Source organism: Pseudomonas sp. PICF6, assembly GCF_009831705.1.
Taxonomy (GTDB): Bacteria; Pseudomonadota; Gammaproteobacteria; order Pseudomonadales; family Pseudomonadaceae; genus Aquipseudomonas; species Aquipseudomonas rhizophila.
This window is the reverse complement of record NZ_WUUD01000018.1, coordinates 13,014-69,230: the sequence shown is the minus strand read 5'-3', so window position 1 is coordinate 69,230 and position 56,217 is coordinate 13,014. Positions and strand designations below refer to the sequence as shown.

Here is a 56,217-nt window from a genome sequence, read left to right as displayed (position 1 = left end):
GCCAAGCGCCATTGCTGCTCCGCCACCACCGCCCCTTCATCGCCTTCTGGCTGGCCCGGATTTTCACCGCCAGTGGCTTCCAGATGCTCACCGTGGCCATCGGCTGGAACCTCTATCAACTGACCGGCAACGTATTGGACCTGGGTCTTGTAGGGTTGGTGGAGTTTGCTCCGCGTGTGCTGTTCATGCTGCACACCGGGCATGTGGCCGACCGCTATGATCGCCGCAAGGTCGCGGCGATCTGCCAGTCGTTGCAGGCGATGATTGCCCTGGCGCTGGTCATCGGCAGCGCCACTGATAACGTCACGCGGGAGATGATCTTCATCCTCGCCTTCCTGCTGGGCGCCGCCCGCTCCTTTGAGATGCCGACCACCCAAGCGCTGCTGCCGAGCATCGTGCCGGCCGCGCTGTTTCCCCGCGCCGTGGCCGCCGCGCAGTCGGCCCAGCAGTCCGCGACCATCGTCGCCCCGGCACTGGGCGGTCTGCTCTATGCCTTCGGCAGCGTCTGGGTCTATGGGCCGACCGTGTTGCTCTACGTCATCGCCTGCTGCCTGATGCTCAACCTGCCCGCCCGCCAGACGCCGCTGAACAAAGGCAAGGCAACCATGGATTCGTTGCTGGCCGGGATTCGCTTCATCCGCAGCCGCCCGGACATTCTCGGGGCGATTTCCCTGGACCTGTTCGCGGTACTGCTGGGTGGCGCGACCGCGCTGTTGCCGGTGTTCGCCAAGGATATTCTGCTTACCGGTCCCTGGGGCCTGGGCCTGCTGCGCTCGGCTCCGGCGGTGGGGGCCTTGCTGATGTCGCTATGGCTGGCGCGGTTTGCCGTGGAGCGCAAGGTCGGTCGGGTGATGTTCACCGCCGTGGGCGTGTTCGGCGTCGCCACCATTGCCTTCGGCCTCTCCACTTCGTTCTGGTTTTCCCTGGCGGTGCTGGTGGTGCTAGGCGCGGCGGACATGATCAGCATGGTGATCCGCGCCTCCTTCGTGCAGTTGGAAACGCCAGACGAAATGCGCGGCCGGGTCAGCGCCGTGAACGGACTGTTCATCGGTGCCTCGAACCAGTTGGGCGAGTTCGAGTCCGGCCTGACCGCCCACTGGTTCGGCACCGTGCCGGCGGTGGTCATGGGCGGTGTCGGCACACTGCTGGTGACCGGGGTCTGGATCAAACTGTTCCCGACCCTGGCCAACCGTGACCGGATGCACGAACCGGTGGACGCTGCGAAAACCTAAAGCAATTTATCCAGCGTGATGGGAAAGTCCCGGACCCGTTTGCCGGTGGCGTGATAAATCGCATTGGCCACGGCCGCCGCCACACCAACGATGCCAATCTCACCGACGCCCTTGGAGCCGAGGGCATTGACGATCTCGTCGTGCTCGTCGACAAAAACCACGTCAATGTCCCCGATGTCGGCGTTCACCGGCACATGGTATTCCGCCAGGCTGTGATTCATGTGCCGGCCCAACGCATGGTCAGTCAAGGTTTCTTCGTGCAAGGCCATGCCGACGCCCCAGACCACGCCGCCGAGGATCTGGCTGCGCGCGGTTTTCGGATTGATCACCCGTCCGGCGGCGATGGCGCTGACCACCCGATTGACCTTCACCGTGCCCAAGTCCTCATCCACCAGCACTTCGACAAACACCGCCGAATGCGTGGCCGTAGCGTAGGCTTGGCGTTTTTCCTCCGGCTCGGCAGTAACCTGAACCTGCAAGGGCGTCTCGCCGCTTTTTTGCGCCAACTCTGCCAACGAGACACAGGCCTCGCCCAACCGTAGCTGACCGTCGGCAAACGTCACTTGCTCAAGGGTCGCGCCAGCAAAGGCCGGACAGCTCTGCCGCGCCACAGCCAGGAGTTTTTCCTTCAGGGCTTCACAGGCCTGCTGCACAGCGGTGCCCACCGACGAGACGGTGAACGAGCCGCCCTGCAGCGGCGCAGTCGGCAGCGACGAATCACCGAGGATAAAGGTGACGTTTTCCAGGGAAACGCCTGACGCTTGGGCGGCGATCTGGGTCATGACTGTGTAGGTGCCAGTACCGATGTCAGTGGTGGCACTGCTGACGGTCAACTGACCGTTGGCATCCAGCGAGGCCCGAGCGCTGGCCTTCTGCTGCATGGCCTCCCACACACCGCCCGCCATGCCCCAACCGACCAACTGCCGACCTTCACGCATGCTGCGCGGTTCCGGGTTGCGCTTGTCCCAGCCGAAACGACGGGCACCTTGGGCATAGCATTCACGCAACTCTTTGCTGGAATATGGTTTGCCTTCATTCTCGTTACGCTCGGTATAGTTGAGCAGCCGCAGCTGGATCGGGTCGATCGCCAGGGCACAGGCCAGTTCATCCATGGCGCACTCCAGGCCGATCAGTCCCAGGGCAGCGCCGGGAGCGCGCATGTCCAGCGGCGTATAGACGTCCAACGGCACCAGTTTGTAGGTCAATTCGACGTTGTCGCAGTGATAGAGCATCCCGCTCCACTCCACCACATGCTCGGTGAAATCTTCAAAGCGCGAGGTCTGGCCGATGGCGGTATGCGCCACCGCCAACAGTCGCCCGTTGGCCGCGGCCCCCAGTTGCAGGCGCTGAAAGGTCCGTGGTCGATAGCCAAAGGTAAACATCTGCTGGCGCGTCAGACTGACCCGCACCGAGCGTTTGAGCGTCAGCGCTGCCATCACCGCCAGGGGCAGTTGGTACTGTGGCCGCAGCCCGGAACCGAAGGCGCCGCCCACATAGGCGGCAAACACTCGCACCTGCTCTTTCTCAAGCCCGAAGACCTTTTGCACATAGGCCTGGCAGTTTTGCGTGCCTTGGGTCTTGTCGTGGATGTGCAGGCTGCCGTCAGGCTGATACAGCACGGTGGAGGCATGAGGCTCCATCGGGTTGTGGTGTTCGATCGGTGTGCTGTAGGACACGTCCACACTGAGGGCCGAACTGGCGTACTCGCCCTGAAAATTCCCACGGGGCTTGGGCAATTCTGCCGGTGCCGGATGGGCTTCGTTTTGCAGGATTGCCAGATCGGTCTGATGGTCCCGGGCTTCATATTCGATTTCAATAAGCGAACCGGCGTAGCGGGCCAGCTCGAGGTTTTCAGCGACCACCAAGGCCAACGGCTGGCCGCTGTAGAGTACCTGATCGTTGTACAGCGGTCGGAACGGCGAACCCTCTGCCGCATCGGCGTCCTCGTAAGGCTCGTCGTAGCTGGCGATCCTGGGGCGGTTGGTGTGGTCGATCACCGTGACCACCCCGGGCAACGCCAACGCTCGGGTGGCATCGATGCGCAGCACGCGGCCACGGGCGATGCTGCTGGAGACGACGCTGCCGTGCAGCAAACCGTCCTCGGGGTATTCGCCGGCATATCGGGCCTGGCCGGTGACCTTGAGCAGGCCATCGACCCGGTCAAGTGGTTGCCCTATGGATTTGCTCGAAGCATTCATCAGGCTTGTCCTCCCACCAGTGCGGCATCGCTCAAGGCGCGGACCACCGCCCGGCGCGCCAGTCTGACCTTGAAGCCGTTATGTTCCAGCGGCTCGGCGTTTTGCAACAGCGCGTCAGCGGCAGCAGTGAAGGTTTCGCGGCTGACGGTCTGACCGGTCAGCCAGCTCTCCACGGCCCGGTCGCGCCAGGGTTTGTGGGCCACGCCGCCGAGGGCCAGGCGCGCCTGGCGGATCACCGGCCCGTCCAGCTCGAGCGCCGCCGCTACCGAAACCAGCGCAAAGGCGTAGGAGGCCCGGTCCCGAATTTTCAAGTAATGGCTGTGTTCAGCGAAACCGGCGGCAGGCAACTCAATGGCGGTGATCAGTTCATCATCGGCCAGTTGGTTGTCCCGTTCCGGGGCATCGCCGGGCAGACGGTGAAAGTCAGCGAACTCGATGGTCCGTGCCCCGCCCCGACCAATAACATGCACCACGGCCTCCAAGGCAGCCAGTGCCACGCACATGTCGGAAGGGTGCGTGGCGACACATTGATCACTGGCGCCGAATATCGCGTGCATACGGTTCAAGCCGTCCCGAGCCGGACAGCCGCTGCCTGGCCGTCGCTTGTTGCACGGCACGTTGGCGTCATAGAAGTAATAACAGCGGGTGCGTTGCAGGAGGTTACCGCCGGTGCTGGCCATGTTGCGCAACTGCGGCGAGGCGCCCGCCAGGATTGCCTGGGAAAGCAGCGGATAGCGGCGCTGGATCCAGGGATGCCAAGCCAGATCGGCATTGCTCACCAACGCGCCGATCATCACCCCGCCGGAAGGGGTTTCGCTGAGGTCCGCCAGGGGCAGCCCGGTAATGTCGATCAGGTGCTCGGGACGGGTGAGGTTTTCTTTCATCAGGTCCAGCAGGTTGGTGCCACCGGCAATGAAGCGTGAAACCGGGCTCGACAAGTCGACGGCGGCCTGCACAGTGTCGGGCTTGCTGTATTGGAAAGGGTTCATTGATCACCTCCCTGCTGACAGAGCGGCAATGCCTCTTCGATAGCGTCACGAATGTTGTTGTAGGCGCCGCACCGGCAGAGATTGCCGCTCATCAGTTCGCTGATCTGCGCCCCAGTCTGTGCCCGGCCTTCATTGGCCAATCCCACCGCGGAACAGATCTGCCCAGGCGTGCAGTAACCGCACTGGAAGGCGTCGTGCTTGATGAAAGCCTGCTGCATGGGATGCAACTGATCACCGTTGGCCAACCCCTCGATGGTGGTCAGCTCAGCGCCATCGCACATCACCGCCAGGGTCAGGCAGGCGTTGATCCGCTTGCCATCGCGCAGCACCGTACAGGCACCACATTGACCGTGGTCGCAGCCTTTCTTGCTGCCCACCAGATCCAGTTGCTCACGCAGCAGGTCCAGCAGCGTGGTCCAGGGCAGCACGTGCAGTTCGCGCGCCTGACCATTGAGCGTCAGGCGGATCGGATGGCGGACGAAGGACGCCGGTGTCGCTTCGGACAGGGTCGCGCTCATAAACACCTCACGGTTGGTCGTACACTCGCGGCGTTTTCGCAAACCGCCGTCATAAGGGGTACGACTTCGGGGTGGGGTGAGCGTTCAAGGCAATTTCGACGCGCCGAAAAAGCCTTGGCCATCGCAGGACACACTGATTTGCCTGGCATGTGCGGTATATATGTACCGCACCGAGTGTAATGTATCGCCTTACACTCGATTCCATGATTAAATCCTTCCGACACAAAGGCCTCAGGATCTTCTATGAAACGGGTTCGACCCGTGGAATCCGGGCTGACCATGGAAACCGCCTGGCTCGCATGCTCCAGTTCATGGACCGGGCGCAGTCGCCTGCCGACTTGGATATCCCCGGATGGCGACTGCATCCACTCAGAGGTGAGCTGGTTGAATACTGGTCGCTGAGTGTTTCGGGAAACTGGCGGATTATTTTTCGTTTTAGCGGATCGGATATCGAACTGGTCGATTATCTGGACTACCACTGACAGGAGGCTGGAACATGCCCATGCACAATCCGCCACACCCTGGCGAAACGCTACTGATGGATGTGTTGCCCGAACTGGGCATCACAGTCACCGAGCTGGCGCGGCATTTGGGCTTCGCCCGACCGCATCTCTCTCGGGTATTGCACGGCCATGCCCCCGTCAGCCCCGATCTGGCGGTGCGCCTGGAACGGGCCGGGATCGGCAAGGCCAGGGTCTGGCTGGGTGTTCAGACGGACTATGATCTGTGGCAAGCCGAGCAGCGTGAACAACCTTTGATCGAACGCTTACCTCACCACGCCTGATGCCTGTCAGGCCAGCAACTCCGCCGCCACCACGCCCCTCACGCCCTTGCCACAGAGCTGTTCCACCAGCGTCAAGGCAAACGCCAGCGCGGCAGCCGAGCCTTGGGCGGTGATGCAGTTGCCGTCCACCACCACCGGCTGATCGACAAAATTGCAACCGGACAGTTGCTGGCTCACGGCGGGCAGGCAGGTCATGCGGCGCTGGCGCAGTACGCCGAACGCCTGCAAGGCAAGGGCCGGGGCTTCGGCGATGGCGGCGAAGAAACGTCCAGTGGCGGCCTGGTCCTTGATCAGTTGTCGCAGTGGCTGATAGGCCGCCAGGTGTTGGGCGCCGATGATGCCGCCGGGCAGGACGATCAGATCAAAGTCCTGTGCCAACAAGTCCACCAGCATACCGTCGGCGGTCAGGCGCGTGCCGCGGGCACAGGTGAGCATCCGCCGCCCTTCGATACTTGCCACCACCACTTCGACCTGAGCTCGACGCAGCACGTCGATCAGCGTAACGGTCTGCAAGTCGTCGACACCCTCGGCGACGGCTATCAGGGCTCGGGGGATCTTGGTTCCAGGCATCATCGGTGTTCTCCGCTGGGTGGTTCATGAAGCCTAGTCAGGTTTGCCGGGCCGCGTGCGGCTTGTCAGGCTGGAAGGTCATTTGATGTACAGCTGGGTCGACATCCGGTTGCCTGGTGCGTTGATCGACTGGTTGCTGAAGCTGAAGGTGCCTTCCTGCTTGCCCTTCAGATCGAATACATACAAATAGCCAACCGTTTTGCTCCGCACGGAACAATCATTCAGGTTGCCATTGCTGAACGCACAGACCGGCGAGCGGGTGCCATCGACTTCAAAGCCGTCCAGCGTGACGTGAGGCTGACGGCCATACCCCACCTCCAGCACATAGACCTTGATACTCGGGCCGCTGTGATTGCAACGGGTCTGCTCTTGCCCTTGGGCGATGTCCTCGAAACCGCAGGCGGGCGACTCGACCTTGAGCACCTTGACCTCGCTCAGGGGCGGCGCCGAAGCGGCATTGACGGCCTGCCCGGGTAACCCCAGGCCCAGCGCACACCCCCATGCGACCAATAGGTGTTTTTTCATACGATGCATAAAGACCTCCCGGAACCGCGCGCAGTATGGCCGACTTGGCGCTTGGGCAAAACATCGACGACGATCGCAGCCACAGCGCCACGCTGCTGGTATGATGCGCGGCTTTTTCCGACCCACAGAAAATTCCCGAGCGCCCCTGGCGGTCTGTGCTTTGCTGTTGAGGTCGATACATTCACGGCGCCCGGCGCGCCACGGGGAGCAGACATGCTGGAAAGGCTGTTTCAACTCAAGGCACACAACACCAACGTGCGGACCGAGATTCTGGCGGGCGTCACCACCTTCCTGGCCATGGCCTACATTCTGTTCGTCAACCCGAGCATCCTCGGCGAAACCGGCATGGACAAAGGTGCGTTGTTCGTCGCCACCTGCCTGGCGGCGGCCATCGGCTCCACCACCATGGGCCTGATCGCCAACTACCCGATCGCCCTCGCGCCGGGCATGGGCCTGAATGCGTTTTTCACCTACACCGTGGTCCTGCACATGGGCCATACCTGGCAGGTGGCGCTGGGTGCGGTGTTCATTTCCGCCGTGTTGTTCTTCCTGCTGTCGATCTTTCGTATCCGCGAGTGGATCATCAACAGCATCCCGCTGCCCCTGCGCTCGGCCATCGCCGCCGGTATCGGCCTGTTCCTGGCGCTGATCGCCCTGAATAACGCCGGCATCGTGGTGAAAAACCCGGCAACCATGGTCGGCCTCGGTGATTTGAAACAACCCGCGCCGATCCTCGCTACCCTCGGCTTCGTCCTGATCGTCGCCCTCGAAGCGCTGAAAGTGCGCGGTGCAGTGCTCATCGGCATCCTGGCGGTCACCGTCGTTTCGATCCTGATGGGCTTCACCCCGTTCGGCGGCGTGATGTCGATGCCGCCATCCCTGGCCCCGACCTTCCTGCAACTGGACATCAAGGGCGCCCTGGACATCGGTCTGGTGAGCGTGATTTTCGCCTTCCTGTTCGTCGACCTGTTCGACAATTCCGGCACCCTGATCGGCGTCGCCAAGCGCGCCGGACTGATGGGCAAGGACGGCCACATGCCGAAGATGGGGCGGGCACTGATCGCCGACAGCACCGCCGCCATGGCCGGTTCGCTGCTGGGCACCTCCACCACCACCAGCTACATCGAGTCGGCGGCGGGCGTCAGCGCCGGCGGCCGCACCGGCCTGACCGCCATCGTCGTGGCGATCCTGTTTCTGCTGGCGCTGTTCTTCTCGCCACTGGCCTCCAGTGTCCCGGCCTTCGCCACCGCACCGGCGCTGTTGTTCGTCGCCGTGCTGATGACCTCAGGCCTGGCGGAAATCGACTGGGACGACATCACCGTGGCCGCTCCCGTGGTGATTACCGCGCTGGCGATGCCGTTCACCTATTCCATCGCCAACGGCATTGCCTTCGGCTTCATCGCCTGGACCGCCATCAAACTGGTGTCTGGCCGTGGCCGTGAGCTGAACCCGGCGCTGGTCATCCTGTCGATTCTGTTCGTGATCAAGTTGGGTTGGTTCAACGCATGACTTTTGATTCCCAGGCCTACGCCACTCAGCTCCAGGACAAGGTCAGCCGCTTGCGTGACCTGCTGGCCCCGTTCGATGCGCCGGAGCCAGCGGTGTTCGATTCACCGCTGGAGCACTTCCGCCTGCGGGCCGAATTCCGCCTGTGGCGCGAGGCCGGCGAACGGCATTACGCGATGTTCTCCCAGGACGACAAGCGCACGCCGATCCTCATCGAGCAGTTTCCCATCGCCAGCCTGCGCATCAACCAGTTGATGCCGCAACTCAAGGCGGCCTGGCAAGCCAGCGCGCCGCTGAGTCACAAGCTGTTCCAGGTGGAGTTCCTGACCACCCTGGCCGGCGATGCGATGATCACCCTGTGTTACCACCGCCCGCTGGATGAGCACTGGCACGCAGCGGCCACGAAACTGGCGAGCGACCTCGGTGTGAGCATCATCGGTCGCTCCAAAGGCAAACGGGAAGTGATCGGCCATGATTACGTGGTGGAGAAACTCGACGTCGGTGGCCGCACTTTCAGCTATCGCCAACCTGAAGGCGCCTTCACCCAGCCCAACGGCACCGTGAACCAGAAGATGCTCAACTGGGCCTACGAGGCCTTGGGCGATCGCAGCGACGATCTGCTGGAGTTGTACTGCGGCAACGGCAACTTCACCCTGCCTTTGGCCACCCGCGTGCGCAAAGTGCTGGCGACCGAAATCAGCAAGACGTCGGTGAACGCCGCGCTGAGCAACCTCAGCGAAAACGCTGTGGATAACGTGACTCTGGTGCGCCTGTCCGCTGAAGAACTGACCGAAGCCCTGAACGAAGTCCGCCCGTTCCGTCGCTTGCACGGCATCGACCTCAAGAGCTACGCATTCGGCAGCGTCTTCGTCGACCCGCCCCGCGCCGGCATGGACCCGGACACCTGCGAACTGACCCGGCGTTTCGAGAACATCCTCTACATCTCGTGCAACCCGGAAACCCTCGCCGCCAACATCGCGCAACTGCACGACACCCACCGCATCACGCGCTGCGCGATGTTCGATCAATTCCCTTGGACCCATCACATGGAATCCGGGGTGTTGTTGACGCGGCGCTAAACGCTGCGGGGCTGGACAGGGCAAAGCTATATGGGAGCAAGGCTTGCCCGCGATACAGGCAATGCGGTCGTTCAGAATTTGAGCCGCCTGTATCGCGGGCAAGCCTTGCTCCCACAGATAAATCCCCTCGCCACCATTGCCCTCCCTCACCTCCCGACCAAGATCATGTTCGATCATCGAACACTTATTGCCCGATGCCATCGGCTTTGTTTGACCAAATTAACCATCTAGTACAATTTATCTCCACCGGCTGAAATCCGCCGACATCAACAATAAAAATTGTGGAGAAATTGCGATGCCTCCGATCGTTCTGGTGCTCAACGGCCCGAACCTGAACCTGCTCGGCACCCGCGAGCCGGCGACTTATGGCCACGAAACCCTGGCGGACATCTCCGCACTGTGCGGCCGCGCCGCTGAAGAATTCGGCCTGGCGGTGGAGTTTCGCCAGACCAATCAGGAAGGCGAATTGCTCGACTGGGTGCATGGCGCCCGCGGTCGGTGTGCCGGCATCGTCATCAACCCGGCAGCCTGGACCCACACCTCGGTAGCGATCCGTGATGCGCTGGTCGCCAGCGAAGTCCCGGTGATCGAGGTGCACCTGTCCAACGTTCACGCCCGCGAAACGTTCCGTCATCACTCCTTTGTTTCATCGGTCGCCATCGGTGTGATGTGCGGGTTTGGCAGCCATGGTTATCGCCTGGCGCTGGAGCATTTCAGTCAGCGGTTGAAGGGTTGATGAGCATGTCGAATATCACCGTGCTTGCCGGCCTGATTGGTGCGGGCATCCAGGCGTCGCGCACCCCTGCGCTCCATGAGCGCGAGGGCGATGCCCAGGGCATGCGTTACCTCTATCGACTGATCGACCTGGACGCCCTGGGACTCGACAGCGGCGCCCTGCCCGATTTGCTCAAGGCCGCCGAGCGCATGAACTTCACCGGCCTGAACATCACCTTTCCCTGCAAACAGGCGATCATCCCGTTGCTCGACGAGCTGTCGCCCGAGGCCAGGGGCATTGGCGCGGTGAATACCGTGGTGTTCAAGGAGGGCAAACGCATCGGCCACAACACCGACTGCCTGGGGTTCGCCGAAGGGTTTCGCCGCGGCCTGGGTGAAGTGGCGCGCAAGCACGTGGTCCAGATGGGTGCTGGCGGCGCAGGCGCGGCGGTGGCCCACGCGCTGTTGGCAGAAGGCATACAGACGCTGAGCATTTTTGATGTTGAAGTCAGCCGTGCCGAAGCACTGGCAAACAACCTGAATCAACACTTCGGTCCTGGCCGCGCCCGGGCCGGGCATGATTTGCCTACAGCGATGGCCGAGGCGGACGGCCTGGTGAATACCACGCCCATGGGCATGGCGAAACTGCCGGGCATGCCGGTGCCGGTGGAGCTGCTGCGGGGCCAATTGTGGGTCGCGGAAATTGTCTACTTCCCCCTGGAAACCGAACTGCTGCGCAACGCCCGCGCCCTGGGTTGCCGCACGCTGGATGGCGGCAACATGGCCGTGTTCCAGGCGGTGAAGGCGTTCGAGTTGTTCAGCGGCGTGGCGCCGGATGCGCAGCGGATGCTGGAGCATTTCCAGAGCATGAATCACTGAAACCACCCTTGTGGGAGCGAGCCTGCTCGCGATAGCGGTGAATCAGTCAGTGTTGATGTGACTGACATACCGCCATCGCGAGCAGGCTCGCTCCCACAAAGGTTTCAAGGTCAGGCCTGCAGATACCGCAACACCGACTCACAAATCATCTGGCGATGACGCTGCTTGATCGCTTCGTCCGGCAAATCGATCTGAAAAATCTCACCGAATGTGTGGCGGTTGGACACGCGGTAAAAGCAGAACGAACTGATCAGCAGATGCACATCCAGCGGTTCCAGGCCGGCGCGGAACACCCCCTCTTCGGCACCTCGGCGCAGGATCACGCCCAGGGAATCAAGGATGGTATTGGTCATTGCCTTGATGGCGCCCGATTGCTTGACGTACTCGGCGTTGTGAATGTTTTCGATGCAGACGATGCGCACGAAATCCACATTGCGGTCATGGTGGTCGAAGGTGAATTCCACCAGGCGCCGGATCGCATCGACCGGGGCCAGTTCCGCCAAGTGCAGGCGGCTCTCAGTGTTGCGGATATCGCCGTAGAGTTTTTCCAGCACCTCGACGTACAACTGCTCCTTGCTGCCGAAGTAGTAGTAGATCATGCGCTTGGAGGTGTGGATGCGCTCAGCAATGGCGTCGACCCGAGCGCCGGACAGGCCCTGCTGGACGAACTCGACGATGGCTTCCTGAAGAATGTTTTCCCGGGTTTTCTCCGGGTTGTTCTTGCGACTCTTGCGCGGCTCGACGACAGGTTCGTCGAGGTCTGCGGAAAGCTCTGAATTCGTAGTCATTGCGGGGCTCACGGCCATCACTGCACAGGTTGGCGATTATGGGCCGCACCGCGCAGTCAAGCCAAGCCACGGGGTTGCCCTTTACCGCCGCGTTTACGATTTGCCTACAACTTGGCGTGCCGCAAGCCACCGCTGCGGGACTTGGCCATGGCTGCCAGCCTTACCGCGACATTGGCGGCGCCGTAGCCGGCATAGCCGTTCTTGCGCTGGATGATTTCAAAGAAGAAGCGCCCTTCGAACGGCTCGGTGTAGACGTGAAACAATTCACCGCCCTGGGCATCTCGGTCGTACAACACGTTGAAATAAGCCAGCTCGCTGAGAAACTCATCATCGAAATCGAAACGCGCCGCGAGGTCATCGTAATAGTTGAGCGGAATGTCCAGCAGCGGCACACCGGCCTCTTTGGCGCGGCTGACCTGGGCAAAGATGTCATCGCAGTCGAAGGCGATGTGGTGCACGCCGGAGCCGCGATAACTGGACAGCGCATGGGAGATCGCGGTGTTACGGTTCTCGGAAATATTGAGCGGTAAGCGGATCGAACTGCAACGGCTACGCAGGGCGCGACTCTTTACCAGGCCATACGGGTCGGGCAGCACCACTTCGTCGTCGGCTTCGAAATCCAGCAGGCTCTTGTAGAACAGCACCCAGCTGTCGAGGCTATCGGCCGGCAGCGCCATTGCCATGTGGTCGATGCGCTTGAGTCCGGCACCGATGACAGCGCCCGGTTGCAGGTTGAAATCGGTGCCGTAGACGTCGGCGTCCTGATCCACCAGGTAAATCAGGCTGCCGTCCGGTGCACGCACCGCCGCCAACTCCAACTCGTTGGGCCCCACCAGGCCGCGATAAGGCTGGCCCTTGTAGGCCACGGCCCGCTCCAGGGCGCTGGCGCTGTTTTTGACCCGCACGGCGGTGGCGCACAGCGATGGCCCGTGAGCTTCGAAAAAGCTGTGGGCAAACGAATAGGGTTCGCAATTGAGGATCAGGTTGATGTCGCCCTGGCGCAGCAGGCTCACGTTCTTGGAGCGATGCTGGCCGGCCTTGACGAACCCCAACCGTTCCAGCCAATGGGACAGCTTCGCGCCAAGACTGTCGTCCACGGCAAACTCAAGGAATTCGATACCGTTGTATTCGCTGGCCGGTGGTGTGGCGAACAGGATGTCAGCATGGCTTGCCGGTTCGGCCTCTTCGGCCAGCCGCTGGCGGGTCTTCTCCTCCAGGTACAGCAACGAACGCAGGCCGTCGGCGGCATTGGCCCGTGGTGGCGCGGCGCGGAAACCGTCGTTGAAAATCTCCAGCGACAATGGCCCGGTGTAGCCACTCTTGATGATCGGTGCCAGGAAGCCCGGCAGATCGAACTCGCCCTGGCCTGGGAAGCAACGGAAATGCCGGCTCCATTCCAGGACATCCATCGCCAGGATCGGCGCATCGGCCATTTGCACGAAGAAAATCTTGTCACCGGGGATCTGGGCAATCGCACTCGGATCACCCTTGAGGGACAAGGTATGGAAGCTGTCGAGCAACACCCCCAGACTGGGGTGGTCGGCCTGGCGCACGATGTTCCAGACCTGTTGATAAGTATTGACGTGCCGGCCCCAGGCCAGCGCCTCGTAACCGATGCGCAAGCCTCGCGCCCCGGCTCGTTCGGCCAGCAATCGCAGGTCATCCACCAAAATCTGCTCATCACCCAGGCTGTCGGCCGAGGCATTACTGCACACCAGCACCAGGTCGGTGCCCAGCTCCTGCATCAGGTCGAACTTGCGCTCGGCCCGCTCCAGATTGCGCGCAAGGCGTTCGCGACGGCAACCTTCAAAATCCCGAAACGGTTGGAAAAGCGTGATGGCGATGCCCAGGTCGGCGCACATCTGCCTGATTTCCCGAGGGCTGCCATCGTAATAGAGAAGGTCGTTCTCGAAGATCTCCACGCCGTCGAAACCGGCGGCGGCAATGGCTTCAAGTTTCTCCGGCAGGGTACCGCTCAAGGACACGGTGGCAATGGAACGCTGCATGACTTCGGCTCCCGGGACAGGCATCGGCTACACACAGGTGTGCCGCTTTTGAAAGAGTGAGCCGATTATTGAGCTGGAGGTTTGTTTCAGCAATTTAATATGTACCATCCGGTTAGTTTTTTGGGCGATTATCGAACACAATGCCCGATCAACGAATTGACGGTTTTTTGCTCACTGCGCACCATCGGCCCCTCATTGAGGCCGCCCTGATCGTCGGCACCTTTGAACAGACCCAGACCACACCATAAGAATTTCAAAAACGGGTACACGCTATGATTCCCTCCCAAAGCTCCCGCCTGCCCCCCGTCCTGGGTGCCACAACCGCTGGCGTCGGTAACAAGATCCGCGGCGCCCTGGCCGTGGGCAAAACCCGTTGGGGCATGCTCGCCCTGGTGTTTTTCGCCACCACCCTGAACTACATCGACCGCGCCGCACTGGGCGTGATGCAGCCCATTCTCGCCAAGGAAATGAGCTGGACGGCGATGGATTACGCCAACATCAACTTCTGGTTCCAGGTTGGTTATGCCATCGGTTTCGTGCTGCAAGGCCGACTGATCGACCGGATCGGCGTCAAGCGCGTGTTCTTTTGCGCCGTACTGCTCTGGAGCCTGGCGACCGGCGCCCATGGCCTGGCCACGTCGGCGGTGGGCTTCATGGTCTGCCGATTCATCCTGGGCCTGACCGAAGCCGCCAACTACCCGGCCTGCGTGAAGACCACACGGCTATGGTTCCCGGCCGGTGAACGGGCCGTGGCGACCGGTATTTTCAACGCCGGAACCAACGTTGGCGCGATGTTCACGCCAATGCTGCTGCCGCTGGTCCTGCAGGTGTGGGGCTGGCAGGCTGCGTTCCTGTGCATGGCCGCGCTGGGCGGGATCTGGCTGGTGTTCTGGGGCCTGAAATACTTCAACCCGGAGGATCATCCCAGCGTCAAACAGGCGGAACTGGACTACATCCAGGCCCAGGACGAACCCGATCAGGTCCGCGTGCCCTTCTCCCGTATCCTGCGCATGCGCGGCACCTGGGCGTTCGCCCTGGCCTACTCGATCACCGCACCGGTGTTCTGGTTCTACCTCTACTGGTTGCCGCCGTTCCTGAACCAGCAATACAACCTGGGCATCAACGTGACCCAGATGGGCATCCCGCTGATCATCATTTACCTCACCGCCGATTTCGGCAGCGTGGGCGGCGGGATTCTGTCTTCATTCCTGATCGGTCGCGGTCTGAACCCGATCAAGGCGCGGCTGATTTCCATGTTGCTGTTCGCCTGCTGCATCATCGGCGTGATCCTGGCCGCCGGTTCCAGCAGCCTGTGGATGGCGGTGTTTGCCATCTCCCTGGCCATCGGCGCGCACCAGGCCTGGACCGCCAACATCTGGAGCCTGGTGATGGACTACACGCCCAAGCACATGATGAGCACGGTGTTCGGCTTTGGCGGCATGTGCGCCGCCGTCGGCGGGATGTTCATGACCCAGTTGGTGGGCCACATCCTCACGGTGACCCACAACAACTACACCGTACTGTTCACCCTGATCCCGGCGATGTACTTCATTGCCCTGATCTGGTTGTACTTCATGGCACCACGCAAGGTGCCGACGCTGGAAAGCTGATACCAGTCAGCCCGGGATTCATCCCCATGTGGGAGCACGGCTTGCCCGCGATGCAGGCACCTCGGTTCACTCAGGACCGTATCGTCTTCATCGCGGGCAAGCCTTGCTCCCACAATCGATCCCACCACGGTGCGCGTTAGCTCCGCCGCTGTTGCCACGCCGCCGCCAGCCCGCTGAGGCAGATCAGCACAATGCCGAACACCGTGGTCAACGTTGGCGTATGGCTGAACAGCAACCAACCCAACAGGCCGGCAAATACGATCTGGCAATACCCGAACGGTGCCAGCAGCGCCGGGGCGGCGAAGCGGAAGGCCTGGGTCAGCATCAGGTGCGCCGTCATCCCACACGCTCCCAACGCAAGCATCATTGCCCCATGCACCAGGCTTGGCACCTGCCAGAAGAACGGCACCAGGGCGCTCATCACCAACGTATTGCACAAGCCGGCGAAGAAGTTGCTGGTGGTCGGGCTGTCAATCTCACTGAGCTTGCGAGTGAGCAGTTGATAGAAACAGAAAAACAGCGCCGAACAGAACGGCAATAACACCGCTGGCGTAAACAGGTCACCGCCCGGATGGACAATGATCAACACCCCGATAAAGCCGAAGATCACCGCGACCCATTGGCCGCGCGTCACGTGTTCGCCCAGCAAAGGCACCGACAATGCAGTGACCAGCACGGGCGCCAGGAAGTTGACCGCGGTCGCTTCCGCCAAAGGGATGTATAGCAGCGCCGTGGTGAAGAACAGGCTGGTGCCCAACAGACACAACGCACGCGCCAACTGCCATAACGGACGCTTGGTACGCAGCACTCGCAGCCCCGAACGCGGCAGGAAAATCCCTGCCATCAACAGCGTGTGCACGACATAACGCGCCCACACCACCATGATGATCGGATAGAACCCTGAAAGGTATTTGGACAAGGCGTCATGGCTGGAGAACAGGAACGTCGCGCAGAGTATCAACAGGATGCCCTTGAAGGCCTGATTGACGCCGGAAAGCGGAGTGCTGACGGTCATGTAGGAATCCTGTGTTGCTTGATGTAGGGAGCCGATGTCTGCGACGGCGATTCAGCTGAACAACTCCGATGCCTGGCTGGCGTGTGACAATTCCTCGGTAAACGCAAGCAAGGTCGGCGCCAGCTCATGCAGCCTCGATCGCGTCATCCGGGCGGTGGGGCCGGCGATGCTGAGCACGCCCAAGACCCGGCCATCCAGCGGATGACGCACCACGGCTGCAATGGCAGAGGTGCCGACCGCCGAACTTTCCTCGACACAGGCATAGCCCTGCTCCCGGGCCTGACGCAGGTATTGAAGCAGTTCAACGCTGTCACGCGGCGCGTTGGGGCCCACGTCCGCCGGCATTTTCAGGGCCTGGCGGTCCACCAGCGACAGCGCCTCGGCATCGCTCATGCACGCCAGCCAGGCATGGCCCGACGCGGTATAGACCAATGGCGTCTCGCGGCCCATGTCAGGGTCGTAGCGCAACCCGGAGCGAGCGCCCTGGGACTTGGCAATCCAGGTCTGGCGATCACCCTCGATCACACCCAGGCGTACCAGTTCACCGCTTTCCCGAGCCAGACGATCGAGCACCGGCTGCACGATGTCGGCACCACTGCGCGACAGGTAGCGAAAGCCCAGGGCGACCAGGCGGGTCGACAAGTGATAACGCAGGTTCTCGGGATTCTGGCGCACGTAACCCAGGCGCGTCAGTTCAGCAAGCAGGCGGTGCGTGGCGCTCTTGGGAATCTGTAATTGTTCGGCCAACCCTTGCAGAGCCCAGCCGTGGGGATCGCTGGCGAGACTTTCCAGCACATTGAAAACCCGTTCGATTTGACTGCCGGCCATGAAAAATCCAGAGGAGAGAGGCTGATTCCAAAATATGCGAAGTGTAATGCAAATTCTGGAACCCGACATTCATTGTTGACGGATGAACCAAAACCCGTGGCGATTGCCTGAGAGCTCAGGCGTACAGCCTGCGCCTTCAAACGCTAGACTCACTGCGAATGTCTGTCCGTGAACTGGCGGCAACCCCACTCAGCGGCAACACTCTTCACACGGTCAATCAGAGGATTTCCCACATGTTATGGAAAAAAGGTCGCCGCAGTGACAACGTGGTGGACGCCCGCGGTGACGGTGGCGGCGGTGGTGGGATGCGTTTCGGTGGCGGCAAGGGGCTGAGCCTGACGGCCATTGTCCTGATCGTCGGTATCGGCTGGATCACCGGCCAGGACCCCATGCAGATTCTCGGGCAACTGGCCGGGCAGATGGACCAGACCTCGGCCCCCGCCTCCTCCCAAACCCGGCAGGCGCCGCCCGCGAACGATGAACAGGCCGAGTTCGTGCGCTCAATCCTGGGTGATACCGAAGACACCTGGGGCCAGGTCTTCCAGCAGGCCGGGCGCCAGTACCAGCAACCCAAACTGGTGCTGTTCAGCGGTCGGGTCAACTCGGCCTGCGGCCTCGCTTCATCAGCCACCGGCCCGTTCTATTGCCCGGCCGATAAACAGGTCTACCTGGACATGAGTTTCTTCCAGGAAATGTCCCAACGGTTCTCCGCCGCTGGGGATTTCGCCCAGGCCTACGTCATCGCCCATGAGGTCGGGCATCACGTCCAGACCCTGCTCGGGGTGTCGGCAAAAATCCAGGAGGCTCGCCGTCAGGGCCGCCAGATGGAAGGCGATGGTGGTCTGCTGGTCCGTCAGGAATTACAGGCCGACTGCCTGGCGGGCGTCTGGGCCAACCATGCACAGAAGCGCCTGAACTGGCTGGAGCCGGGGGACATTGAAGAGGCCTTGACCGCCGCCAACGCCATCGGTGATGACCGCCTTCAGCAGCAGGGCCAAGGCCGGGTAGTACCGGACTCCTTTACCCACGGCACCTCGGCGCAACGGGTTCGCTGGTTCAAGACCGGGTTTGCCCAGGGTCAGGTCAGCCAATGCGACACCTTCGCGGCGAAAAATCTGTAATGAAGTGGGGCGCCCTCCTCAGCCTGCTGCTGTGCTGCACCTTTACCCAGGCAGACGAACAGGGCGTGGACGTGGTCGCTCAAGGGCGACTGGAGCTCAAGGGCGGCGCCATGGTCGTCGGTGTGAGTCCGCCCCCGGCGTCTATCCAGCGCGTGTTGATCATCCTCCATGGCAGGCTGCGCAACGCCCAGACCTATCTGCACAGCGCCGAAAAGGCCGCCGCACACGCCGGTCAACTGACCACGACCCTGATCATCGCCCCGCAGTTTCTCAACGAACATGACGTTGCCCGCCATCAGTTGCCCAATGACCTGTTGCGCTGGCAAGGCAACGACTGGATGGCCGGCGGCTTATCCACGGGGCCCAAGGCGGTCAGTTCCTTTCAAGTCATCGACGACATCGTCGCCCGGGTCAGTGACCGGCAGCAGTTCCCCGAGGTGAAAGAGATCGTCATCGCGGGCCATTCCGGCGGCGCGCAGGTCGCGCAGCGCTACGCCTTGCTCGCTCGCGGTCAAACCCGGATCGCCCCCAGATTCGTCATCGCCAACCCCTCCTCCTATGCCTATTTCGATGCGCAGCGCCCCATGGCCTTCGACCCGGCCGGTTGTCCCGGCTTCAACCATTGGAAGTACGGCCTGCAGAACCTGCCCGCCTATGCCGCCGGGCAAACGCCCGCTCAACTGGAAGACAACTACATCAAACGCGACATCGTTTATCTGCTTGGGCAACAGGACATCGACCCTGAGCACCCTGCGCTGGATAAAGGCTGTGAAGCGCAGACCCAAGGGCCGTATCGGTTACTGCGCGGGCAGTTCTTTTTCGACTACCTGACCCGGCGTCATCCCGAGGGGCTGAGCCAGCGGCTGATCGAAGTGCCGGGGGTGGGGCATAACGGGGATGGGATGTTCAATTCGGCTGAGGGGCAGAAGGCGCTGTTTGGTCAGTGAGTGGTGTAGTGGTAGACAGGGCCTCATCGCGAGCAAGCTCGCTCCCACAGTAGATCTGCGGTGGACACACACTTTTTGATCGACTCAGATCCCCTTGTGGGAGCGAGCCTGCTCGCGATAGCTATCTATCAGCCAACCCCTCTTTCAAGCCGACAGCATCCGCCGCAACTCCCCGCAATCGCGCGCATGCCAGTCCGCCAGCTCCGGCCAAGGATTGTCCGGCAGGTTCACCAGCACCGTCCGCGCACCCGCCGCACGGCCGCAGTCCAGGTCGAAACGGTAGTCACCCACCATTACCATCGCCTCAGGCGCCACACTCCAGGCCTCGGCCAGTTTCAACAGGCCGCCGGGATGAGGCTTGGGCGGCGCTTCGTCGCGGCCCAGGACATCTTCCACGGCGAAACAGTCCGCCAGACCGATAGCTTGCAGGGTCACGTGGGCCAGTTCGCGGGCGTTGCGCGTCAGGATCCCCAGGCGGTAACCCCGCTGCGCCAGCTCGCGTACCAGCTCGACCGCTCCTGGCGCAGGCCGGGAGCCCAGCGCCAGGTCCCGCTCGTGTTCCAGCAACCAGGCATGCTTGGCTGCGGCTTCGTCGGCCGGCAATGCCGCCAGGTGGGTCAGAATGTCGTCTTCGGCCGGGATCGCCAGGGCCACGCGAATCGCCGCAAAATCATGCACGGCGATGGTCAGCGTACCGTCCATGTCGAACACCCAGTGCCGCACATCGGCCAGACTCATGCCCAGTCCTTGCGGTGGCGAATCAGGCCTTCCTGGGTCACCGACGCCACCAGTTGTCCGGCGCGATTGAACACGCTGCCACGAGAGAACCCACGGGAGTTGCCGGCCCACGGGCTGTCCATCGCATAGAGCAACCAGTCATCGGCACGCAGGTCGGCGTGGAACCACAAGGCGTGGTCGAGGCTGGCGACCTGCATGTCCTTTTGCCAAACCGATTTGCCGTGGGGCAGCATCGAGGTGGTCAGCAGACCGAAATCCGAGGCGTAGGCCAACAGGTATTTATGCAGGGCCGGTGAGTCCGCCAGGGCACCATCGGCCCGGAACCACACGTACTTGACCGGATCGGCCGGCTGCGGATTGTAGGGATCTTTCTCGGTGACCGGGCGCACCTCGATCGGTTTGGGACACAGCAGTTTTTCCCGCATGTGCTCGGGCAGCAGGTGCGCCCGCTGCTGGGTCAGTTCCAGCTCCGAAGGCAGGTTCTCCGGCCCGACCACCTGGGGCATGGAGTTCTGGTGCTCAAAACCCTGCTCGTCGTATTGAAACGAAGCGCTGCACGTGAAAATCGGGTTGCCCTTCTGGATCGCCGTGACCCGGCGGGTGCTGAAACTGCCGCCGTCACGCACCCGGTCCACCTGGTAGACCACCGGCAAGGCCGCATCGCCCGGGCGCAGGAAGTAACCGTGCATCGAATGCACATGACGGGCCTCTTCCACGGTCTGGCTGGCCGCCGACAGTGACTGGCCCAGCACCTGGCCGCCGAACAACTGGCGAAACCCCAGGTCCTGGCTGCGACCGCGAAACAGGTTCTCTTCGATGGGTTCCAGGGTCAGCAGGTCGACCAGATCTTCCAACACGTGGCTCATTCAGACTTTCCTCACACAGCTCAACCGCGCAGTCGGTGCTGCGACGGTGGATCGATTGTTGGCCCGGGCCATTGTGGCGGGCATTGTAAACGTCCGTGTCGGCTAACCGTGCAGGGTCTGTAGCCACTGTTCACGGTTGATACGATAGAGCACATGTTGACGCAATGGATGACCGACGGCGAGCTTTGGGTGTTCAAAGTCATCGGCCGGGTCATGATGCATGCCGATGGCTTGCATGACTTTCTGCGATGGCAGGTTATCGACGGCGGCGAACGCCACCACCTCATCCAGCCCCAGGCGATCGAACGCACACCGCAAGGCCGTCCATGCGGCTTCGCTGGCATAACCCAGGCCCCAATGCTCACGGGCCAGACGCCAGCCGATCTCGATCGCCGGAGTGAAGTGCGCGTCGAACCCGACCACGCCCAGGCCGGTAAAGCCGATAAAGGCCCCGGTGTCCTTGCGCTGCAGGGCCCACAAACCAAAGCCATGCTCGGCAAAATGCCCCCGCACGCGCCCGATCAGTGCGGCGCTTTCCAGGCGGCTCAGGGGCGCCGGAAAATAACGCATCACCTGCGCATCGGCAGACATGGCGGCAAACTCCGGCAAGTCCGCGTCGCGCCACTGGCGCAGTATCAACCGCGCGCTTTGCAGTTCCAGTATCGGCTCCATTTGCTTCCTCTCCATGCCCCAACGCCTACTCAAGCGAAATCGCCACGCCCAAATAAACGGCCCACGGCCGCTGCCGGGATCAAGGTGGGAGACGCAGGCGCCGTGCCCAGCTTGATCGAGTGAGCCACGCGGCTGCGCCAGGTATCAATTATCGACAGGCTTGGCTTGGCTGGCGAGGAGTTCGTCGCGCTCGTAGGGTGCTACCGGTTCAGACTGCGTTCGTAAGCGGCCAGAACGGTGCGCTCCGACTGCACCAGATAGGCTTCAAGCAGCCGGGTTGCCTCCTCTGATCGCCCTTCTTCGATACAACGCAGGATTGAAACGTTCATATCGACATAGGGCATATGCAGGAACTCCGGATCTTTGAGCAGGCCGAATGCCAGCCGCAGCTCGGCTGATATCTGACCGTAGAACACCACCAATCGCGGGCTGTCGGCGAGTTCGACGATAGCCTTGTGGAACATCATGTTGGCGGTGCCGACAGCCTTCCAGTCCTTGACTTCACGCGCTCGCATGCCCGCCTCCACCGCCTCACGCATATGCAGCGTTCCCGGATGCAGCGGGTAACCCTGGGCAATGGCCTTGCATTCGATAAAGCGGCGGACACGATAGATGTCGATGATCGACGCCATATCGGGCACCGCCACGCTCACCCCGCGATTGGGTTCATGTTTGAGCAACCCCTCGCGGGTCAGGACCCTGAACGCTTCCCTCAAGGTGTTGCGGGAAATCTGCAGGCTTTCGGCCAGGGCCGCTTCGGACAATCGTTGGCCCGGAACCAGTTCACCTTCGACCAGCATTCTGCGGACCTCCTGGGTAATGGATTCTCCCAGCGAGCGAGGAAGGGAAGGTGAAACGTCGTTCATGTGCAATCCAGAATAAGAATAAGAGAAAGTCACTTTGATGTTCCATGAGAGCCCCGCCCATGGCAAGGAGCAAGGGTGTCGCCTGCATCATTAAGTAACACCCACGAGTGACAAGGTTACAATTTGGTGCGAATTGTAGCCTTGCACTAAACTGATTGTTGAACAATTCAGATGCTATAGATCAACACTTCTAGACCGATGTTTGAGTCCTGGCACGCTCGTTGCTCAATAAAAAAATATCTCCCACCGTAGGAATTGATGCCGTGACACAGACAGCCGTGACACAGACCGCTCAAGATTTTACAAAGACGCGACGCGCTTCCCTGATCGCAGCAATTTTCATGATGGCAACGTCCGCCATCGGCCCTGGCTTCATCACCCAGACCGCCACGTTCACGGCCAAAATGGGTGCGGCATTTGCGTTCGGTATCCTGGCGTCGATTCTGATCGACTTCGTGGTTCAACTTAACGTCTGGCGTATCGTCACCCTGACCCGAATGCGTGCCGCAGACGTGGCCAACAACGCGATTCCAGGCAGTGGTTACCTGCTGGCGGTGCTGGTGATTTTCGGCGGGCTGGTGTTCAACGTCGGCAACATCGCCGGTGCCGGGCTGGGCCTGAACGCGTTGATGGGGCTTGATGCAAAATGGGGCGGCGGTCTCAGCGCCTTGCTGGCTATCGGCATCTTCCTTTCCCACCGCGCCGGAGTGGCCGTCGACCGGCTGATCGTCGTGCTGGGTCTGGTAATGATCGCCCTGACCCTGTTCGTGGCCTTCGCTTCCAACCCGCCACTGGGCGAAGCCCTCTATCAAACCGTCCTTCCGGACCAGATCAACTTCGCCACCATTACCACCATTGTCGGCGGCACGGTCGGCGGTTACATCACTTATGCGGGGGCTCACAAACTGCTGGACCGCGGGACTACCGGGGTAGAAAACCTCCAGGCAGTGACCAAGGCAGCCTTGGGCGGCATCATGGTCACCGGCCTCATGCGCTACATCCTGTTTCTCGCCATCCTCGGCGTCGTTGCCAGCGGCGTAGTCATCGACACTTCGGGCCAGGGCGCCAATCCGGCCGCACAAGCCTTCCAGGCAGCAGCCGGGCAGTTCGGCCTGCGCGTCTTCGGTCTCATCCTCTGGGCCGCCAGTATCACCAGCGTGATCGGCGCCGCTTACACCTCCATTTCCTTTGTCACCGTGTTCAAGCCGGACATCACTGAGCAGGGGCGCAACCGCGCCACCACCGTGTTCATCGCTCTGTCGCTGCTGATCTTTGCCCTGATGGGAACGGCTCCCGCCGCACTGCTGCTCTTCGCGGGCGGTTTCAATGGCCTGATACTGCCAATCGGCCTGAGCATCTTTATCTACGTCGGCTGGCGCCGGTCCGACCTCATGGGCGGTTACCATTACCCACGCTGGCTGTTGGTGCTGGGCGCCCTGACCTGCCTGCTGACCTGGTACATGGCAATCAAATCCGTTGGGCCGATCTTCGCCTTCCTCAACGTTGCCTGAGCCCGATAACGAACAAGGAGTCACGTGAATGCCAACCATAGATATCAACAGCGACCTGGGCGAAAGCTTTGGCGCCTGGCACATGGGCGACGATGCCGCGATGCTCGATGTCGTGACCAGCGCCAATGTCGCCTGCGGTTTCCACGCCGGTGACCCGGCCGGCATCCTGCGGACACTGAAAGCGGCGGCGGCCAAAAATGTCACCATTGGTGCCCATGTCGCTTACCCGGACAAAGTGGGCTTTGGCCGCCGAAACATGGACGTGGCCAGCGATGAGCTGACGGCCGACGTGATCTACCAGATCGGCGCGCTGCAAGGCCTGGCCAAAGCCGCCGGCACGTCGGTGCGCTACGTAAAACCCCACGGCGCCTTGTACAACACCATTGCTCACGATCGCCGTCAGGCGCTGGCCGTGATCGAAGCCATCCGCGCGATCGACTCCAACCTCATATTGGTTGCCCTGGCCGGCTCAAGCCTGATTGAACTGGCCCGTAACGAGGGTTTGCAGTGTGTCGCCGAAGCCTTCGCTGACCGCGCCTATACGCCACAGGGCACCCTCGTCTCTCGCCGCGAACCAGGCGCGGTGCTGCACGATCCCAAGCTCGTCGCCCAACGTATGCTGCGCCTCGTTGAAGACGGCTGCCTCGAAGCGATCGATGGCAGCCTGACCAAAATCCAGGCCGACTCGATCTGTGTCCATGGCGACAGCCCCGCAGCGGTGGAAATGGCCCGCGAGCTGCGCCGGGTATTGGAACAGGCGCACATGTCCTTGCAGCCCTTTGCCGGAGCACGCCCATGAACGCCCTTGATCTCGCCCGCCAGGCGGCCATCGCCGCTGCCCGGGATGCACGCAGCACTTACCGTAACGGCCAGGTCGCCCCCACGGCGGGTATCGCGCCGGGCATGACCCAGGCCAACCTGATCGCCCTGCCGCGCGCCTGGGCGTACGACTTCCTGCTGTATGCCCAGCGCAATCCCAAAGCCTGCCCGATCCTTGACGTCAGCGACGCCGGCAGCCCGAGTACGCTGCTGGCTGAAGGGGCGGACCTGCGCACTGACATCCCGCTGTACCGCATCTGGCGTGATGGAAAGCTGGCCGAGGAAGTCAGCGATGCCACTCAGGCCTGGGCTGAACACGACGACATGGTGGCCTTTTTGATCGGCTGCAGCTTCACCTTTGAAACCGCCCTGCAAGAGGCCGGCATCGAAGTGCGGCATATCACCGATGGTTGCAACGTACCGATGTACCGGACCAACCGTGCGTGCCGCCCGGCCGGACGTCTACAGGGTGAAATGGTGGTATCGATGCGACCGATCCCCGCCGATCGCGTGGCTGAGGCGAGCACTATTTCCGGACGCTATCCCTCAGTCCATGGCGCCCCGGTGCACATCGGCGAACCCGCGCTGCTCGGCATCCAGGACCTGGGGCACCCCGATTTCGGCGATGCCGTACGCATCGAACCCGGCGAGATCCCGGTGTTCTGGGCCTGCGGCGTCACTCCCCAGGCCGCGGTCATGGCCTCGGGCGTGCCCTTCGCCATCACCCATTCGCCGGGCCATATGTTCATCACCGATGTGCCTGACAGCACCTACCACGTCTAGGAGTCTCCCGTGCGTTTTCTACCGGTCAACCTGGACGCCCTGCTCGTCGAATTGAAAGACCTCGACGAGACACTGGCGTTGTTCGACGCCCTGATGGCCGAGCCGATTGCTGGCGTGGAGGAAATCATTCCTGCCGCACGAACGCTGCTGATCCAATTTCGCCCCAGCGCCATTGCGCAGCAGGCGCTCGTCAATCGTATCGCTAGCCAAGACCTGAGCCAGCGCCGCGCGATCGAGCATCGCCGGGTGGAAATTCCCGTCCATTACAATGGCGAAGACCTCGACGAGGTCGCCACGCTGCTGGGGATCAGCCGCGCCGAGGTGGTCCAACGCCACACCGCCCATGACTACAGCGTGGCCTTCTGCGGATTCGCGCCGGGCTTCGCCTACCTCACCGGCGGTGCGGGTTTCCAGGTTCCTCGCCGACAAACTCCACGTACCCGCATACCCGCGGGTGCGGTTGCCCTGGCGGGGGAATTCAGCGGTGTTTATCCGCAAGCCAGCCCCGGCGGATGGCAGATCATCGGCGTCACGCCTTTGCAGATGTGGGACCTGAACCGCGCTGAATCGGCCTTGCTGCGTCCGGGCTATAAAGTGCGCTTCACCGATGCAGGCCCGCTCCCGGCGGGTGGTCTGCCCGCCCCCACAGCACCGGCAAGTGCCGCCGCGCCCAGCGGCGCCTATCTGGAAATCATCACCCCCGGTTTGCACAGCGTACTGCAGGATATGGGCCGTCCCGGCCAGACCGGCCAAGGCGTATCCCGTTCCGGCGCGCTGGACCTGGGCGCGCTGCGGGCAGCCAACCGCGCGGTCGGCAACCGCTCGGACATGGCCTGTGTGGAATCGGTACTCGGCGGCCTGAGCTTCGTTTGCCATGGCCGTGCCGTGATCGCCGTCACCGGTGCGCAAACCCCGATCACAATCACCAACGCCAGTGGCCTGAAATGGCAGGCAAGTCACTACCAGCCCATCGAGCTGGACGCGGGTGACCGCGTCAGCCTGGGTTCCCCCCTCGCGGGGCTGCGCAGCTACCTGGCGATTCGCGGCGGCTTTGACGTCACTCCGGTGCTGGGCAGCCTGTCCACAGACACCCTGGCCCAGGTCGGCCCCCCGGCGCTCGCCGCCGGCGACCTATTGGGCTTTACGACACTGACAACGGGAACCAGCGTATCGCTGAACGAAGCCCCAGCCTTTGAGCTGCCTACTGCTGCCAACATCGTCACCCTTGACGTGGTCATGGGGCCGCGTACCGACTGGTTTACCGAAGACGCCATCCAGCGTCTGAGCAGCCAGCTCTGGCGCGTCACCTCACAGTCCAACCGCGTCGGTATTCGTCTGGCCGGTGAAATACCGCTAGCGCGCAGCAACCACCATGAGTTGCCCAGCGAAGGCACCTCCGTGGGCGCCATTCAGGTCCCGGCCAGCGGCCAACCGGTTCTGTTTCTCGCCGATCACCCGTTGACCGGTGGCTATCCAGTGATCGCCGCAGTCGCCAGCTACCATCTCGACCTGGCTGGCCAGATCCCTATCAATGCGCAGATTCGCTTCAACCCTGTGGACGGCTTCAAAGAGATTCAACCCGTTACGCAAGCTTCTTCAACTGCCGATGTGAAAAAAATTCCATGAAAAAATTACTGATTGCCAACCGTGGTGAAATTGCCGTCCGCATCGCCCGCGCCTGCCGCGACTACGGCGTGCAGTCTGTCGCGGTCTATGCCGACGCGGACATCGACGCCCTGCACGTGCGCCAGGCCGACGAAGCCTACTCACTGAATGGCCAGCGCCCGGCCGAAACCTACCTGGATATCGGCAAACTGATTGCCGTGGCCAAACGCAGCGGCGCCGATGCCGTGCACCCCGGCTATGGTTTTCTGTCTGAACGGGCCGATTTCGCCCGGGCGGTGATCGACGCAGGGTTGATCTGGATCGGTCCCAACCCGCAGACCATCGACGTGCTCGGCGACAAGGTCGAGGCGCGAAAAATTGCCCAACTGGTCGGGGCGCCTCTGGTAGCCGGTACGCCTGGCCCGGTCGAAAGCGCCGCCGAAGTATTGGCCTTTGCCGAACAGCACGGCCTGCCAATTGCCATCAAGGCTGCCTTTGGCGGCGGTGGACGCGGCATGAAAGTCGCCTGGCGCATGGATGAAGTGGCTGAATTGTTCGCCTCCGCCGTGCGCGAAGCGCAAGCGGCCTTTGGTCGTGGCGAGTGCTATGTCGAACAGTTCCTCGACCGTCCTCGGCACATCGAAGCGCAGATCCTCGCCGACAAACACGGCAAGGTCGTCGTCATCGGCACGCGTGACTGCTCCTTGCAGCGGCGCAATCAGAAGCTGGTGGAGGAAGCGCCGGCGCCCTTTATCAGCGACGAACAGCGCCAGCGTATTCATCAATCCGCTCAGGATATCTGCGCCAAAGCCGGCTACGTCGGTGCCGGCACGGTGGAGTTCCTGCTCAGCCAGGATGGCACCCTGTCGTTCCTTGAGGTCAATACCCGCTTGCAGGTCGAGCACCCGGTGACCGAAGAGACCACTGGGGTGGATCTGGTGATCGAACAACTGCGGATCGCCGACGGTTTGCCGTTGTCCTTCAGTGAGACGCCGACCCCACGTGGCCATAGCTTCGAATTTCGCATCAATGCGGAAGACCCAGGCAAGGGCTTCCTGCCCACCCCCGGTCAGATCACCGATTTCCTGCCACCGTCTGGCCCGGGTGTGCGCCTGGACAGCGGCGTGATAAGCGGCTCGCGAGTGCCCAGCACCTTCGACTCGATGATGGCCAAACTGATCGTCACCGGCGCCACCCGCGAACAAGCTATTGTCCGCGCCCGACGCGCCTTGGCGGAATTCAACATTGAAGGCATTGCCTCGGTACTGCCGTTCCACCGGGCGGTGATGGACCATGACGACTTCACCGGTGCCGATAAATTCGCCGTGCACACGCGCTGGATCGAAACCGATTTCGCCGAACAGATCACGCTCGCCCCACGTACCGCGGTATCGGCCGACCCAGGCATCCTGCGCACGTTTGTCGAGATCGACGGCAAGCGCCACGAACTGGGCCTTCCGGCTGCGCTGCTGCGAGGCGTCAGCCTGAACGCAGCGGGTACCGCCAGCGAAAGCACAGCCCCCTCCGAGGTCACTGATCCGCAGGCGGTACTGACGCCCGTGGCGGGTAATCTGCATACCTGGGTCGTCGAAGACGGCGAGTCGGTGAGCACCGGGCAAGTGATCGCGGTTGTAGAAGCCATGAAAATGGAAACCTCGGTCCTCGCACCTTGTGAAGGCCAGGTGCAGATCGCCAAACAGGCCGGCGACTATTTTGAAGCCGGCTCCGTCATTGGCCGCATCAAAACAGCTCTCTGATTTAAAACTTTTCTTTTCGCAGTCAGTACGCGCAACGGGGTAATAACCCGGTTGCCGCGTGCTGCCCGCAGAAAACTGTAGATGTAACTTTGCAATCAAAATAACGATAAAACCCAACACATAAATCTGCTGTTATCTGGAGCATAAAGAGCATGTCAATCAATAAGACTTTGGCTATTGCGGGTACTTGCGCGTTGATTTTCCCTTTTACGGCATCTGCAGATTTTATTGCCGACAGTAAGGCCAGTGTGGAACTGCGTAACTTCTACTTCAATCGTGACTTTCGCAACGGTCCTCCCACGGCCCAGCGGGACTCGGCAAAAGAATGGGCCCAGGGCGCCATGTTGCGATTCGAGTCAGGTTATACCGCCGGCACCGTGGGCCTGGGCATCGACGCGGTTGGCATGCTCGGCCTCAAGCTTGACGGCGGTGATGGTTCCGGTGGCACGGGCCTGTTGCCGGCTGACCTTAGTTCGAAAAACGGCCGCGGCTCACAGGACGAATATTCCAAACTTGAGTTGACGGCCAAGGCGAAGGTGTCGGAAACCGCTCTAAAGGTTGGCTCACTCGCCTTCCGTACGCCCGTGGTATCGAGCAATGACACACGCCTGTTGCCCTCCACCTTCGAAGGCGCGCTACTGACCTCCAAGGACATTGATCAGTTGGTCCTGCAAGGCGGCAAGCTGGAGCAAATCAAGTTCAACAGTTCCTCGAACTATCAGGACTTCACGGGTAACCGCATCGGCGGTGTCAGTGATGACTTCCGCTTTGCCGGCGGTACTTACAGTTTCAACAAGGCCCTTAGCACAAGTCTGTTCTACGGCAATCTGGAAAATGTCTACCGACAGTTCTTTGGCGGCGTCGTCTATGAAATCCCTCTTGCCGCGCAGCAGTCGCTGAAGTTCGATCTACGTTATTCGAAAAGTACCGATGACGGTAACTTCCGCCCCCTCGATAACCGCGCCGCGAACGGACTGGTTGCCTACACCCTGGGCGCCAACGTGTTCACCGCCGCCTATCAGCGCATGAGCGGTGACGATCCCTTCCCGTACATTGCCAATAGCGACCCTTACCTGGTCAACTTCGTCCAGATCAATGACTTTGCCAACACCCAAGAGCGCTCCTGGCAGCTGCGTTATGACTACAACTTCGCCGCGCTGGGCATTCCCGGGCTGACGTTCATGAGTCGTTATGTCCAGGGTGACAACGCGTTGGTCGGGGGCAGTAATACGGGCAAAGAGTGGGAGCGCGATACGGATATCGGTTACGTGGTCCAAAGCGGTTCGCTGAAAAACCTCGGGGTCAAACTCAGAAACGCTACGGTTCGTTCGAACTTCAGCAATGACCTGGATGAAACCCGCCTGATCGTCAGTTACACATTAGCCCTTTGGTAATTCGCTGACGGCGACCTTTGTCCCTGCGCAACCGATCCTTATTCAGAGAAAGCGCAATGAAAAATCTCAGGTTTAACCAGAAGATACTACTGATTGCTTCGTTGCTTATCATGACGGTGTTTTCCGCATTCACCGTATTGAATGACGTTCGGTTGCGTGACGACAACGTAAAAAAAATCGAGGAACACACTCGATCGCTCTCGACATCGATGGCACATGATATCCAGAGCTGGTTGGACGGAAGACTGATTCTGCTGAAGGGATTTGCCGAACTCATCGGCCGCGATCCCTCGCCGCAAAACATACTCGACAAGTTGCAAAGCCAAGTGCTCATGAGCCAGTTTATCGCCGGTTATGTGGGCACCCGTGACGGTGGGTTCCAGATCCATCCCCCGCGGGAGATGCCAGCCGATTACGACAGTCGGCAACGGCGCTGGTACATAGACGCCGTAGACCATGGCGTGGCAATGACCGAACCCTACGTAGGGGCCGGGATCGACTACCCGATTATCACCCAGGCGGTCGCCCTCCACGCCGGGCAGCAAACGCTCGGCGTCCTGGGCGCCAGTCTGAACATCGAGACGATTTCCCAAACGCTCAACGCGCAAGCCTTCGAGGGCAGTGGATACGCTTTTCTGGTGAGTAAGGAAGGCAAAATACTGGTTCACCCCGACAAGGCACTGATCGGCAAGACACTGTCCGATCTGTTTCCGGGCAATACCCCGACGCTCAATGATCGATTGGTGGAAGCCACTACGGTCGATGGCGTGAAATTCACACTGTTCTCTGCGATCAAAGGCCTGCCGATGAAAGACTGGTACATCGGCATCGTCCTGGACAAACAGGCAGCCATGGCCAGTCTTGCTGCGTTCCGCAGTTCGGCGATCATCACCACAATCGTTGCCGGTCTGGCCACCCTGTTGCTGCTCGGGCTGCTTATTCGCGTGTTGATGAAGCCCCTGCGCCTTATCAGTCACGCGATGGAAGATATCGCCCAGGGCGACGGAGACCTGACCCGACGCCTGTCGATCCTGTCGAATGATGAATTCGGCCAACTGGCCGTGAGTTTCAATCGCTTCGGCGACCGGATCCATGCCTCCATCACCGAAGTCTCATCAACGACGAACTCCCTGAAAGAGGCCACCCGCAAGGTCCTGACGGCCTCCAACTCCTCGGTTGGGAAGTCGGAACACCAATCCGGCTTTACCAGCAACGTGGCGGCGGCCATTGAGGAGCTTGGGGCGTCGGCGCAAGAAATCGCCTCGAGTGCCTCGGCGGCGTCCAGAGGCGCCTCGAGCGCCAGGGCGCAGATCGATTCGAGCTGCATGCTCGTCGAGAACACGGTCAATGCGATGAGTTGCCTGCAAGAAAACATCGAAGAAACCCGCGCACAGATCGAAGAGCTCAACGCCAAAAGCGCCAATATCGGCAAGGTGCTGGAGGTCATCTCGACGATCTCCGGAAAAACCAACCTGCTGGCCTTGAACGCTGCCATCGAGGCAGCCCGGGCCGGAGCGGCCGGGCGCGGGTTTGCCGTGGTGGCGGACGAGGTCAGAAGCCTTGCCCACCACACCCAGACAGCGACCGAAGAAATCAGGGCGGTGATCGAGGCACTGCAGGAGGGGGCTACCCAGGCTGCCAAGACCATGCTGCGCAGCCATGAAATCGGCAGCCAAAGTGTACGTGTGGCGACCCAGGCCGGGGACAGCCTGCTGACCGTGGTGTCACGCATCATCGAGATCGATGAGATGTGCCTGACGGTCGCCGCTGCAACCGAGGAACAAACCAGCGCTGTCGACCAGCTCACTCGGGATGTTCATGAGATCAGCCAGTTGAATCGCCATGCCACCGACAACTTGTGCTCGACCCTCACGGCGTGTGGAGAACTGGATTTTGAAGTCGGACGACTCCGGAGTGTGGTCGATACTTTCAAGTTGTAGACACACACGCCATGCCCCTCGGCCAGTGAACCGAGCTGATAGAATGCCCGCCCTGATCCGCCAGACATAGCTCACCATGACCCAAGCGCCCAAGCCTTCCATCCCAAACGTCGCCATCATCGGCGGCGGCCCAGCCGGCCTGATGGCGGCCGAGGTGTTGAGCCGGGCCGGGATCCAGGTCGACCTGTATGACGGCATGCCTTCGGTGGGCAGGAAATTCCTGCTGGCCGGTGTCGGCGGCATGAACATCACCCACTCGGAAGACTTCTCGCCGTTCCTGTCCCGCTACGGCGAGCGCGCGCCCAATATCGCCCCGCTGCTGCGGGCATTCGGCGCCAACGAGTTATGCCAATGGATTCACGGATTGGGCATCGAGACCTTTGTCGGCAGTTCCGGGCGGGTATTTCCTACCGACATGAAAGCCGCCCCGCTGCTGCGCGCCTGGCTCAAACGCCTGCGCGATGCCGGCGTGATGATCCATACCCGCCATCGCTGGCTGGGCTGGAACCCCGACGGCAGCTTGCTAGTCACCGCTGCGGACGGCGAAAAAACACTGCGCCCCACTGCGACATTGCTGGCACTGGGCGGTGGCAGTTGGTCACGCCTGGGCTCCGATGGTGCCTGGATGCTGCCACTGGAACAGCGCGGTGTAGGCCTTGCGCCCTTGCAGCCGAGCAATTGCGGATTCGAAGTGCCGGCCTGGAGCGATCTGATGGTCAGCAAATTCGCCGGCGCCCCGCTGAAAAATATCGCCATCGGCCTGAATGACGATGTACCGCGCCTCGGTGAATGCGTGATCACCGCCACCGGCATCGAAGGCAGCCTGATCTATGCCCTGTCGGCGCCGATTCGCGAAGCCATCAACCAGCACGGTAGCGCGACGATCCATCTGGACCTGCTGCCGGGCCGGCCTGTGGATAAAATCCAGCAAGCCCTGAGCAAGCCACGCGGTTCGCGCTCAATGGCCAAGCACTTGCACAGCCAGTTGGGGATCGACGGGGTCAAGGCTGCGTTGCTGCGCGAGCAAACGCCTGCCGATTGTTTCGCCGACCCGGCGCGGCTGGCCCAGGCAATCAAGGCCTTGCCCATCATCCTGGTGAAACCCCGCCCGCTGGACGAAGCCATCAGCAGTGCCGGTGGCGTGACCTTCGAAGCCCTGGACGAACGCCTGATGCTCAAGCAGATGCCTGGCGTGTTCTGCGCCGGGGAAATGCTCGACTGGGAAGCACCGACCGGCGGCTATCTGCTCACGGCCTGCTTTGCCAGCGGCCGGGCGGCTGGGCTGGGAATGTTGGAGTGGTTACAGCGCAAGGTTTGAAAACCCAGGCGCGACCATCGCGAGCAGGCTCGCTCCCACATTTGATTTGTGTACACCGTCAATGTGGGAGCGAGCCTGCTCGCGATGGCGGCCTGTCAAACGCTGCGGGTCATCAAGGCTTACGCTTGCGCGGCCCGGTGTTGAACACCGGCACTTTACGCACAGGCTTGACCGAGGGCTCCACGGGTGAGGCGTCGCCGCTGTCGACCCACTTGCCCAGGTTGCGCTTGCCGCCACCGCCCGAGGCTTTCGGTTTCTTCGGTTTTTTCGGCTTCTTGATGACCTGGCCGCTGGCATCGGTCTCCGGCACCCGGTGTTCAGGCTCGAAGTCCTGTTCCATCTGCCGTGGCAACGTCTGACGGGTCAGGGTTTCGATGGCTGACAGCAGATTCACTTCATCGGCGCAGACCAGGGAAATCGCTTCCCCGGTGGAACCCGCCCGGCCAGTACGACCGATACGGTGGATGTAATCCTCAGCGACGATCGGCAAATCGAAATTCACCACCAGCGGCAAGTCTTCGATATCCAGCCCGCGAGCGGCGACGTCGGTGGCCACCAGGATCTGGATTTCACTGGCCTTGAAACGGTCCAGCGCGCGCTGGCGGGTGGCCTGGGGTTTATCGCCGTGGATGCCGTCGGCATTGACACTCATGCCCTGGAGTTTTTCCACCAGCGCATCGACACCGTTGCGGGTCTTGGCAAATACCAGCACCTGTTTCCACTTGTTCTTGCGCATCAGGTGCACAAACAACTCTGGCTTGCGCTTCTTGTCCACCGTCACCACCCATTGCTTGACGGTGTTGGCGGCCACGTTGCGCGGGCTCACTTCGATGCTCAACGGGTCGTTGAGCATTTGCCCGGCCAGCAAGCGGATCGCGTCGGAGAAGGTTGCCGAGAACAGCAGCGTCTGGCGCTTCTTCGGCAGCGCTTTGTAGATATTCGCCAGTTCCTCGGAGAAGCCCAGGTCGAGCATGCGGTCGGCTTCGTCCAGCACCAGGGTCTGCAGCTGATTGAACTTCAGCGCGTTCTGGCGGAACAGGTCGAGCAAGCGTCCCGGCGTGGCGACCAGCAGATCAACCCCTTTGCGCAGCTTCATCATCTGCGGGTTGATGCTGACACCGCCGTACACCGCATAGGTGCTCAATGGCAGGTTCTGCGCGTATTGGCGCACGCTTTCGTGGACCTGCTCGGCCAGTTCACGGGTCGGCACCAGAATCAGCGCCCGTACCGAGTTGGCGCTGACCTTCGGCCCCTCGGTGGTCAGCAACTGCAACAGCGGCACGGCGAAACCGGCGGTCTTGCCGGTGCCGGTCTGGGCCGCGGCCATCAGGTCGCGACCGGCCAACACCGCCGGCATGGCTTGGGCCTGCACCGGGGTTGGGGTCTGGTAGCCGAGCGTCTCGAGGGCGCGCAGCAAGGGTTCGATCAGGCCAAGGGTGGCGAAAGTCATGGAAGTACCGTAGGAAAATCAGCGCAAGGTGTGCAATGCGCGGCAGTTTACCCTAAATCAGGATTCGGCCGGCGCAGGCTTGGGTTTGCGCCACTGGGGCAATCCAATCAACACCCCGGCACTGATGATCACCAACATCGCCAGGGCCTCTTCGATCCCGATGGTTTCACCGGCGAACACAATGCCCAGCAACACCGCCACCGCCGGGTTGACGTAGGCATAGCTGGTGGCCGCCGCCGGACGTACGTGCTTGAGCAGGTACATGTAGGCGTTGAAGGCAATGATCGAACCGAAGCAGGTCAGGTAAGCCAGCGCGATCCAGCCTTCCAGCGGCGGCATGCTGTCCAGGTGTTCGCCGCTGGCCACGCTGCCGATCAATAGCACCACACCGCCCACCAGCATTTCCACGGCACTGGCCATCGCCCCCGCCGGCAGCGGCAAGTGCTTGCTCAGCACCGAACCGAAGGCCCAGGACGCCGCCGCGAACAGCAGCAAGGTCGCGCCCAATGGGCTCGATTGCAGGTTGGAACCGAGGTTGAGCATGGCAATGCCGATCAACCCCAGCACAATCCCCGCCCACTCCAGACGGGTATTACGGGCGCCCCAGAAATATCCGCAGAGCAAGGTAAACAACGGCACCGTCGCCACGGCCAGCGCCGCCACCCCGGACGCCACACCCGTGTGTTCGGCGACACTGACCGCGCCATTGCCGAAACTGAGCAACAACACGCCGATGACAGCCCCCGCCTTCCACTGCGCCCAAGTCGGTGCCGGCGCCCCGCGCCAGCGCAGGAAACCGTACATCAGCGAGCCGGCGATCACGAAGCGAATCCCGGCCAGCAGCAGCGGCGGCCAATGCTCCACACCGATGCGAATCACCAGGTAGGTCGACCCCCAGATGACGTACAAGGCAAAAAATGCAGCGATCAATGGCAAGGGGAAACGGCGTGGGCCAGGCATGGTCAGCTCGAAGTCAGGACAATGAAAGACGCTATTCTAGAAAGGCGACAGGCGGAAAATAAGTTACAAAACCTGTTTATCCGAACCGTACACTTTTAAAAACACGGAGATCAGCGTTATAAACCGTACTTTCGAAAGTCAGCCCCTTGGAAGCCCGAACCGTGGATAAATACGACCGCATGCTGCTCAGCGCCCTGTTGGAAAACGGTCGTGCGTCCTATGCCGAACTGGCCCGCAAAGTGAACCTGTCGGCCCCGGCCGTGGCCGAGCGGGTCAGCAAGCTGGAAACCAGCGGCGTGATCACCGGCTACCAGGCGAAAGTCGACATGGCGAAGATCGGCTTGCCGGTGCAGTGCGTCATCGAACTGCGCATGAACCAGCACGGCAACCAGAAGACTTACGATGAACTGTGCAGGATCCCGCAACTGACCGAATGCCATCGGGTGACGGGCGACCCGTGCGTGATCATGCAGGCGGCGGTCGGCTCGATGCCGGAACTGGAAGAGCTGATCAACCGCATCGCCAAGTTCGGTTTCAGCAAGACCTCGATCGTGCTGTCCAGCGCGATTGAAAAGCGGGTGCCGTTGGGGCAGTTGGAAGGTAACGGGAAGTAATCGCGCCAACACACATCAGAACGGTGGGAGCGAGCCTGCTCGCGATGGCGGTGTATCAGTCAACTTAGTTGCCGACTGAACCGACGCTATCGCGAGCAGGCTCGCTCCCACAGTGGCTTGTTGGGGGGTGTTTTCAGAACCCGCGATGCCGCTTGAGGTGCTCGTTGATCTTCGCCGCCGGCACTTTCTGCAAACTGCACAGCAAATCGTGGGACAACTCCCGCAGCCCGTGCTGTTGCCGCAGTTGCGTCGCCAGGTGCGCGGTGAGGTTGGCGGCCATTTCGGCGTCGGCCATGGCCCGGTGAGCCTGGCCGGTGTGGGGCAGGCCGGCGAAGGTGTTGAGCGTGCCGAGCTTGTGGTTCGGCGCCGTCGGCATCAGGCGCCGGGCCAGCAGCAGTGAACAGGCAAAATTCTGCAAGCGGGTGCGTTTGATCCGGCCTAGCTCGAAATCCCAGAACTTCTGGTCGAATGCGGCGTTGTGGGCCAGCAGCGGCGTGATGCCGACGAACTCGTTGACCTCGTTCATCACCTTTTCCGCCGGCGGGGCGCTGCGCAGCATGGCGTTGCTGATGCCGGTCAGTTGCTCGATGAACGCAGGCACGCGCACACCGGCGTTCATCAGGCTCTGATAGCGATCCACAATCCGGCCCTGTTCGAGAATCACCACGGCGATTTCGGTGGCCCGGCAACTGCTGCTCGGCGTGATGCCGGTGGTTTCAAAGTCGATGACTGCGATGCGTTCCAAACCTGTCTGAACTCCGTAAAAATCAATTCTTGAGCAGCAACGCGCCTTCGATCGGCACGTAGCGGCTGGCGGCGCGAATCAGCGAGTTGGCCGTCAGCCCCGGTACGCCATAAGCCACCGCCTGGACCCCGTGTTTGCTGATGATACGTTCGAGCAGCATGTCGAAATCGCCATCACCGGAGGCCAACACCACTTCGTCAACGTGATCAGCGGCGTCCATGATGTCCAGGGTGATGCCCACGTCCCAGTCACCCTTGGCCGAGCCGTCGCTGCGCTGGATGTAAGGCTTGAGCTTCACGACAAACCCCAGGTTGCGCAGGATCTGCTGGAATTGCTGCTGCTTGCTGTCGCCGCGATCGATCGCATACGCGTAGGCCTCGACGATCTGCCCCTGCTTGCTGACATCGGCCCACAAGGCCGCGTAGTTGAAATGGCAACCATAAGCCTGGCGCACGGTGTAGTAGAGGTTCTGGACATCGGCGAACACTGCGATTTTTTTCACCGCGTTTCCTCTTGAATGCACAAGCCGGCAGAGCGGGCCCGAAAAGTTGCCCAGTATGCCAGCCCAGAGGAATGTTCCGCGAATAATCGGTCCGAGGCACCTGGGCGCCCCGGACGAATGGCAGGTCAGACGAAGGAGTCGTCATCGCCGAAGAAGGATGAATCGTCGCTGTAGTCGGCGTCGGCGAAACCGCCCTGGTCGTTGCCATAGGCATCGTTACCAGCGACGTTTGAGTCATTGCCCCAGCCGCTGTCACTGCTTGCCGTGTCGTTGACCGGTTGGGCCGGCTCTGGCTCGATGACCTCGACGACTTCCTGAGGCTGCTGGGCACCGTGGAACAGACTGCTGATGCCCTGGGCGAGCATCACGCCCCCGGCCACACCAGCCGCGGTTTTCAGCGCGCCGCTCATGAAGCTGCCGGCCCCTGGAGCCTGCTGTTGCGCGGCGCCGTAGTTAGCGGGCGGCGCGGCGTAGTTCTGCTGGGGTGGCGCATTGAAGCCAGGCCGCGCCGGTTCGCGCCAGCCGCCACCGCTGGCGGGCGAAGCGCCTGGAGCGGACGTTGGCCGTGGGTCGCGCGAGCTGCCACCGAAAATACTCGAGAGAAAACCACCACCGCTGGGCGCTGGAGGCTGTTGCCGGGCCTGTTGCAGGTCCGCTTGCAACTGCTCGATCTGCTGGGTCAGTTGCCTGTTCTGCTCGTCGAGGCTTTTGAGCGCCGTCTCTTGCACCAGAATCGCCTGGGTCATGAAATAGCCCGCCGCGGGCTGGCGGGTCATATGTTCCTTGATCCGCGCCTCGGCCTGGACATCGCGCGGGGCTGCATCCTTTTCGGCCTGTTGCAGCCGTGAAAACAGTCCATCGATCAGGGTTTGTTCTTCGCTGTTCATGGCGACCTCATCAGATTGCCGGGTAGAAAAACCATGCCGGCCCTACAGGACCGGTGCCAGCAGTAATGGGGCTGGGCACAGAGGTTTCAATGGTCTTTACCTGATGTTTACGTTTGCTTGTGCAGGCGCCTGATCGGTTAAAGTGTCGGACCGCTTTTTGACCTGCGATACCGACTCATGAATCCGTTTGACGTGCTGCGCGACTCTTTGTATTTCTTCAAACGCCATCTTGGCCGGATCGCCCAGCTGTGCCTGCCGCTGGTGATCCTCGAGGCCGTGCTGCAACAAGGCGTGGACAGCGCCGTGGGCCCCGAAGGTTTTTCCGGCTACAGCCTGATCGTCGGGCTGCTGATATACCCGCTCTACACCGCCGCGCTGATTCTGTTTCTCGACGCTCGCAGTCGCGGTGAATCGCCCCGTCCCCGTGACCTTCTCGCGACGGCCCTGACCCTGTGGCCACGCTTTGCCCTGCTGACCGCACTCAATACGTTGCTGATTCTGGTGGGCATTTCGTTGTACTTCCTGCCGGGCCTTTGGCTGATGGTGGTCCTGGCCTTTGGCGAATACCTGCTGGTGCTGCGCGGCCTGACTCCGCTGGCAGCAATGAAGGAAAGCCTGCGCCTGAGCCGCGGCAGTTTCTGGCGCATCCTGTTGTGCATTCTTTGCGTGATGGTCCCGCTCTGGCTGCTCAAGGGCGCCAGCCTGTCGGTGTACCCGCCGCCCCAGAACCCGTTGATCACCTTGCTGATCGACAGCGTTCACAGTTTCCTGCAGCTGTTCACCACCGTGGTGCTGTTCCGGATGTTCATGCTGGTCGCGGAAAAACCTGACAGCCGTTGACGACTGCTGCGCAGGTTACGGGCTTGGGCTCGGCAACTGCTCTCGGTTATGCTCAGGATCACTTTTGCGTATTGCCCATTTAAGTCGAGCCATGACCCGTCTATTGCGCTACACCTTGCTGGGCCTGTTGTTGATTCTCGGCCTGGCCGCCCTGTCGATCTATAGCCTGACCTGGCGCCCACAATCCCGGGAAGCACTGCCGGTCAGTTGCCCCGCCAACACCGCAACGCTCGTGCCTGGCCAGGCCTTGAAGGTGATGACCTGGAACGTCCAGTTCCTGGCCGGCAAGCGCTACGTGTTCTGGCACGACCTGGCCCAAGGTGACGATGAAAGCCCGACCCTCGAAGACATGGCCTTCAGCCTCGACGAAGTGGCAAGGGTCATTCGCGACGAGCAACCGGACGTTGTGTTGCTCCAGGAACTGGACGACGGCGCCAAGGCCAGCGACTACCAGAACCAGCTCAAGTTGTTGCAGGAACGATTGACCGACCTGTATCCGTGCAGCACCAGCGCCTTTGACTGGAAAGCCGATTTCATCCCCGACCCGCATATCTTCGGCAGCGTCGGCCGGCAGTTGGCGACGTTGAGCCGTTACCGCATCGATCAAGCGGAACGGGTGCAGTTGCCGGTGGCCGGGGCCAATTTCATCAGCCGTCAGTTCCAGCCGAAAAACGCTTTGTTGGTCAGTCACCTGCCGCTGAGCAGTGGTGGCCACCTGGTCGTGCTCAACACCCACCTGGAACGGGCCACGCAGCCGGATGAAACCCTGCCGAACCAGGTCAAGGCCGTGAGCAAGGTACTGGACAAACTTGAATCGCGAGGCAAACCCTGGCTGATCGGTGGCGACTTCAATCTGCTACCCCTGGGCCAATACCGGCGCCTGCCAGCCGCGCAGCGCACGCCCTACTCCGCCGACAGCCCTCTGCACCTGCTGTGGGACAAATACCCGATGATCCCCACCAACAACGAAGCCAGCGGCATCGATCGCAGCCACTGGCTGACCCACTACCCGAACGACCCCGGCCTCAACGGCCCTGACCGCACTGTCGACTACCTGTTCTACAGCCCTCGGATCAAGCGGGTCGAGGCTCGGGTGCGGCAGGACGATACCTTGCGTATCTCCGATCATTTGCCGGTGATTGCCCGATTCCTGTTGCCGGCCACGCCGTGATGCCAAGCCACATTCGCCGTCAGACGAGTGTGGCGCTGGTCCGCGTAACCCACGCTTGATCAGGGTCGAGTACCTGTCTCGGCTTCCTGAACCGTCCAGGGTTTGACTTGTTCGCTCAGCGTCAGTCCCAAACCGGGGCGAGTGGGCACCAGCATCCGACCGTCGCGGGTTTCCAGACGCTCGTTGAACAGCGGCTCAAGCCATTCGAAATGCTCGACCCAGGGCTCGGTCGGATAAGCGGCTGCCAGGTGAACGTGCAGTTCCATGGCGAAATGGGGAGCCAGCATCAGGCCCGCCTGCTCGGCCATTGATGCGACCTTCAGGTAAGGGGTGATGCCGCCTACGCGTGGCGCGTCGGGCATCAGGAAATCAGCGCCGCGCTGTTTGATGAACTCGGCGTGTTCAGCAACGCTGGTGAGCATTTCACCCGTGGCGATCGGTGTATCGAACTGCTGCGCCAACGCGGCATGGCCTTCTGCGTCATAGCAGTCCAGCGGCTCTTCAATCCAGATCAGGTTGTACGCTTCAAACTGCCGACACATGCGCTGGGCCGTCGGGCGATCCCATTGCTGGTTGGCATCCACCATCAACGGGAAGTTGTCACCCAAGTGCTTGCGCACCGCACTGACCCGTTCAATGTCGATGGCGCAATCCGGTTGCCCGACTTTCAATTTGATGCCGCCAATACCCTTTTCTCGCGAGAGGTCAGTGTTCTTCATCAACTGATCAAGCGGGGTGTGAAGGAAGCCACCGGAAGTGTTGTAGCAACGCACCGAGTCACGTTGAGCACCGAGCAAGCGCGCCAGCGACAGGTTGGCGCGCTTGGCCTTCAGATCCCACAACGCCACGTCGAACGCCCCGATGGCCTGGGTCGACATACCGCTGCGGCCCACCGACGCGCCAGCCCAGCACAGCTTGGTCCAGAGTTTGGCAATGTCACTGGGATTTTCCCCGATCAGCGCCGGGGCGATTTCCTTGGCATGAGCGAATTGTCCCGGCCCGCCGGCACGTTTGGAGTAACTGAAACCCAGGCCCTGATGCCCATCGACGGTCTCGATTTCGGCAAACAGGATGGCGATTTCAGTCATCGGCTTTTGCCGTCCGGTAAGGACCTTGGCATCACTGACGGGATTGGCCAGCGGCAGGATGACCGAAGCGACACGAACCCAGGCAATTCGGTCGTCGTCGGAGGACTTGAGTGATTGTTGTTGTACGAGCATGGGGCTCTCCTTGGACAGGCTCTGAAGGCGACGATGATTGCGCAATCATCACGAGACGTAAAAAAGACCTTCGTCGATGCTTCAGAAGGTCTCTTGCCTCGATACTACACTGATTGCGCAATCATTCAATCCCGTAAATCCCCGGAAAATCGACTGCCAGGCTCAGGTACTGGCGCGGTCGATGAACGTGAAGCCGGTGTCAATTCGCACGGGTTTGAGATGGGCGCCGGGATTGTCGAATCGTTCAAGCAGTGCCTCAGCCACTTGCAGGCCAATCTTGCCGCCATCGACGCTGACGGTCGACAGTGCCGGGTAAACCTGCGCCGCGCTGCTGAGATCCCCGAAGCCCATGACGGCCAGCTCAGCGGGCACCTTCAAGCCAAGGCTGGCGGCTTGCGCCAACACACCTTGAGCCACGGTATCGGAGCTGCACACCACGATGTCGGGGCGCACCGGCAGATCCAGCAGCCGCCGCAGCCCCTCGCGCCCCACCTCCAGCGTGGCGGGGGGCGCCAGGACTTCCATGGGCACCTCTTCAATGCCCTGGCGCTGCAGCTCGGCGATAAGACTGTTGCAGCGACGCAGGCCACGCGGGTCGCTGATGGTCACCACGGAAAAGCGCTGGTAACCCTTTTCAAGCAAATGTCGCGCGGTCTCTTGCCCGACTTTTTCATGGGAGAAGCCAACCAGCATGTCCAAAGGGTCTTCACTCAAATCCCAGGCCTCGACCACGGGAATTCCCGCCTGGGCGAGTCGCAAGCGGCTTGATTCGGTATGAAGCGTACCGGTCAATACGATGCCGTCCGGACGACGACCGAGTACGGCTTCAAGCAGTTTCTCTTCCTGCTCCGCGCTGTAGCCGGTCAGACCGAGCAGGGTTTGATAGCCCGCTTGGGTCAGGCGGTCCATCAGCGATTGCACGGTGTCTGCAAAAATGGAGTTAGCGATGGTTGGAAGGAAAATCGCCACCAGACGACTTTTGTTGCTCGCCAGGCTACCCGCCAGCATGTTCGGCACATAGCCCGATTGGCGCACCGCTTCGCGGACCTTCTCCCGCGTGTTCTCGCTCACCAGTTCCGGGCGATGCAAAGCCCTGGAAACGGTCATTGGCGAGACGCCTGCAATCTTTGCCACATCGATCAACGTCAGGCTCGAACCCCTGGTGGCCAAGGTCATCGGTGCCTGGGAGGTGGGCGCTGCTGGTTTCTTTGCCATGAACTGTTCCGAATCTGAAGCCAAGTAACCGGGACTGCGTATAAAGCAGTTGATGGGTCAGTGAATCTACCATTTGCGCCCCCGTGCTGGCGGGCCAAACCGGCGGTTTATCACTTGCGGGGTTTGATCCGGGCCGTGGCTTCGGCCACCAGCGGATCGTCCGGCCAGTAATGCTTGGGATAACGTCCCTTGAGGTCTTTCTTTACTTCGGCATAGGTGCTGCGCCAGAAATTCGCCAGATCCTGGGTCACCTGCACCGGTCGCCGCGCCGGTGACAACAGGTGCAGTTTGACGACCTGTCGGCCGCCGGCAATGCGTGGGGTGTCGGCCAGGCCGAACAGTTCCTGCAAGCGTACCGCGAGAATCGGCGGGTGTTCGCTGTAGTCCAGGCGAATCGACGAGCCCGAGGGCACGCTCAGATGATGGGGCGCCCATTCATCCAGCCGTTGCGGCAAGGGCCAGGGCAGCAGGTTGTGGACGATACTCGACAGGTCCAGGTTGGCGAAATGGCTGAGGCGTGACACGCGTCCCAGGTACGGCATCAACCATTGCTCAAGCGTGTTCAGTAGCGCTCCGTCGCTGACATCTGGCCAATCACTCTCGCTCTTGGCCTCCAGGTCGAGCCGGCGCAACAGTGCCACCCGCGCCTGCCATTGCCGCAGCTCCGGCGTCCAGGGCAGCAACTCCAGACCCTTGCGCCGTACCAGATTCACCAGCGCCTGGCTGCGCGCCGACTCATCCAGCCCGGTCAGTGGCTCACGGCTGAGCACCAGTTCGCCGACCTTGCGCTGGCGCTCGGCCCGCAGCACGCCCTCACGCTCGTCCCAATCCAGTTGATCCACCGTGCGCACCTGTTCGGCCAGCACCGAATCAAACAGCGCCGGATCGAAGTCCGTCGCCAGGTAGATCCGTTCTTCCCGCTGCCCCTGACGGCTGCCCAGGTCGGCGATCACCAGCCACGGCTGTTTCATCAGGCTGTCCGCTTCGGCAAACAACGCTGCACGGCCGTTGGCCAGGCGATACTCCGCCCCGCCGGGCCGCCGCTGTTGAGCGACGCGATCCGGGTAGGCCAACGCCAGTAAAGCGCCCAGCCAGCGCGGATGTTCGGGGTCGGCGACGGCGTCTTCGGCCTTGCCCCGCAGGTAACCGCGATATTGCCGGGCCAGTTGCCGCGCCCGCTGTACCCCGCCCTGGGCGCCACGGGCCGCCCGCTCTTCACCGGACAGCAACGCCAGGCGCGTGTGCAGGTCCGCCCCGGCGCCGCGCAGAATGTCTCGCTCACCCAACAGCGCCGCGACGTTGCACGCCATGTCCGCCAGCCCCAGCGACTGCCCCCGCAGCAGCAAATGCGCGATGCGCGGGTGAGCCGGCAGTTCGGCCATGGCTTGGCCATGACGGGTCAGTTGCTCGCCGTCCAGCGCGCCCAGGCGTTGCAGCAGCTCCTGCGCCTGGGCATAAGCGGCGGTGGGCGGGATGTCGAGCCAGACCAATTGCTGCGGCGTCACGCCCCAACGCCCCAATTGCAGAGCCAGCCCGGCCAGGTCCGCCGAAAGAATCTCTGCGCTGCCATAAGCGGCCAGTTGTTCGTGCTGGTCTTCGGACCACAACCGATAGCACACCCCCGGCTCCAGACGCCCGGCCCGCCCGGCCCGCTGAGTGGCGCTGGCCCGGGAAATCCGCTGGGTGTCGAGGCGAGTCATACCGCTGCCCGGATCGAAACGCGGCACCCGCGCCAATCCGGCATCGATCACCACCCGCACGCCATTGATGGTCAGGCTGGTTTCGGCGATGTTGGTGGCCAGCACCACTTTGCGCTGGCCGGGCGGCGCCGGGTCGATGGCCGCGCGTTGGGCGGCGAGGTCCAGCTCGCCATGCAACGGACAGAGCAGCACATTGCCGCCTTCACCCAAGGCATCGGCCAGTTGCTGATGAACCCGGCGGATCTCCGCTTGCCCAGGCAAGAACACCAGCACGCTGCCGGTTTCATCGTGCAGGGCTTCGAGCACGGTCTGCACCAGGCGCGGCTCGATGAACTCGCCGGGCTGGAACGGCCGGCCCCAGCGCACCGTCACCGGGAACATGCGCCCCTCACTGCGCAGGATCGGCGCGTCGTCCAACAACCCGGCCAGGCGCTCGCCTTCCAGAGTCGCGGACATCAGCAGGATTTTCAGCGGCTGGTCGTCGCGAAACAGCTCGCGGCCATTGAGACTCAAGGCCAGGGCCAGGTCGGCGTCGAGACTGCGTTCGTGGAATTCATCAAAAATCAGCAGCCCCACACCCTCCAGCGCCGGGTCGTCCTGCAAGCGGCGGGTGAGGATGCCTTCGGTGACCACTTCAATGCGGGTCTTGGGGCCCACCTTGCTGTCGAGACGAATTCGGTAGCCGACGGTTTCACCGACCTTTTCCCCCAGCTCGCTGGCCAGTCGCTCGGCCGCCGCCCGTGCCGCCAGGCGCCGGGGCTCAAGCATCAGAATCGTCTGCCCGGCCAGCCAGGACTCATTCAACAGGGCCAAGGGGACGCGGGTGGTTTTACCAGCGCCGGGCGGCGCTTCGAGCACGGCTTCGTGACGCGACGCCAAGGCTTGACGCAGGGCAGGTAAAACTTCATCAATCGGCAAAGAAATCATGCTGGCTCCAAAACAGAGGGCCGAGTATAACGGCGAACTGTTTAGCGTGGTCTGGACTCCAACCAGCAACGCCTTTACCTGCTCAGGAGATTGCTATGCGTATTCCCTTTCGCGTGATCGGCGGCGTTCTGGTCGCCTCCCTGCTGACCCAGATCAGCGCCTGCGGCTCGATCTTCTACCCCGACCGTCGCGGCCAGATCGACGGCAAGATCGACCCGGCGATTGCCGCGCTGGACGCCGTCGGCCTGCTGTTCTACATCATCCCCGGCCTGATCGCGTTCGCCGTGGACTTCGCCACCGGGGCGATTTATTTCGAGCCCGGCAGAAGCGTCCAGATCGAGCCAGAAAAACTCAAGCCGGCGATCAACGCCGACGGCAGCGTCAACAACCAAAAGCTGCAAGCGATTTTGGAGAGCGAACTGGGCCGCAGCTTCCCCCTGGACGACCCACGTTTGATCCAAAGCAAGGGCAACGCCCAGCAACTGGCCGCCCTCGGGCTTAAACCGGCCGCGTGATGGGCGCTATTGAAGGAACGACCGCGCCATGACCACCAGCACCGAACATGCCCGTCTGCTGCGTCTGGCCACCCGTGCTTCGGTGGCCGTGGCGCTTATTCTGGTCATTGCCAAGGCACTGGCCTGGTGGCTGAGCGGCTCGGTGAGCATGCTCGCCGGCCTGACCGACTCGGCGCTGGACGGCGTCACGTCGCTGCTCAACCTGCTGGCGGTGCATTACGCATTGCGCCCCGCCGACGAGGACCATCGTTACGGCCACGGCAAAGCCGAGTCCCTGGCCGGCATGGCCCAGGCATTGTTCATCGGCGGCAGTGCCGTGTTGATTGCGCTACAGGCGTTTGAGCGTCTGAAAAACCCGGTCCCGGTGGAAGCGGCCTGGCTCAGTGTCGGCGTGATCGTATTCTCCCTGGGGCTGACCCTGGCCTTGTTGGCGCTGCAACATCGGGTCGTCCGCGCCACCGGCTCCAACGCCGTGCGCGCTGACTCGCTGCACTATCGCTCGGATCTGTTGCTCAACGGCAGCATCTTGGTCGCCCTGGTGCTGGCCGGGTTGGGCTGGCATCAACTGGATGCCTGGTTCGGCCTGGGCATCGCCGTCTACATCCTGTGGAGCGCGATCCAGATCGCCCGGGAAAGCTTCGCGGTATTGATGGATGAGGAACTGCCGCCCGACGTCAGCCAGCGCATGCTGGAACTGGCCTGCGCGGTGCCCGGGGTACTGGGTGCCCACGATCTGCGCACGCGGATCTCAGGTAACCATTGGTTCGTGCAACTGCATCTGGAACTGCCGGGAGAACTGACCCTGTCAGTAGCCCACGGCATCAGCGACCAGGCCGCCGATGCCATACACCGCGCCTATCCGAAGGCGGAAGTGTTGGTGCATGCCGATCCGTCGGAAGTGGTGAAGCGCACCAGCGCCTGACGCCGAACACAGAACCCCGTGGCGAGGGAGCTTGCTCCCGCTGGCCTGCGCAGCAGGCCCAAGATTTTACGGTCGCTGCGCAACCGAGCGGGAGCAAGCTCCCTCGCCACAGGGGAGTGTTTTTCTTTCGAGTGATCAGTACGTCACCTGATACCCACGACTGCTCAAGCAACTCCCTTGGGCCTGACGATAGGTCTGTACCACTTGCGGCGCGGGCGGGTAGGTGTAGTTGCGCGGATCGAAACCGCTCTGCTGCACCGCCCAGCGATAGCATTCGTAGCCATCCTGATTGACCTGCTCGGGAGACTGGCCGTTGGCTGGATAAGCCACCACATCGTAGCTGTTGCCTTGGGGCTGGGGCTGCGGGTTGCTCACCGGCGCGTCAACGACGACGTAGTCCCGGGTGTTGGCTTCGTAGATGTAATAGGCACCGGCGGCGAGGAAAAACAGCGAGCCGCCGATCCAGACTTCCCGGGCATAATCGGGCAGATAACGGGTACGGATTCCGCGCGGCGGCTCAATCACGATATAGCGCGGCCCTTGGGGGCGATACCAGTAACCGCCCGAATAAAAATAGTCATGGCCACGGTAAGGCACGCGGTAGTGACGATCCGGAAAACGATCGATTACATACCCAGGACGATATTGCGGCCCCGGCCCCCAGCCGTTGCCATGACCGTCCGGCCGACCGGACCAGTGCTGATCAGGGCGAGAGTCATGGCTGGGGCGTGGCCCACCGCTCGGATAACCATCACTGCGGCGCGGAATATCGCGGTAGTAACCCGGCCTCGGCTCCTGGGTCTGGGTCACGCTGTCGGGGCGGCCCTGGATCGGCAGGCTGTTACCCGGTGGCTGCGGCGGACGACCATTGGGGTCTTGCGGCGGGCGGTTGTAGGGCTGGCCGCCTTGAGCGTGAGGCTGGACCTCAAACTGGCGGCTGTTGTCGCCGCGAATGATCTCGTTGCTCTGTGGCCGGGGTTGGCCTGAATAACCCTGGCCATTGCCACCTCGCCCGTCCGGGCCGCCACGATTTTGCTGATCGTCGGCCACTCCCTGCGCACTGACACTTGCCCACAACAGACCAACACCTGCCAAACGCCAGATGCGCGACTTCATGAAATTCCTCACAACGGTTCAGGGCCTGATGAATGAGACTGGAAAAGCCTAGGCCGGTTCTGCGACAGATTATCAGTCGCCGCCATTATTTCGCAGGCATAAAAAAGGGAGGCCCGTCGGCCTCCCCTTGAGAACTTCGTCCGTGCGCGACGCTTTTGACGTCGGCTCACCTCACGCCGTCTTCTGGACAGTGTGCAGCTCGGGGGTCTGCCAGACACCGGTGGGTGCTGCGACCGCGGCCGGCCGGATTAGGCGGGCCGCACTGGACTGTTTGTCCGAGCAGTGATCTTGGTGATAAGAATAGGCTCGGAGCACCGACGAATGATTGCGAAGATTGCGTAAATAAACATCACTTGCGCAATTTTTTACCTGCGATAGATAATATCCAGCAATTATCCAGACAAAGGCCCGACCAATGAGCAAACTCGACCGTTACGACCTGAGCATTCTGGCGGAATTGCAGCGCGACGCGCGCATCTCCAATCAGGAGCTGGCCGAACGCATCGGCCTGTCGCCGTCCCCCTGCTCGCGGCGGGTCAAGCAATTGGAAGACGACGGCTACATTACCCGTCAGGTCGCCCTGCTCGACCGCAAAATGCTCGGCCTGAGCCTGACGGCCTACGTGCTCATCGGCATGGACCGCCACACCCCTGAACGTTTCGAGAACTTCGAAGCCGCTATCCGCAATTTGCCCCAGGTGTTGGAATGCAGCCTGGTGACCGGCATGGATGCGGATTACCAGCTCAAGGTCGTGGTGCCGGACATGGACCATTATCAGAAACTGCTGCTGGGGCATCTGACCCGGATTGACGGGGTCACCAGTGTGCGGTCCAGCTTCGTGTTGAACCAGGTGCTCAACAGCACCGAACTGCCGCTGACTCATCTGCGCGGCTGACGACAAACGAGCGCCGCTTCACAGCCGCTCACCGACGTACGCGCGCATCGGCCAGCCCCCGAACCCAAACCACACTCGCCTTGAAGCCACGAATCAGCCTTTGAATTCCCGCGAGGCGTATTCGGCGAGCTTGCCCTGGATAAAGTCCAGAAAGCACTGGATCCTCAGGGCCAGTTGGGAGTTGCGGTAATACACCGCGTTGATCGGTTGGCGATATCCGCTGTTGGCATCGGCCAGCAGCACCTTGAGCTGGCCGGCACGGATGTCTTCACGGGTCATGAAGTCCGACAGGCACGCTATGCCCTGCCCTTGCAGCGCCAAGTGACGCACGGTTTCGCCACTGGACGCGCTGATGGCAGGCTGGATCGGCCAACGATCACCGTGCTCGTGGCGCAGCGGCCACTGATTGAGGCCCTCATTCTGGGCAAACCCCAACAGTGCATGCCGGGCCAGTTCGGCGACAGTGGCAGGTGTACCGTGCTGCTTCAGATAGGCCGGGCTGGCCAGGATATGCAGCGGACTGCACCCCAGGGATCGGGCATGTAGCGTCGAGTCGCTGAGGGTGCCGATGCGGATCGCTATGTCGGTACTTTGCTCGAGCAAATCGATGATCAGGTCGTTGCTGTTGAGTTCGAGCTGGATATCCGGGTAGAGCCCGCGGAACTCTTCGATATGCGGCACGATAGCGTGCAACATGAAAGGCGAAGCCGCATTGATCCGCAACCGCCCCGCCGGGTTTTTCTGGCGAGACGACAGGCGCTCCTCCAGCTCATCCATCTGGTCGAGAATGCCCTTGGCCTGCTCGAAGAAATACTTGCCCTCTTCGGTCAGGTCCATGCGCCGCGTGGTGCGGTTGATCAGCGTGGTATCGAGCTTGGCTTCCAGGCGCGACAAGGTACGACTGACCGCAGACGGCGTCTGCCCGACCTGCTCGGCGGCGGCGGATATCGACCCGCACTCGATCACGCAGACGAAAATCTGCAATTCGTCGGATCTGGCTTTCACGTATCCCCCTGTCGACTGCGCTCTCTTGTGGCGAGGGAATCTATCCCCGCCGGGCCGCAAAGCGGACCCGAGCCCCAGGATAGTATCGGGATACGTGACAAAAGAAAGGTCACGCCTTCAGGCCGAACACCTCAATCAAGTGCTGCTCATAACGCGCCACATCGGCCTCGATATTCGGGCGTTTCATCACGTCCACAGACAGGAAGGTTGGCAATCCGCTCATGCCCAGGAACTGGTTGGCCTTGTGGAACGGAAAGTACACAGCGTCCACACCCTTGGCTTCAAAGAAGTCGGTCGGGTCATCGAAGGCTTGCTGCGGGGCGTTCCAGGTCAGCGACAACATGTATTGCTTGCCCTGCAACAAACCACCGCTGCCGTATTTCTGCGAAGCATCGGAGCGGGTGCGGCCGTCGCTGGCATAGAGGCTGCCATGGCCTTCGGTGAAGACCTCATCGACGTATTTCTTGACGGTCCACGGCGCGCCCATCCACCAGCCTGGCATCTGGTAAATGATCACGTCGGCCCAGAGGAATTTGGCAACTTCTTCCTTGATGTCGTAACCACCGTCGATGAACGTGGTTTTCACATCGAACCCGCCACGGTCCAACACGCTGACCGCCGCATCATGGAGGGTGGCGTTATAGCGACCGTCGGAGTGAGCGAATTGTTTACCACCGTTGAGCAGCAGGACTTTTTTCATGGAGAGCCTCATCGGATTCCAGGGGACACGGTTGAACGGTCACCCAATGGAAAGATTGAAAATGATGGCGGCAGAGTACCGATGAGCTTGCGGCGGAGTAAGCACTGCAACGGCAAAACTGATTTGACCTATACGCACGAATAGGTAGCCAATTCTTGCCGTAGCATTCGCATACTTTTATTCAGGAGCCTCTCCGATGAGCGAATTGCACGGTTTCATCCTGCACGCCAAGACCCGTCCGGAAAAAGCCGAAGCCTTCGAAACGCTGTTTCGTGCCTACGTGGAACCGAGCCGTGCCGAACCCGGTTGCATCGAATATCACATGCTGCGAGACCGGCAAGACCCGACCCTGTTTATCTTCTATGAAATCTGGCAATCCCAGGCTCATCTGGACGTGCATTCGAACCTGCCGCACATGAAGCAGTTTTTTGAGCAGCGCATGGAATACCTGGAGCGCGATTTCGAGATCCGCCGCGTCGACATGCTCAGCCCGTCCTCGGCTAGCCGCTGATCAGCAAATGGCCGCCGAGCACAGCGAGGCCAATGAAAAACACCCGCCTGAACAGCACGGCGCTGATGCGCTGACGCAGCCATTGCCCCAGCCACATCCCCAACAGCGCTGGCGCCAGGGCCAGCACCGAAGCACTTAATTCGCCACCGCCCAAGGCGCCGCGCCACAGCAGGCCGGCCGCCAGGGCCAGTGTCGAAACCGTGAATGACAACCCCAACGCCTGCACCAGTTCGTCCTTGCTCAAGCCCAACGCTTGCAGGTACGGCACCGCCGGAATGACGAACACACCCGTCGCACAAGTGATGAGGCCAGTGAGCAGACCGCAGAACGGTGCGAGCCACGGCTCAACACTGGCAGCGACCCGCAATGTCGGCAGCAACAGCCCGCTCAGCGCGTACAGCAATAACGCGCCACCCAATGCTCGCACCGCCCAAGGTCCTCCCACCGTATCGAACCACAACGTGCCCAGAGCGGTGCCGATGCAAATCGCCAGCAACAGTGGCCACAAGCGCCTGATCAGGGTTTGCAGATGACCGCCAAAGGTCAGTTGCCAGATATTGGTCAGCGTGGCCGGGATGACGAGCAACGCCGCAGCCTGTGTCGGAGCCATAGCCAGGCCGAGCAGGCCCATGGAAATGGTCGGCAGGCCGAGGCCGATCACACCCTTGATGGTGCCGGCCAGCAGGAAAGTGCCTATGACCAGCAAAGAAAGGGCAGGGCCAAGATTTTGATAGAAAGCCATGAGTGTGTTCATGGGGCTATCGTGGGCCCTGGCGGTCGGGTTTTGAATCTGCCATATACTGAGATAGCCTCTGGCCGAGCAAGAGGCTGAAGAATTTGCTGAGGCTGTAGACGCCATCGCGAGCAGGCTCGCTCCCACCTTGGATCCTGCATTGTTCTCGTGGGAGCGAGCCTGCTCGCGATGACAATGTTCCAGACACCCCAGAACCCGGCACAGGATCACATCCCCCATGCACTTCGACCTCACCGACCTGCGCCTCTACCTGCACATCCTCGACACCGGCAACATCACTGCCGGCGCTGCCCGCAGCCATCTCTCCCTGGCAGCGGCCAGTGCCCGGGTCCGGGCCATGGAGGCCTCCCTGGGGATTGAATTGCTCGAACGCGGGCGGCGCGGTGTAACACCCACATCGGCCGGCCAGGCACTGGCGCAACATGCCCGGGTGTTGCTGCAACATGCCGAACACCTGCAACAGGACCTCGGCGAATACGCCCGCGGCGTCAAAGGCCGGGTGCGGTTGTTGTGCAACACCAGCGCCATGACCGAATACCTGCCGGAATTGCTGGCCGACTTTCTCAAGGCCCATTCCAACCTCGACATCGATCTGCAGGAATTGCCCAGTTCACGGATCACCCATGCGCTGCGTCAGGGTGCGGCGGACCTGGGTATCATCTCCGACGCGGTGGACATCGCCGGCCTTGAAACCCGCCCCTTCCGCGATGATCCGCTGGTATTGATCCTGCCCTCGGAACATCCCCTGGCTGACGGTCGTCCGCTGAACTTCAATGAGACCCTCGGCCATGATTATGTAGGCCTGAACGCTTCCAGTGCGCTGGCGATTTACCTCGAAGAACAGGCGCTGCACACCGGACGACGCATGCACATTCGCATTCGCGCCGACGGTTTTGATGGCGTGATTCGCATGGTCGCTCATGGTGCGGGCATTGCCATCGTGCCAAAGGCCGCGATCGCGCGGCGCCCGCCCGAACCTTCCTGGCAATGGGTCTCGCTGCAAGAGGCCTGGGCTCAACGCTCACTGCGGCTGTGCGCCCGCCGCTTCGACAACTTGCCCGCCTACGCCAAAGCCCTTGCCACGCACCTGACCGCTCGCTGATGCGCGCTTCTGGATAGGCCGGTGTCGAGCACAGGCATCTGCCCGATCATGTCGCGCGTTAGGGTGCCTGCTCTCTTCTGTCCCTTTCGGAGTTCACATGACCGCCCCCATCACCGTCCTGCGCGATACCCATCCGCTGCCCGTACTCGATGCCTGCAAATGGGAAAAACTCGAAGGCGATCCGCACACCGTCAACCTCAACGCCTACACCAGCGAAGACGGCAGCAAGATCATGGGCACCTGGATCTGTACACCGGGCAAGTGGCGCGTCGACTATGTGAAGTGGGAGTACTGCCATTTCCAGGAAGGCTACTGCATCATCACCCCCGATGGCATGGAGCCGATCCATCTGCGGGCCGGTGACATCTTCGTCATCGAGCCTGGCATGAAAGGCACGTGGGAAGTGGTCGAGACCGTGCGTAAATACTTCGTCTTCGCCTGAAACAAAAAACCGAGAGACCACCCGACATGGTCTCTCGGAAAACAGCTTTCCAAATTGCACAGGCTCTGTGGCGTCGATGCCCCAGCTCTTATTGCGGCTTGCGATAGCTGTTAACAATCGCCGAAAAATCCTTGCCGCCCTCGCCCCGCTGACTCATCGCCTGGTACAACTGCTGCGCAACCGCGCCTAGCACCACCGGCTGATGAACCTGCCGCGCCGCTTCGGTAGCCAGGCCCAGGTCCTTGAGCATCAGCTCGGCACCAAAGCCCCCGGTGTAGCCACGGGACGCCGGTGCTGTTTCGATCACGCCAGGCCACGGGTTGTAGGTGTCTGAACTCCAGCAACGGCCTGTTGAGCTGTTGATGATCCCGGCCAGTACCTGCGTATCGATCCCCAGGGCATCGCCCAGGGCCATGGCTTCGCTGACGCCTACCATGGAAATCCCCAACAGCAGGTTGTTGCAGATCTTGGCGATCTGCCCGGTGCCGACGTCGCCGCAATGCACGATATTACGGCCCATCTGCGCCAGCACCGGTTGCAGGGTGGCGAACAATTCAGCGGTGGCACCCACCATGAAGGTCAACGTGCCGGCCGCTGCGCCACCGGTGCCGCCGGAGACTGGCGCGTCGGCCATTGCTACGCCTTGTTTGGCGGCTGCGGCGGCAACATCGCGAGCGGTCTGCGGGTCGATGGTGCTGCAATCCACCGCGGGCGTACCGGCGGCGATGCCGGCCAGTACACCGTCGTCACCCAGCCAGACACTGCGTACATGAGCAGCAGCCGGCAACATGGTGATCACCAGGGCCACGCCCTGGGCCGCATCGCGAGGCGAGGCGCTGATGGTGCCGCCCAATGTGGCCAGTTCAGCCAGCACCGTCTGGTTCAGGTCGAACAGGTTCAGCGAATGGCCGGCCTTGAGCAGATTGCGCGCCATGGGGGCGCCCATGTTGCCCAGACCGATAAATGCGATCTTCATGTCCGGCTCCTTAACGCAGATTGATGGTGGTGTTCACACCGTCATTGACGCTGTCATCATCGAACCAGCGTGCGGTAACGGTCTTGGTCTGAGTGTAGAACTGCACCACTTGTTTGCCGTAGGGGCCCAAGTCACCGAGTTTCGAACCACGGGAGCCGGTGAAGCTGAAAAACGGCACAGGTACCGGAATCGGGATGTTGATCCCCACCTGGCCGACGTCGATTTCGCTCTGGAATTTACGCGCCGCCGCCCCGCTTTGCGTGAACAGGCCGGTGCCGTTGCCAAACGGGTTGGCATTGACCAGGGCGATTGCCTGATCAAGGGTGTCGACTTCCAGCACCACCAACACCGGACCAAAGATTTCTTCGGTGTAAATACGCATCCTGGTAGTCACGCCGGAAAACAGGGTCGGGCCGACGAAGTTGCCTTGCTCGAAACCCGGCACGCTGATGTCACGGCCATCAAGTTCCAGCTTGGCCCCTTCCTGTACGCCACTCTCGATCAATTCAAGAATCCGCGCCTTGGCCCGCTTGGAAATGACCGGGCCGACATCCGTGCCCGGCTCACTGCCGGCGTTGACCTTGAGCTTCTGCGCCAGGGCCTTGAGCTCGGGCAGCCATTGCTTGGCCGCGCCCACCATGACCACCACCGAAGTGGCCATGCAACGCTGGCCCGCCGCCCCGAAACCGGCGCCGACCAAAGCATTGAGGGTCTGTTCGCGATTGGCATCAGGCAACACCACCGCATGGTTCTTGGCGCCCATCATCGATTGCACGCGCTTGCCATGCCGACCCGCCAGGTCATACACGTGGGTGCCGACCGCCGTTGAGCCGACAAAGGAAACCGCCTTGATGTCCTTGTGGGTGCAGAGGGCATCCACCACATCCTTGCCGCCATGCACCACGTTGAGCACGCCCGCCGGCACGCCAGCCTCGATGGCCAGCTCCACCAGCAGCATGGTCGACAGCGGGTCCTGCTCCGACGGTTTGAGCACGAAGGTGTTACCGCAGGCGATGGCCATCGGGAACATCCACAGCGGAATCATCGCCGGGAAATTGAACGGGGTAATGCCCGCGCACACACCAATCGGTTGGCGCAACGTGTAGGTATCGACGCCGCCGGCAACGTTCTCGGCAAACTCGCCCATTTGCAGGGTGCCGATGGAACAGGCGTGTTCGACCACTTCCAGGCCACGGAAAATATCGCCCTCGGCATCAGCGATAGTCTTGCCCTGCTCGGCGCTCAGTACGGCGGCGATGCGTTTGGAGTGCTCGCGAATCAGCGCCTGGAGCTTGAGCATGATGCGCATCCGCGCACCGATGGGGGTCAGCTTCCAGGTCTGGAAAGCACGCTGGGCGGCGGCAATGGCGGCATCGACTTCCGACGCCGTGGCGAACGGGACTTTCGCCAGTACCTGCTGGGTGGCCGGGTTGACGATGTCGTGCCATTCGCTGGACTGGGATTCAACCC

At 61.6% G+C, this 56,217-nt stretch carries 54 protein-coding genes (1 of these 54 cut by a window edge); 27 read left to right on the top strand and 27 right to left on the bottom strand.

What is annotated here, in order from left to right; genetic code table 11:
* Positions 1–1,232: the 3' portion of an MFS transporter gene (locus GSM73_RS11465; protein WP_047229574.1), read on the top strand. The gene continues 7 nt to the left of window position 1, outside the view; the window shows 1,232 of its 1,239 coding nt (coding positions 8–1,239); its start codon lies off the left edge, out of view; its stop codon occupies positions 1,230–1,232.
* Here the strand turns inward: GSM73_RS11465 and GSM73_RS11460 are convergent.
* From GSM73_RS11460 to GSM73_RS11450, 3 genes are read right to left on the bottom strand one after another with little or no spacing between them, the layout of a single operon-like run.
* Complete coding sequence (locus GSM73_RS11460; protein WP_160892570.1) at positions 1,229–3,430, bottom strand: xanthine dehydrogenase family protein molybdopterin-binding subunit; 2,202 nt, start codon at positions 3,428–3,430, stop codon at positions 1,229–1,231. The two genes, GSM73_RS11465 and GSM73_RS11460, sit on opposite strands and share 4 nt — an antisense overlap.
* Positions 3,430–4,419: a xanthine dehydrogenase family protein subunit M gene (locus tag GSM73_RS11455; RefSeq protein WP_047229572.1), complete on the bottom strand. Its 990-nt coding sequence runs from the start codon at positions 4,417–4,419 to the stop codon at positions 3,430–3,432. The genes GSM73_RS11460 and GSM73_RS11455 overlap by 1 nt, the downstream gene beginning before the upstream one ends.
* Positions 4,416–4,937, bottom strand: coding sequence for a (2Fe-2S)-binding protein (locus GSM73_RS11450; protein WP_047229571.1), 522 nt, complete (start codon positions 4,935–4,937; stop codon positions 4,416–4,418). Before GSM73_RS11450 ends, GSM73_RS11455 begins: the two co-directional genes overlap by 4 nt.
* 203 nt (positions 4,938–5,140) lie before the next feature.
* On the opposite strand from GSM73_RS11450, the gene GSM73_RS11445 reads away from it, so the two are divergent.
* Together GSM73_RS11445 and GSM73_RS11440 are read left to right on the top strand one after the other, a co-directional pair.
* On the top strand, positions 5,141–5,419 hold the full coding sequence (locus tag GSM73_RS11445; RefSeq protein WP_160892569.1) for a type II toxin-antitoxin system RelE/ParE family toxin: 279 nt from the start codon (positions 5,141–5,143) through the stop codon (positions 5,417–5,419).
* Between the two features lie 14 nt (positions 5,420–5,433).
* A complete protein-coding gene (locus GSM73_RS11440) occupies positions 5,434–5,721 on the top strand; it encodes a HigA family addiction module antitoxin (RefSeq protein WP_139051201.1) in 288 nt (95 codons plus the stop codon).
* Between the two features lie 6 nt (positions 5,722–5,727).
* On the opposite strand, the gene GSM73_RS11435 is transcribed toward GSM73_RS11440, so the two are convergent.
* Together GSM73_RS11435 and GSM73_RS11430 are read right to left on the bottom strand one after the other, a co-directional pair.
* Positions 5,728–6,294: a DJ-1 family glyoxalase III gene (locus tag GSM73_RS11435; RefSeq protein WP_160892568.1), complete on the bottom strand. Its 567-nt coding sequence runs from the start codon at positions 6,292–6,294 to the stop codon at positions 5,728–5,730.
* A 75-nt stretch (positions 6,295–6,369) separates the two neighbouring features.
* Positions 6,370–6,825, bottom strand: coding sequence for a DUF4879 domain-containing protein (locus GSM73_RS11430; protein ID WP_076386416.1), 456 nt, complete (start codon positions 6,823–6,825; stop codon positions 6,370–6,372).
* A gap of 204 nt (positions 6,826–7,029) precedes the next feature.
* Here GSM73_RS11430 and GSM73_RS11425 point away from each other — a divergent pair, with 204 nt between their 5' ends.
* The 4 genes from GSM73_RS11425 (at position 7,030) to GSM73_RS11410 (ending at position 10,994) form a co-directional block, all read left to right on the top strand.
* Positions 7,030–8,325 carry an NCS2 family permease gene (locus GSM73_RS11425; RefSeq protein WP_047229568.1) on the top strand — a complete coding sequence of 432 codons (1,296 nt, stop codon included), beginning with the start codon at positions 7,030–7,032 and terminating at the stop codon, positions 8,323–8,325.
* Complete coding sequence (trmA, locus tag GSM73_RS11420; protein ID WP_160892567.1) at positions 8,322–9,401, top strand: tRNA (uridine(54)-C5)-methyltransferase TrmA; 1,080 nt, start codon at positions 8,322–8,324, stop codon at positions 9,399–9,401. Before GSM73_RS11425 ends, trmA begins: the two co-directional genes overlap by 4 nt.
* A gap of 295 nt (positions 9,402–9,696) precedes the next feature.
* Positions 9,697–10,137: a type II 3-dehydroquinate dehydratase gene (gene aroQ, locus GSM73_RS11415; RefSeq protein WP_014340320.1), complete on the top strand. Its 441-nt coding sequence runs from the start codon at positions 9,697–9,699 to the stop codon at positions 10,135–10,137.
* Positions 10,138–10,142: 5 nt separating this feature from the next.
* Positions 10,143–10,994: a shikimate dehydrogenase gene (locus GSM73_RS11410; RefSeq protein WP_370695173.1), complete on the top strand. Its 852-nt coding sequence runs from the start codon at positions 10,143–10,145 to the stop codon at positions 10,992–10,994.
* A gap of 110 nt (positions 10,995–11,104) precedes the next feature.
* Here the strand turns inward: GSM73_RS11410 and GSM73_RS11405 are convergent, their stop codons facing one another.
* A complete protein-coding gene (locus GSM73_RS11405) occupies positions 11,105–11,782 on the bottom strand; it encodes a TetR/AcrR family transcriptional regulator (RefSeq protein ID WP_047229564.1) in 678 nt (225 codons plus the stop codon).
* Between the two features lie 104 nt (positions 11,783–11,886).
* Positions 11,887–13,788: a 3-dehydroshikimate dehydratase QuiC gene (gene quiC / locus GSM73_RS11400; RefSeq protein ID WP_160892565.1), complete on the bottom strand. Its 1,902-nt coding sequence runs from the start codon at positions 13,786–13,788 to the stop codon at positions 11,887–11,889.
* Positions 13,789–14,060: 272 nt separating this feature from the next.
* Here quiC and GSM73_RS11395 point away from each other — a divergent pair, with 272 nt between their 5' ends.
* Positions 14,061–15,398: an MFS transporter gene (locus tag GSM73_RS11395; protein ID WP_047229562.1), complete on the top strand. Its 1,338-nt coding sequence runs from the start codon at positions 14,061–14,063 to the stop codon at positions 15,396–15,398.
* A 136-nt stretch (positions 15,399–15,534) separates the two neighbouring features.
* On the opposite strand, the gene GSM73_RS11390 is transcribed toward GSM73_RS11395, so the two are convergent.
* Both GSM73_RS11390 and GSM73_RS11385 read right to left on the bottom strand, forming a co-directional pair.
* Positions 15,535–16,413, bottom strand: a complete 879-nt coding sequence (locus tag GSM73_RS11390; protein ID WP_107322970.1) for a DMT family transporter — start codon at positions 16,411–16,413, stop codon at positions 15,535–15,537.
* A gap of 51 nt (positions 16,414–16,464) precedes the next feature.
* Positions 16,465–17,241, bottom strand: a complete 777-nt coding sequence (locus GSM73_RS11385) for an IclR family transcriptional regulator (RefSeq protein ID WP_047229560.1) — start codon at positions 17,239–17,241, stop codon at positions 16,465–16,467.
* Positions 17,242–17,474: 233 nt separating this feature from the next.
* Between GSM73_RS11385 and GSM73_RS11380 the strand changes: the two genes are divergently transcribed.
* Together GSM73_RS11380 and GSM73_RS11375 are read left to right on the top strand one after the other, a co-directional pair.
* A complete protein-coding gene (locus tag GSM73_RS11380; RefSeq protein ID WP_047229559.1) occupies positions 17,475–18,362 on the top strand; it encodes a neutral zinc metallopeptidase in 888 nt (295 codons plus the stop codon).
* The gene (locus tag GSM73_RS11375) at positions 18,362–19,309 is read left to right on the top strand and encodes an alpha/beta hydrolase (protein ID WP_160892563.1); all 948 of its coding nucleotides are present in this window, start codon (positions 18,362–18,364) and stop codon (positions 19,307–19,309) included. Before GSM73_RS11380 ends, GSM73_RS11375 begins: the two co-directional genes overlap by 1 nt.
* Before the next feature lie 144 nt (positions 19,310–19,453).
* Here the strand turns inward: GSM73_RS11375 and GSM73_RS11370 are convergent, their stop codons facing one another.
* From GSM73_RS11370 to GSM73_RS11355, 4 genes are all read right to left on the bottom strand, one after another.
* A complete protein-coding gene (locus tag GSM73_RS11370) occupies positions 19,454–20,047 on the bottom strand; it encodes an HAD family hydrolase (RefSeq protein WP_047229557.1) in 594 nt (197 codons plus the stop codon).
* On the bottom strand, positions 20,044–20,913 hold the full coding sequence (tesB, locus tag GSM73_RS11365; protein ID WP_047229556.1) for an acyl-CoA thioesterase II: 870 nt from the start codon (positions 20,911–20,913) through the stop codon (positions 20,044–20,046). The genes GSM73_RS11370 and tesB overlap by 4 nt, the downstream gene beginning before the upstream one ends.
* 102 nt (positions 20,914–21,015) lie before the next feature.
* Entirely contained in the window at positions 21,016–21,585 is a 570-nt protein-coding gene (locus tag GSM73_RS11360; RefSeq protein WP_047229555.1) for a GNAT family N-acetyltransferase, read from the bottom strand.
* A gap of 200 nt (positions 21,586–21,785) precedes the next feature.
* Entirely contained in the window at positions 21,786–22,451 is a 666-nt protein-coding gene (locus GSM73_RS11355; RefSeq protein ID WP_076386424.1) for a GntR family transcriptional regulator, read from the bottom strand.
* Positions 22,452–22,729: 278 nt separating this feature from the next.
* Here GSM73_RS11355 and GSM73_RS11350 point away from each other — a divergent pair, with 278 nt between their 5' ends.
* The 8 genes from GSM73_RS11350 to GSM73_RS11315 all read left to right on the top strand — a co-directional run bounded on the left by GSM73_RS11350 (position 22,730) and on the right by GSM73_RS11315 (position 33,578).
* Positions 22,730–23,962, top strand: coding sequence for an NRAMP family divalent metal transporter (locus GSM73_RS11350; protein ID WP_047229583.1), 1,233 nt, complete (start codon positions 22,730–22,732; stop codon positions 23,960–23,962).
* A gap of 28 nt (positions 23,963–23,990) precedes the next feature.
* Entirely contained in the window at positions 23,991–24,761 is a 771-nt protein-coding gene (locus tag GSM73_RS11345) for a LamB/YcsF family protein (protein ID WP_160892561.1), read from the top strand.
* A complete protein-coding gene (locus GSM73_RS11340) occupies positions 24,758–25,564 on the top strand; it encodes a putative hydro-lyase (RefSeq protein ID WP_047229552.1) in 807 nt (268 codons plus the stop codon). Before GSM73_RS11345 ends, GSM73_RS11340 begins: the two co-directional genes overlap by 4 nt.
* A 9-nt stretch (positions 25,565–25,573) precedes the next feature.
* Positions 25,574–27,190 carry a 5-oxoprolinase/urea amidolyase family protein gene (locus tag GSM73_RS11335; protein ID WP_160892559.1) on the top strand — a complete coding sequence of 539 codons (1,617 nt, stop codon included), beginning with the start codon at positions 25,574–25,576 and terminating at the stop codon, positions 27,188–27,190.
* The gene (locus GSM73_RS11330; protein ID WP_139051209.1) at positions 27,187–28,926 is read left to right on the top strand and encodes a biotin carboxylase N-terminal domain-containing protein; all 1,740 of its coding nucleotides are present in this window, start codon (positions 27,187–27,189) and stop codon (positions 28,924–28,926) included. Before GSM73_RS11335 ends, GSM73_RS11330 begins: the two co-directional genes overlap by 4 nt.
* A gap of 152 nt (positions 28,927–29,078) precedes the next feature.
* Positions 29,079–30,320, top strand: a complete 1,242-nt coding sequence (locus GSM73_RS11325; RefSeq protein ID WP_047229549.1) for an OprD family porin — start codon at positions 29,079–29,081, stop codon at positions 30,318–30,320.
* A 56-nt stretch (positions 30,321–30,376) separates the two neighbouring features.
* Positions 30,377–32,260: a methyl-accepting chemotaxis protein gene (locus GSM73_RS11320; RefSeq protein WP_047229548.1), complete on the top strand. Its 1,884-nt coding sequence runs from the start codon at positions 30,377–30,379 to the stop codon at positions 32,258–32,260.
* Between the two features lie 76 nt (positions 32,261–32,336).
* The gene (locus GSM73_RS11315) at positions 32,337–33,578 is read left to right on the top strand and encodes a TIGR03862 family flavoprotein (RefSeq protein ID WP_160892557.1); all 1,242 of its coding nucleotides are present in this window, start codon (positions 32,337–32,339) and stop codon (positions 33,576–33,578) included.
* A gap of 112 nt (positions 33,579–33,690) precedes the next feature.
* Here the strand turns inward: GSM73_RS11315 and GSM73_RS11310 are convergent, their stop codons facing one another.
* Both GSM73_RS11310 and yedA read right to left on the bottom strand, forming a co-directional pair.
* Positions 33,691–35,028 (bottom strand): DEAD/DEAH box helicase, encoded by a 1,338-nt coding sequence (locus GSM73_RS11310; protein WP_047229546.1) that lies wholly within the window; start codon positions 35,026–35,028, stop codon positions 33,691–33,693.
* 57 nt (positions 35,029–35,085) lie between these two features.
* A complete protein-coding gene (gene yedA, locus GSM73_RS11305; protein ID WP_160892555.1) occupies positions 35,086–35,988 on the bottom strand; it encodes a drug/metabolite exporter YedA in 903 nt (300 codons plus the stop codon).
* A 161-nt stretch (positions 35,989–36,149) separates the two neighbouring features.
* On the opposite strand from yedA, the gene GSM73_RS11300 reads away from it, so the two are divergent.
* Entirely contained in the window at positions 36,150–36,602 is a 453-nt protein-coding gene (locus GSM73_RS11300) for an Lrp/AsnC family transcriptional regulator (RefSeq protein WP_047229544.1), read from the top strand.
* 133 nt (positions 36,603–36,735) lie between these two features.
* Here the strand turns inward: GSM73_RS11300 and GSM73_RS11295 are convergent, their stop codons facing one another.
* The 3 genes from GSM73_RS11295 to GSM73_RS11285 all read right to left on the bottom strand — a co-directional run bounded on the left by GSM73_RS11295 (position 36,736) and on the right by GSM73_RS11285 (position 38,736).
* Positions 36,736–37,347: a PolC-type DNA polymerase III gene (locus tag GSM73_RS11295; RefSeq protein ID WP_047229543.1), complete on the bottom strand. Its 612-nt coding sequence runs from the start codon at positions 37,345–37,347 to the stop codon at positions 36,736–36,738.
* A 22-nt stretch (positions 37,348–37,369) separates the two neighbouring features.
* A complete protein-coding gene (locus tag GSM73_RS11290; RefSeq protein WP_003185707.1) occupies positions 37,370–37,849 on the bottom strand; it encodes an NYN domain-containing protein in 480 nt (159 codons plus the stop codon).
* A 125-nt stretch (positions 37,850–37,974) separates the two neighbouring features.
* Positions 37,975–38,736, bottom strand: coding sequence for a DUF2076 domain-containing protein (locus GSM73_RS11285; RefSeq protein ID WP_076386442.1), 762 nt, complete (start codon positions 38,734–38,736; stop codon positions 37,975–37,977).
* A gap of 177 nt (positions 38,737–38,913) precedes the next feature.
* On the opposite strand from GSM73_RS11285, the gene GSM73_RS11280 reads away from it, so the two are divergent.
* Positions 38,914–39,576, top strand: coding sequence for a hypothetical protein (locus GSM73_RS11280; RefSeq protein ID WP_076386444.1), 663 nt, complete (start codon positions 38,914–38,916; stop codon positions 39,574–39,576).
* 91 nt (positions 39,577–39,667) lie between these two features.
* Positions 39,668–40,747: an endonuclease/exonuclease/phosphatase family protein gene (locus tag GSM73_RS11275; RefSeq protein ID WP_047229540.1), complete on the top strand. Its 1,080-nt coding sequence runs from the start codon at positions 39,668–39,670 to the stop codon at positions 40,745–40,747.
* A 59-nt stretch (positions 40,748–40,806) separates the two neighbouring features.
* On the opposite strand, the gene GSM73_RS11270 is transcribed toward GSM73_RS11275, so the two are convergent.
* The 3 genes from GSM73_RS11270 to hrpB all read right to left on the bottom strand — a co-directional run bounded on the left by GSM73_RS11270 (position 40,807) and on the right by hrpB (position 45,809).
* Complete coding sequence (locus GSM73_RS11270; RefSeq protein WP_076386446.1) at positions 40,807–41,967, bottom strand: mandelate racemase/muconate lactonizing enzyme family protein; 1,161 nt, start codon at positions 41,965–41,967, stop codon at positions 40,807–40,809.
* Between the two features lie 162 nt (positions 41,968–42,129).
* Positions 42,130–43,182 carry a LacI family DNA-binding transcriptional regulator gene (locus GSM73_RS11265; RefSeq protein ID WP_139051216.1) on the bottom strand — a complete coding sequence of 351 codons (1,053 nt, stop codon included), beginning with the start codon at positions 43,180–43,182 and terminating at the stop codon, positions 42,130–42,132.
* 110 nt (positions 43,183–43,292) lie between these two features.
* The gene (hrpB, locus tag GSM73_RS11260) at positions 43,293–45,809 is read right to left on the bottom strand and encodes an ATP-dependent helicase HrpB (RefSeq protein WP_076386450.1); all 2,517 of its coding nucleotides are present in this window, start codon (positions 45,807–45,809) and stop codon (positions 43,293–43,295) included.
* A 95-nt stretch (positions 45,810–45,904) separates the two neighbouring features.
* On the opposite strand from hrpB, the gene GSM73_RS11255 reads away from it, so the two are divergent.
* Both GSM73_RS11255 and GSM73_RS11250 read left to right on the top strand, forming a co-directional pair.
* Complete coding sequence (locus GSM73_RS11255; protein ID WP_047229536.1) at positions 45,905–46,324, top strand: hypothetical protein; 420 nt, start codon at positions 45,905–45,907, stop codon at positions 46,322–46,324.
* Between the two features lie 28 nt (positions 46,325–46,352).
* Positions 46,353–47,246: a cation diffusion facilitator family transporter gene (locus GSM73_RS11250; protein ID WP_047229535.1), complete on the top strand. Its 894-nt coding sequence runs from the start codon at positions 46,353–46,355 to the stop codon at positions 47,244–47,246.
* Between the two features lie 135 nt (positions 47,247–47,381).
* Here GSM73_RS11250 and GSM73_RS11245 read toward each other — a convergent pair whose 3' ends face one another.
* A complete protein-coding gene (locus tag GSM73_RS11245) occupies positions 47,382–48,362 on the bottom strand; it encodes a DUF6515 family protein (RefSeq protein ID WP_047229534.1) in 981 nt (326 codons plus the stop codon).
* A 415-nt stretch (positions 48,363–48,777) separates the two neighbouring features.
* Between GSM73_RS11245 and GSM73_RS11240 the strand changes: the two genes are divergently transcribed.
* A complete protein-coding gene (locus GSM73_RS11240) occupies positions 48,778–49,257 on the top strand; it encodes an Lrp/AsnC family transcriptional regulator (RefSeq protein ID WP_047229533.1) in 480 nt (159 codons plus the stop codon).
* A 93-nt stretch (positions 49,258–49,350) separates the two neighbouring features.
* Here GSM73_RS11240 and GSM73_RS11235 read toward each other — a convergent pair whose 3' ends face one another.
* Both GSM73_RS11235 and GSM73_RS11230 read right to left on the bottom strand, forming a co-directional pair.
* Complete coding sequence (locus GSM73_RS11235) at positions 49,351–50,262, bottom strand: LysR family transcriptional regulator (protein WP_076386452.1); 912 nt, start codon at positions 50,260–50,262, stop codon at positions 49,351–49,353.
* 109 nt (positions 50,263–50,371) lie between these two features.
* Positions 50,372–50,962 (bottom strand): NAD(P)H-dependent oxidoreductase, encoded by a 591-nt coding sequence (locus GSM73_RS11230; protein WP_047229531.1) that lies wholly within the window; start codon positions 50,960–50,962, stop codon positions 50,372–50,374.
* Between the two features lie 196 nt (positions 50,963–51,158).
* On the opposite strand from GSM73_RS11230, the gene GSM73_RS11225 reads away from it, so the two are divergent.
* A complete protein-coding gene (locus GSM73_RS11225; RefSeq protein ID WP_047229530.1) occupies positions 51,159–51,473 on the top strand; it encodes a putative quinol monooxygenase in 315 nt (104 codons plus the stop codon).
* On the opposite strand, the gene GSM73_RS11220 is transcribed toward GSM73_RS11225, so the two are convergent.
* Positions 51,463–52,227, bottom strand: a complete 765-nt coding sequence (locus GSM73_RS11220; RefSeq protein ID WP_139051220.1) for a sulfite exporter TauE/SafE family protein — start codon at positions 52,225–52,227, stop codon at positions 51,463–51,465. The genes GSM73_RS11225 and GSM73_RS11220 overlap by 11 nt on opposite strands.
* Before the next feature lie 217 nt (positions 52,228–52,444).
* Between GSM73_RS11220 and GSM73_RS11215 the strand changes: the two genes are divergently transcribed.
* Complete coding sequence (locus GSM73_RS11215) at positions 52,445–53,329, top strand: LysR substrate-binding domain-containing protein (RefSeq protein ID WP_047229528.1); 885 nt, start codon at positions 52,445–52,447, stop codon at positions 53,327–53,329.
* Positions 53,330–53,426: 97 nt separating this feature from the next.
* Complete coding sequence (locus GSM73_RS11210) at positions 53,427–53,771, top strand: cupin domain-containing protein (protein WP_047229527.1); 345 nt, start codon at positions 53,427–53,429, stop codon at positions 53,769–53,771.
* Positions 53,772–53,859: 88 nt separating this feature from the next.
* Here the strand turns inward: GSM73_RS11210 and mmsB are convergent, their stop codons facing one another.
* Both mmsB and GSM73_RS11200 read right to left on the bottom strand, forming a co-directional pair.
* Positions 53,860–54,747: a 3-hydroxyisobutyrate dehydrogenase gene (gene mmsB, locus GSM73_RS11205; RefSeq protein WP_047229526.1), complete on the bottom strand. Its 888-nt coding sequence runs from the start codon at positions 54,745–54,747 to the stop codon at positions 53,860–53,862.
* A 10-nt stretch (positions 54,748–54,757) separates the two neighbouring features.
* The coding region (locus GSM73_RS11200) for a CoA-acylating methylmalonate-semialdehyde dehydrogenase (RefSeq protein ID WP_372241375.1) at positions 54,758–56,217 on the bottom strand (1,460 nt) is incomplete at its 5' end.

What these genes read in the sequence shown, in the direction of transcription:
- GSM73_RS11460 (WP_160892570.1), bottom strand. Translation starts at nt 3,430, where the DNA reads ATGAATGCTTCGAGCAAATCCATAGGGCAACCACTTGACCGGGTCGAT.
- GSM73_RS11455 (WP_047229572.1), bottom strand. Translation starts at nt 4,419, where the DNA reads ATGAACCCTTTCCAATACAGCAAGCCCGACACTGTGCAGGCCGCCGTC.
- GSM73_RS11450 (WP_047229571.1), bottom strand. Translation starts at nt 4,937, where the DNA reads ATGAGCGCGACCCTGTCCGAAGCGACACCGGCGTCCTTCGTCCGCCAT.
- GSM73_RS11445 (WP_160892569.1), top strand. Translation starts at nt 5,141, where the DNA reads ATGATTAAATCCTTCCGACACAAAGGCCTCAGGATCTTCTATGAAACG.
- GSM73_RS11440 (WP_139051201.1), top strand. Translation starts at nt 5,434, where the DNA reads ATGCCCATGCACAATCCGCCACACCCTGGCGAAACGCTACTGATGGAT.
- GSM73_RS11435 (WP_160892568.1), bottom strand. Translation starts at nt 6,294, where the DNA reads ATGATGCCTGGAACCAAGATCCCCCGAGCCCTGATAGCCGTCGCCGAG.
- GSM73_RS11430 (WP_076386416.1), bottom strand. Translation starts at nt 6,825, where the DNA reads ATGCATCGTATGAAAAAACACCTATTGGTCGCATGGGGGTGTGCGCTG.
- GSM73_RS11425 (WP_047229568.1), top strand. Translation starts at nt 7,030, where the DNA reads ATGCTGGAAAGGCTGTTTCAACTCAAGGCACACAACACCAACGTGCGG.
- trmA (WP_160892567.1), top strand. Translation starts at nt 8,322, where the DNA reads ATGACTTTTGATTCCCAGGCCTACGCCACTCAGCTCCAGGACAAGGTC.
- aroQ (WP_014340320.1), top strand. Translation starts at nt 9,697, where the DNA reads ATGCCTCCGATCGTTCTGGTGCTCAACGGCCCGAACCTGAACCTGCTC.
- GSM73_RS11410 (WP_370695173.1), top strand. Translation starts at nt 10,143, where the DNA reads ATGTCGAATATCACCGTGCTTGCCGGCCTGATTGGTGCGGGCATCCAG.
- GSM73_RS11405 (WP_047229564.1), bottom strand. Translation starts at nt 11,782, where the DNA reads ATGACTACGAATTCAGAGCTTTCCGCAGACCTCGACGAACCTGTCGTC.
- quiC (WP_160892565.1), bottom strand. Translation starts at nt 13,788, where the DNA reads ATGCAGCGTTCCATTGCCACCGTGTCCTTGAGCGGTACCCTGCCGGAG.
- GSM73_RS11395 (WP_047229562.1), top strand. Translation starts at nt 14,061, where the DNA reads ATGATTCCCTCCCAAAGCTCCCGCCTGCCCCCCGTCCTGGGTGCCACA.
- GSM73_RS11390 (WP_107322970.1), bottom strand. Translation starts at nt 16,413, where the DNA reads ATGACCGTCAGCACTCCGCTTTCCGGCGTCAATCAGGCCTTCAAGGGC.
- GSM73_RS11385 (WP_047229560.1), bottom strand. Translation starts at nt 17,241, where the DNA reads ATGGCCGGCAGTCAAATCGAACGGGTTTTCAATGTGCTGGAAAGTCTC.
- GSM73_RS11380 (WP_047229559.1), top strand. Translation starts at nt 17,475, where the DNA reads ATGTTATGGAAAAAAGGTCGCCGCAGTGACAACGTGGTGGACGCCCGC.
- GSM73_RS11375 (WP_160892563.1), top strand. Translation starts at nt 18,362, where the DNA reads ATGAAGTGGGGCGCCCTCCTCAGCCTGCTGCTGTGCTGCACCTTTACC.
- GSM73_RS11370 (WP_047229557.1), bottom strand. Translation starts at nt 20,047, where the DNA reads ATGAGTCTGGCCGATGTGCGGCACTGGGTGTTCGACATGGACGGTACG.
- tesB (WP_047229556.1), bottom strand. Translation starts at nt 20,913, where the DNA reads ATGAGCCACGTGTTGGAAGATCTGGTCGACCTGCTGACCCTGGAACCC.
- GSM73_RS11360 (WP_047229555.1), bottom strand. Translation starts at nt 21,585, where the DNA reads ATGGAGCCGATACTGGAACTGCAAAGCGCGCGGTTGATACTGCGCCAG.
- GSM73_RS11355 (WP_076386424.1), bottom strand. Translation starts at nt 22,451, where the DNA reads ATGAACGACGTTTCACCTTCCCTTCCTCGCTCGCTGGGAGAATCCATT.
- GSM73_RS11345 (WP_160892561.1), top strand. Translation starts at nt 23,991, where the DNA reads ATGCCAACCATAGATATCAACAGCGACCTGGGCGAAAGCTTTGGCGCC.
- GSM73_RS11340 (WP_047229552.1), top strand. Translation starts at nt 24,758, where the DNA reads ATGAACGCCCTTGATCTCGCCCGCCAGGCGGCCATCGCCGCTGCCCGG.
- GSM73_RS11330 (WP_139051209.1), top strand. Translation starts at nt 27,187, where the DNA reads ATGAAAAAATTACTGATTGCCAACCGTGGTGAAATTGCCGTCCGCATC.
- GSM73_RS11325 (WP_047229549.1), top strand. Translation starts at nt 29,079, where the DNA reads ATGTCAATCAATAAGACTTTGGCTATTGCGGGTACTTGCGCGTTGATT.
- GSM73_RS11320 (WP_047229548.1), top strand. Translation starts at nt 30,377, where the DNA reads ATGAAAAATCTCAGGTTTAACCAGAAGATACTACTGATTGCTTCGTTG.
- GSM73_RS11315 (WP_160892557.1), top strand. Translation starts at nt 32,337, where the DNA reads ATGACCCAAGCGCCCAAGCCTTCCATCCCAAACGTCGCCATCATCGGC.
- GSM73_RS11310 (WP_047229546.1), bottom strand. Translation starts at nt 35,028, where the DNA reads ATGACTTTCGCCACCCTTGGCCTGATCGAACCCTTGCTGCGCGCCCTC.
- yedA (WP_160892555.1), bottom strand. Translation starts at nt 35,988, where the DNA reads ATGCCTGGCCCACGCCGTTTCCCCTTGCCATTGATCGCTGCATTTTTT.
- GSM73_RS11285 (WP_076386442.1), bottom strand. Translation starts at nt 38,736, where the DNA reads ATGAACAGCGAAGAACAAACCCTGATCGATGGACTGTTTTCACGGCTG.
- GSM73_RS11280 (WP_076386444.1), top strand. Translation starts at nt 38,914, where the DNA reads ATGAATCCGTTTGACGTGCTGCGCGACTCTTTGTATTTCTTCAAACGC.
- GSM73_RS11275 (WP_047229540.1), top strand. Translation starts at nt 39,668, where the DNA reads ATGACCCGTCTATTGCGCTACACCTTGCTGGGCCTGTTGTTGATTCTC.
- GSM73_RS11270 (WP_076386446.1), bottom strand. Translation starts at nt 41,967, where the DNA reads ATGCTCGTACAACAACAATCACTCAAGTCCTCCGACGACGACCGAATT.
- GSM73_RS11265 (WP_139051216.1), bottom strand. Translation starts at nt 43,182, where the DNA reads ATGGCAAAGAAACCAGCAGCGCCCACCTCCCAGGCACCGATGACCTTG.
- hrpB (WP_076386450.1), bottom strand. Translation starts at nt 45,809, where the DNA reads ATGATTTCTTTGCCGATTGATGAAGTTTTACCTGCCCTGCGTCAAGCC.
- GSM73_RS11255 (WP_047229536.1), top strand. Translation starts at nt 45,905, where the DNA reads ATGCGTATTCCCTTTCGCGTGATCGGCGGCGTTCTGGTCGCCTCCCTG.
- GSM73_RS11250 (WP_047229535.1), top strand. Translation starts at nt 46,353, where the DNA reads ATGACCACCAGCACCGAACATGCCCGTCTGCTGCGTCTGGCCACCCGT.
- GSM73_RS11245 (WP_047229534.1), bottom strand. Translation starts at nt 48,362, where the DNA reads ATGAAGTCGCGCATCTGGCGTTTGGCAGGTGTTGGTCTGTTGTGGGCA.
- GSM73_RS11240 (WP_047229533.1), top strand. Translation starts at nt 48,778, where the DNA reads ATGAGCAAACTCGACCGTTACGACCTGAGCATTCTGGCGGAATTGCAG.
- GSM73_RS11230 (WP_047229531.1), bottom strand. Translation starts at nt 50,962, where the DNA reads ATGAAAAAAGTCCTGCTGCTCAACGGTGGTAAACAATTCGCTCACTCC.
- GSM73_RS11225 (WP_047229530.1), top strand. Translation starts at nt 51,159, where the DNA reads ATGAGCGAATTGCACGGTTTCATCCTGCACGCCAAGACCCGTCCGGAA.
- GSM73_RS11220 (WP_139051220.1), bottom strand. Translation starts at nt 52,227, where the DNA reads ATGAACACACTCATGGCTTTCTATCAAAATCTTGGCCCTGCCCTTTCT.
- GSM73_RS11215 (WP_047229528.1), top strand. Translation starts at nt 52,445, where the DNA reads ATGCACTTCGACCTCACCGACCTGCGCCTCTACCTGCACATCCTCGAC.
- GSM73_RS11210 (WP_047229527.1), top strand. Translation starts at nt 53,427, where the DNA reads ATGACCGCCCCCATCACCGTCCTGCGCGATACCCATCCGCTGCCCGTA.
- mmsB (WP_047229526.1), bottom strand. Translation starts at nt 54,747, where the DNA reads ATGAAGATCGCATTTATCGGTCTGGGCAACATGGGCGCCCCCATGGCG.